This window comes from Acinetobacter sp. AOR12_HL (assembly GCF_027855275.1).
Classification (GTDB): Bacteria; Pseudomonadota; Gammaproteobacteria; order Pseudomonadales; family Moraxellaceae; genus Acinetobacter; species Acinetobacter baumannii.
Map to the genome: position 1 here is coordinate 115,344 of NZ_JAKTIJ010000010.1, position 57,671 is coordinate 173,014.

General features: G+C 38.0%; 61 protein-coding genes, 1 other RNA gene and 1 riboswitch (2 of these 63 cut by a window edge). Of the genes, 23 read left to right on the forward strand and 39 right to left on the reverse strand.

Annotation, left to right across the window (positions count from 1 at the left end; all coding sequences use genetic code 11):
* From MKL36_RS03675 to kynU, 5 genes are all read right to left on the reverse strand, one after another.
* Positions 1 to 607, reverse strand: the 5' portion of a protein-coding gene (locus MKL36_RS03675; RefSeq protein ID WP_021511191.1) for a S8 family peptidase. The gene continues 572 nt to the left of window position 1, outside the view; the window shows 607 of its 1,179 coding nt (coding positions 1–607); the start codon lies at positions 605 to 607; the stop codon falls past the left edge of the window.
* Between the two features lie 231 nt (positions 608 to 838).
* Positions 839 to 952: a hypothetical protein gene (locus tag MKL36_RS03680; protein WP_085916944.1), complete on the reverse strand. Its 114-nt coding sequence runs from the start codon at positions 950 to 952 to the stop codon at positions 839 to 841.
* An 869-nt stretch (positions 953 to 1,821) separates the two neighbouring features.
* Positions 1,822 to 2,568, reverse strand: a complete 747-nt coding sequence (locus tag MKL36_RS03685; RefSeq protein ID WP_031222814.1) for an alpha/beta hydrolase — start codon at positions 2,566 to 2,568, stop codon at positions 1,822 to 1,824.
* A 7-nt stretch (positions 2,569 to 2,575) separates the two neighbouring features.
* The gene (locus MKL36_RS03690; RefSeq protein WP_021511190.1) at positions 2,576 to 3,982 is read right to left on the reverse strand and encodes an amino acid permease; all 1,407 of its coding nucleotides are present in this window, start codon (positions 3,980 to 3,982) and stop codon (positions 2,576 to 2,578) included.
* Positions 3,983 to 4,022: 40 nt separating this feature from the next.
* Positions 4,023 to 5,273, reverse strand: a complete 1,251-nt coding sequence (kynU, locus tag MKL36_RS03695; RefSeq protein ID WP_000632787.1) for a kynureninase — start codon at positions 5,271 to 5,273, stop codon at positions 4,023 to 4,025.
* Between the two features lie 146 nt (positions 5,274 to 5,419).
* Between kynU and gigD the strand changes: the two genes are divergently transcribed.
* Both gigD and MKL36_RS03705 read left to right on the forward strand, forming a co-directional pair.
* Entirely contained in the window at positions 5,420 to 5,869 is a 450-nt protein-coding gene (gene gigD / locus MKL36_RS03700) for an Lrp/AsnC family transcriptional regulator GigD (RefSeq protein WP_001099948.1), read from the forward strand.
* Between the two features lie 45 nt (positions 5,870 to 5,914).
* Positions 5,915 to 6,451, forward strand: a complete 537-nt coding sequence (locus MKL36_RS03705) for a GNAT family N-acetyltransferase (RefSeq protein WP_021511188.1) — start codon at positions 5,915 to 5,917, stop codon at positions 6,449 to 6,451.
* A 52-nt stretch (positions 6,452 to 6,503) separates the two neighbouring features.
* On the opposite strand, the gene MKL36_RS03710 is transcribed toward MKL36_RS03705, so the two are convergent.
* The 3 genes from MKL36_RS03710 to MKL36_RS03720 form a co-directional block, all read right to left on the reverse strand.
* Positions 6,504 to 6,797 carry a hypothetical protein gene (locus tag MKL36_RS03710; RefSeq protein WP_000689660.1) on the reverse strand — a complete coding sequence of 98 codons (294 nt, stop codon included), beginning with the start codon at positions 6,795 to 6,797 and terminating at the stop codon, positions 6,504 to 6,506.
* Between the two features lie 114 nt (positions 6,798 to 6,911).
* Positions 6,912 to 7,148 (reverse strand): hypothetical protein, encoded by a 237-nt coding sequence (locus MKL36_RS03715; protein ID WP_000525041.1) that lies wholly within the window; start codon positions 7,146 to 7,148, stop codon positions 6,912 to 6,914.
* A gap of 97 nt (positions 7,149 to 7,245) precedes the next feature.
* Positions 7,246 to 7,605, reverse strand: a complete 360-nt coding sequence (locus tag MKL36_RS03720) for a YcgJ family protein (RefSeq protein ID WP_000798357.1) — start codon at positions 7,603 to 7,605, stop codon at positions 7,246 to 7,248.
* Positions 7,606 to 7,776: 171 nt separating this feature from the next.
* Here MKL36_RS03720 and MKL36_RS03725 point away from each other — a divergent pair, with 171 nt between their 5' ends.
* The 4 genes from MKL36_RS03725 (at position 7,777) to MKL36_RS03740 (ending at position 10,618) form a co-directional block, all read left to right on the forward strand.
* Positions 7,777 to 8,463, forward strand: coding sequence for an HAD-IA family hydrolase (locus MKL36_RS03725; RefSeq protein WP_001045479.1), 687 nt, complete (start codon positions 7,777 to 7,779; stop codon positions 8,461 to 8,463).
* Positions 8,447 to 8,887, forward strand: coding sequence for an RNA-binding S4 domain-containing protein (locus MKL36_RS03730; protein ID WP_000040959.1), 441 nt, complete (start codon positions 8,447 to 8,449; stop codon positions 8,885 to 8,887). The genes MKL36_RS03725 and MKL36_RS03730 overlap by 17 nt, the downstream gene beginning before the upstream one ends.
* A gap of 145 nt (positions 8,888 to 9,032) precedes the next feature.
* On the forward strand, positions 9,033 to 10,082 hold the full coding sequence (recA, locus tag MKL36_RS03735; RefSeq protein WP_000344169.1) for a recombinase RecA: 1,050 nt from the start codon (positions 9,033 to 9,035) through the stop codon (positions 10,080 to 10,082).
* Between the two features lie 53 nt (positions 10,083 to 10,135).
* On the forward strand, positions 10,136 to 10,618 hold the full coding sequence (locus MKL36_RS03740) for a regulatory protein RecX (protein WP_000476756.1): 483 nt from the start codon (positions 10,136 to 10,138) through the stop codon (positions 10,616 to 10,618).
* 14 nt (positions 10,619 to 10,632) lie between these two features.
* On the opposite strand, the gene ffs is transcribed toward MKL36_RS03740, so the two are convergent.
* Positions 10,633 to 10,729, reverse strand: an RNA gene (gene ffs, locus MKL36_RS03745) — signal recognition particle sRNA small type.
* 316 nt (positions 10,730 to 11,045) lie between these two features.
* Between ffs and MKL36_RS03750 the strand changes: the two genes are divergently transcribed.
* Complete coding sequence (locus tag MKL36_RS03750) at positions 11,046 to 11,930, forward strand: YbgF trimerization domain-containing protein (protein ID WP_001178068.1); 885 nt, start codon at positions 11,046 to 11,048, stop codon at positions 11,928 to 11,930.
* 54 nt (positions 11,931 to 11,984) lie between these two features.
* On the opposite strand, the gene lpxA is transcribed toward MKL36_RS03750, so the two are convergent.
* The 12 genes from lpxA to rimO form a co-directional block, all read right to left on the reverse strand.
* Positions 11,985 to 12,773 (reverse strand): acyl-ACP--UDP-N-acetylglucosamine O-acyltransferase, encoded by a 789-nt coding sequence (gene lpxA / locus MKL36_RS03755; protein WP_000064875.1) that lies wholly within the window; start codon positions 12,771 to 12,773, stop codon positions 11,985 to 11,987.
* On the reverse strand, positions 12,770 to 13,255 hold the full coding sequence (gene fabZ / locus MKL36_RS03760) for a 3-hydroxyacyl-ACP dehydratase FabZ (protein WP_000140523.1): 486 nt from the start codon (positions 13,253 to 13,255) through the stop codon (positions 12,770 to 12,772). The genes lpxA and fabZ overlap by 4 nt, the downstream gene beginning before the upstream one ends.
* A 6-nt stretch (positions 13,256 to 13,261) precedes the next feature.
* Positions 13,262 to 14,332: a UDP-3-O-(3-hydroxymyristoyl)glucosamine N-acyltransferase gene (lpxD, locus tag MKL36_RS03765; protein ID WP_021511187.1), complete on the reverse strand. Its 1,071-nt coding sequence runs from the start codon at positions 14,330 to 14,332 to the stop codon at positions 13,262 to 13,264.
* Positions 14,333 to 14,336: 4 nt separating this feature from the next.
* Positions 14,337 to 14,840: an OmpH family outer membrane protein gene (locus tag MKL36_RS03770; protein ID WP_001037943.1), complete on the reverse strand. Its 504-nt coding sequence runs from the start codon at positions 14,838 to 14,840 to the stop codon at positions 14,337 to 14,339.
* A gap of 41 nt (positions 14,841 to 14,881) precedes the next feature.
* Positions 14,882 to 17,407, reverse strand: a complete 2,526-nt coding sequence (gene bamA, locus MKL36_RS03775; RefSeq protein WP_031222813.1) for an outer membrane protein assembly factor BamA — start codon at positions 17,405 to 17,407, stop codon at positions 14,882 to 14,884.
* Positions 17,408 to 17,444: 37 nt separating this feature from the next.
* Complete coding sequence (gene rseP / locus MKL36_RS03780; protein WP_021511185.1) at positions 17,445 to 18,800, reverse strand: RIP metalloprotease RseP; 1,356 nt, start codon at positions 18,798 to 18,800, stop codon at positions 17,445 to 17,447.
* A gap of 1 nt (position 18,801) precedes the next feature.
* Positions 18,802 to 19,998 carry a 1-deoxy-D-xylulose-5-phosphate reductoisomerase gene (gene ispC, locus MKL36_RS03785; RefSeq protein WP_021511184.1) on the reverse strand — a complete coding sequence of 399 codons (1,197 nt, stop codon included), beginning with the start codon at positions 19,996 to 19,998 and terminating at the stop codon, positions 18,802 to 18,804.
* The gene (locus MKL36_RS03790; protein WP_000893489.1) at positions 19,999 to 20,823 is read right to left on the reverse strand and encodes a phosphatidate cytidylyltransferase; all 825 of its coding nucleotides are present in this window, start codon (positions 20,821 to 20,823) and stop codon (positions 19,999 to 20,001) included.
* Positions 20,823 to 21,575, reverse strand: coding sequence for a polyprenyl diphosphate synthase (gene uppS, locus MKL36_RS03795; RefSeq protein WP_000132219.1), 753 nt, complete (start codon positions 21,573 to 21,575; stop codon positions 20,823 to 20,825). Before uppS ends, MKL36_RS03790 begins: the two co-directional genes overlap by 1 nt.
* Positions 21,576 to 21,580: 5 nt before the next feature.
* On the reverse strand, positions 21,581 to 22,135 hold the full coding sequence (gene frr, locus MKL36_RS03800; RefSeq protein ID WP_000606428.1) for a ribosome recycling factor: 555 nt from the start codon (positions 22,133 to 22,135) through the stop codon (positions 21,581 to 21,583).
* Positions 22,136 to 22,220: 85 nt separating this feature from the next.
* Entirely contained in the window at positions 22,221 to 22,949 is a 729-nt protein-coding gene (gene pyrH / locus MKL36_RS03805; RefSeq protein WP_000852257.1) for a UMP kinase, read from the reverse strand.
* 51 nt (positions 22,950 to 23,000) lie between these two features.
* Complete coding sequence (gene rimO, locus MKL36_RS03810; protein ID WP_000856678.1) at positions 23,001 to 24,344, reverse strand: 30S ribosomal protein S12 methylthiotransferase RimO; 1,344 nt, start codon at positions 24,342 to 24,344, stop codon at positions 23,001 to 23,003.
* Between the two features lie 32 nt (positions 24,345 to 24,376).
* On the opposite strand from rimO, the gene MKL36_RS19040 reads away from it, so the two are divergent.
* The 6 genes from MKL36_RS19040 (at position 24,377) to MKL36_RS03840 (ending at position 29,953) form a co-directional block, all read left to right on the forward strand.
* Complete coding sequence (locus tag MKL36_RS19040; RefSeq protein WP_079261097.1) at positions 24,377 to 24,562, forward strand: hypothetical protein; 186 nt, start codon at positions 24,377 to 24,379, stop codon at positions 24,560 to 24,562.
* A gap of 123 nt (positions 24,563 to 24,685) precedes the next feature.
* Positions 24,686 to 25,795 carry a nitrogen regulation protein NR(II) gene (gene glnL, locus MKL36_RS03820; RefSeq protein ID WP_000371970.1) on the forward strand — a complete coding sequence of 370 codons (1,110 nt, stop codon included), beginning with the start codon at positions 24,686 to 24,688 and terminating at the stop codon, positions 25,793 to 25,795.
* Positions 25,782 to 27,275, forward strand: coding sequence for a nitrogen regulation protein NR(I) (gene glnG / locus MKL36_RS03825; protein WP_000089273.1), 1,494 nt, complete (start codon positions 25,782 to 25,784; stop codon positions 27,273 to 27,275). Before glnL ends, glnG begins: the two co-directional genes overlap by 14 nt.
* 275 nt (positions 27,276 to 27,550) lie before the next feature.
* On the forward strand, positions 27,551 to 28,204 hold the full coding sequence (gene adeN, locus MKL36_RS03830; RefSeq protein WP_000543877.1) for a multidrug efflux transcriptional repressor AdeN: 654 nt from the start codon (positions 27,551 to 27,553) through the stop codon (positions 28,202 to 28,204).
* Between the two features lie 112 nt (positions 28,205 to 28,316).
* Positions 28,317 to 29,237 carry an ornithine carbamoyltransferase gene (gene argF / locus MKL36_RS03835; protein WP_001207983.1) on the forward strand — a complete coding sequence of 307 codons (921 nt, stop codon included), beginning with the start codon at positions 28,317 to 28,319 and terminating at the stop codon, positions 29,235 to 29,237.
* A 191-nt stretch (positions 29,238 to 29,428) separates the two neighbouring features.
* Entirely contained in the window at positions 29,429 to 29,953 is a 525-nt protein-coding gene (locus MKL36_RS03840) for a protein tyrosine phosphatase family protein (protein WP_000209133.1), read from the forward strand.
* Here the strand turns inward: MKL36_RS03840 and ispF are convergent.
* On the reverse strand, positions 29,950 to 30,432 hold the full coding sequence (gene ispF / locus MKL36_RS03845; protein WP_000226509.1) for a 2-C-methyl-D-erythritol 2,4-cyclodiphosphate synthase: 483 nt from the start codon (positions 30,430 to 30,432) through the stop codon (positions 29,950 to 29,952). The genes MKL36_RS03840 and ispF overlap by 4 nt on opposite strands.
* Before the next feature lie 103 nt (positions 30,433 to 30,535).
* Between ispF and MKL36_RS03850 the strand changes: the two genes are divergently transcribed.
* Positions 30,536 to 31,180 (forward strand): A1S_1983 family putative colistin resistance protein, encoded by a 645-nt coding sequence (locus MKL36_RS03850; protein WP_001139838.1) that lies wholly within the window; start codon positions 30,536 to 30,538, stop codon positions 31,178 to 31,180.
* A 46-nt stretch (positions 31,181 to 31,226) separates the two neighbouring features.
* Here MKL36_RS03850 and MKL36_RS03855 read toward each other — a convergent pair whose 3' ends face one another.
* A complete protein-coding gene (locus MKL36_RS03855; RefSeq protein WP_001120919.1) occupies positions 31,227 to 32,471 on the reverse strand; it encodes a D-amino acid dehydrogenase in 1,245 nt (414 codons plus the stop codon).
* A gap of 177 nt (positions 32,472 to 32,648) precedes the next feature.
* A riboswitch (glycine riboswitch) is annotated at positions 32,649 to 32,736 on the reverse strand.
* Positions 32,737 to 32,881: 145 nt separating this feature from the next.
* Positions 32,882 to 33,373 carry a hypothetical protein gene (locus MKL36_RS03860; RefSeq protein ID WP_021511183.1) on the reverse strand — a complete coding sequence of 164 codons (492 nt, stop codon included), beginning with the start codon at positions 33,371 to 33,373 and terminating at the stop codon, positions 32,882 to 32,884.
* Positions 33,374 to 33,684: 311 nt separating this feature from the next.
* On the opposite strand from MKL36_RS03860, the gene MKL36_RS03865 reads away from it, so the two are divergent.
* Together MKL36_RS03865 and MKL36_RS03870 are read left to right on the forward strand one after the other, a co-directional pair.
* The gene (locus MKL36_RS03865; protein ID WP_001081037.1) at positions 33,685 to 34,146 is read left to right on the forward strand and encodes a hypothetical protein; all 462 of its coding nucleotides are present in this window, start codon (positions 33,685 to 33,687) and stop codon (positions 34,144 to 34,146) included.
* A 181-nt stretch (positions 34,147 to 34,327) separates the two neighbouring features.
* Entirely contained in the window at positions 34,328 to 34,624 is a 297-nt protein-coding gene (locus tag MKL36_RS03870) for a hypothetical protein (RefSeq protein WP_000701849.1), read from the forward strand.
* 133 nt (positions 34,625 to 34,757) lie between these two features.
* On the opposite strand, the gene fumC is transcribed toward MKL36_RS03870, so the two are convergent.
* Positions 34,758 to 36,152, reverse strand: a complete 1,395-nt coding sequence (fumC, locus tag MKL36_RS03875) for a class II fumarate hydratase (protein ID WP_001194768.1) — start codon at positions 36,150 to 36,152, stop codon at positions 34,758 to 34,760.
* A gap of 114 nt (positions 36,153 to 36,266) precedes the next feature.
* Positions 36,267 to 37,274 (reverse strand): UDP-glucose 4-epimerase GalE, encoded by a 1,008-nt coding sequence (galE, locus tag MKL36_RS03880; protein ID WP_000604788.1) that lies wholly within the window; start codon positions 37,272 to 37,274, stop codon positions 36,267 to 36,269.
* Positions 37,275 to 37,339: 65 nt separating this feature from the next.
* Here galE and tusD point away from each other — a divergent pair, with 65 nt between their 5' ends.
* Genes tusD through MKL36_RS03900 form a run of 4 tightly spaced genes read left to right on the forward strand, consistent with a single transcriptional unit; the run spans position 37,340 to position 38,736 of the window.
* Positions 37,340 to 37,708, forward strand: coding sequence for a sulfurtransferase complex subunit TusD (gene tusD, locus MKL36_RS03885; RefSeq protein WP_000105718.1), 369 nt, complete (start codon positions 37,340 to 37,342; stop codon positions 37,706 to 37,708).
* A gap of 44 nt (positions 37,709 to 37,752) precedes the next feature.
* Complete coding sequence (locus MKL36_RS03890; protein ID WP_000859779.1) at positions 37,753 to 38,103, forward strand: hypothetical protein; 351 nt, start codon at positions 37,753 to 37,755, stop codon at positions 38,101 to 38,103.
* A gap of 17 nt (positions 38,104 to 38,120) precedes the next feature.
* A complete protein-coding gene (locus tag MKL36_RS03895; protein WP_000194629.1) occupies positions 38,121 to 38,405 on the forward strand; it encodes a hypothetical protein in 285 nt (94 codons plus the stop codon).
* Positions 38,406 to 38,424: 19 nt separating this feature from the next.
* A complete protein-coding gene (locus MKL36_RS03900; protein WP_001047539.1) occupies positions 38,425 to 38,736 on the forward strand; it encodes a TusE/DsrC/DsvC family sulfur relay protein in 312 nt (103 codons plus the stop codon).
* 4 nt (positions 38,737 to 38,740) lie between these two features.
* Here the strand turns inward: MKL36_RS03900 and MKL36_RS03905 are convergent, their stop codons facing one another.
* Positions 38,741 to 39,604 (reverse strand): DMT family transporter, encoded by an 864-nt coding sequence (locus MKL36_RS03905; protein WP_005131500.1) that lies wholly within the window; start codon positions 39,602 to 39,604, stop codon positions 38,741 to 38,743.
* A gap of 122 nt (positions 39,605 to 39,726) precedes the next feature.
* Between MKL36_RS03905 and MKL36_RS03910 the strand changes: the two genes are divergently transcribed.
* Entirely contained in the window at positions 39,727 to 41,130 is a 1,404-nt protein-coding gene (locus MKL36_RS03910; protein WP_171251852.1) for an aminotransferase-like domain-containing protein, read from the forward strand.
* Here the strand turns inward: MKL36_RS03910 and MKL36_RS03915 are convergent.
* From MKL36_RS03915 to MKL36_RS03970, 12 genes are all read right to left on the reverse strand, one after another.
* Entirely contained in the window at positions 41,127 to 41,609 is a 483-nt protein-coding gene (locus MKL36_RS03915) for a winged helix-turn-helix transcriptional regulator (protein ID WP_000870671.1), read from the reverse strand. The genes MKL36_RS03910 and MKL36_RS03915 overlap by 4 nt on opposite strands.
* 208 nt (positions 41,610 to 41,817) lie before the next feature.
* Positions 41,818 to 43,053 carry a molybdopterin molybdotransferase MoeA gene (locus MKL36_RS03920; RefSeq protein WP_021511181.1) on the reverse strand — a complete coding sequence of 412 codons (1,236 nt, stop codon included), beginning with the start codon at positions 43,051 to 43,053 and terminating at the stop codon, positions 41,818 to 41,820.
* A complete protein-coding gene (gene moaCB / locus MKL36_RS03925; RefSeq protein ID WP_000799977.1) occupies positions 43,053 to 43,976 on the reverse strand; it encodes a bifunctional molybdenum cofactor biosynthesis protein MoaC/MoaB in 924 nt (307 codons plus the stop codon). The genes MKL36_RS03920 and moaCB overlap by 1 nt, the downstream gene beginning before the upstream one ends.
* 23 nt (positions 43,977 to 43,999) lie before the next feature.
* Positions 44,000 to 44,485, reverse strand: coding sequence for a molybdenum cofactor biosynthesis protein MoaE (locus MKL36_RS03930; RefSeq protein WP_021511180.1), 486 nt, complete (start codon positions 44,483 to 44,485; stop codon positions 44,000 to 44,002).
* A gap of 3 nt (positions 44,486 to 44,488) precedes the next feature.
* Positions 44,489 to 44,743, reverse strand: a complete 255-nt coding sequence (locus MKL36_RS03935; RefSeq protein ID WP_021511179.1) for a MoaD/ThiS family protein — start codon at positions 44,741 to 44,743, stop codon at positions 44,489 to 44,491.
* Positions 44,744 to 45,784, reverse strand: a complete 1,041-nt coding sequence (gene moaA / locus MKL36_RS03940) for a GTP 3',8-cyclase MoaA (protein WP_085941333.1) — start codon at positions 45,782 to 45,784, stop codon at positions 44,744 to 44,746.
* Positions 45,785 to 46,010: 226 nt separating this feature from the next.
* Complete coding sequence (locus tag MKL36_RS03945) at positions 46,011 to 48,284, reverse strand: molybdopterin-dependent oxidoreductase (RefSeq protein WP_021511178.1); 2,274 nt, start codon at positions 48,282 to 48,284, stop codon at positions 46,011 to 46,013.
* 150 nt (positions 48,285 to 48,434) lie between these two features.
* Positions 48,435 to 49,064: a molybdenum cofactor guanylyltransferase gene (mobA, locus tag MKL36_RS03950; RefSeq protein WP_001032653.1), complete on the reverse strand. Its 630-nt coding sequence runs from the start codon at positions 49,062 to 49,064 to the stop codon at positions 48,435 to 48,437.
* Positions 49,061 to 51,841: a nitrate reductase gene (locus tag MKL36_RS03955; protein ID WP_021511177.1), complete on the reverse strand. Its 2,781-nt coding sequence runs from the start codon at positions 51,839 to 51,841 to the stop codon at positions 49,061 to 49,063. Before MKL36_RS03955 ends, mobA begins: the two co-directional genes overlap by 4 nt.
* 18 nt (positions 51,842 to 51,859) lie before the next feature.
* A complete protein-coding gene (gene nirD, locus MKL36_RS03960) occupies positions 51,860 to 53,482 on the reverse strand; it encodes a nitrite reductase small subunit NirD (RefSeq protein ID WP_021511176.1) in 1,623 nt (540 codons plus the stop codon).
* A 12-nt stretch (positions 53,483 to 53,494) separates the two neighbouring features.
* Entirely contained in the window at positions 53,495 to 56,041 is a 2,547-nt protein-coding gene (gene nirB / locus MKL36_RS03965) for a nitrite reductase large subunit NirB (RefSeq protein ID WP_021511175.1), read from the reverse strand.
* An 11-nt stretch (positions 56,042 to 56,052) separates the two neighbouring features.
* Positions 56,053 to 56,394, reverse strand: coding sequence for a hypothetical protein (locus MKL36_RS03970; protein ID WP_000114559.1), 342 nt, complete (start codon positions 56,392 to 56,394; stop codon positions 56,053 to 56,055).
* 384 nt (positions 56,395 to 56,778) lie between these two features.
* Here MKL36_RS03970 and MKL36_RS03975 point away from each other — a divergent pair, with 384 nt between their 5' ends.
* Entirely contained in the window at positions 56,779 to 57,369 is a 591-nt protein-coding gene (locus MKL36_RS03975; RefSeq protein ID WP_001125253.1) for an ANTAR domain-containing response regulator, read from the forward strand.
* On the forward strand, positions 57,370 to 57,671 hold the beginning of the coding sequence (locus tag MKL36_RS03980; RefSeq protein ID WP_021511174.1) for an ABC transporter substrate-binding protein. It continues 709 nt past the right edge of the window; only the first 302 of its 1,011 coding nucleotides appear in the window; the start codon lies at positions 57,370 to 57,372; its stop codon lies beyond the right edge, outside the window.

Here is a 57,671-nt window from a genome sequence, read left to right on the forward strand (position 1 = left end):
CAACACCATAGGTCGTACCACCTACTGTTCCAGCAACATGGGTCCCATGTCCATTACAGTCGGTTGTACCATTGCCATCAGATATTGCGGTATAGCCACTTAATACACGTCCTGAAAACTCTTGGTGGCTAGATAATATACCAGTATCCACGATATAAACCGTAGTACCTGAACCGGTCTGTAAATAAGAATAAGTCGAATTTAATGGTAAAGCTTTCTGGTCTATACGATCTAGTCCCCAATCTGGATTACTTTGAGTAGTTGCATCAATATTTACTATTGTATCGCTTTCTACTGAAAGAACATGAGGGTTCTTTTTCATCGTTTCAATAAAGGCTGCCCCTGCTGTATCAGGTAAATAAATTGCAAAACCTTTAAGAACAGTATCGTAGCTTTGTAAAACTTTACCAGCATGTTGTTTAGCAATATTTTGTGCGAAATCTTTAGAAGGACCTGCATCCTTATTTAATATAACAATATATTGATTTTTAATAATTCCTTTTGCTTGGGAAGAATCATTTACAGGATTTGCAACATTTGAAGCGGCATACACAAAATGAGTAGCTGCTATTGAAAGACAAATAGCAGACACTTGGCGAATATTCATGACTATCTCCATATATTATATTTCAGGTATTTTTATGATAATTAATAACTTTTTACTTCAGGATTAAAATTTTAGATGAGAACTTTGAGGAGTTTTATCTGCTTTTAAACCCCAACCATATTTTCATAATTTTTTAGGTTAAACAATATCAATCCACTTTTTTATAGAAAAATGTGACATCTATCTACTTATAATTTAAATATTTTATTTTTTTATAATTAAAATATCACTCTATTTGGGTTCAATAATATAAAAGAATATAACCATTATGATAAGAACTATAGTAGCCATTGCTAAGTAAGTACCAACAGTATTAAAACTTCTTAGAAACTTCAAAATATCCATAACAATATGATAATTAACAGGTTATAGACAATTATTTCAAAATATAAAAGTTCATACAACTATAAAAAATTAACAATTTCTTTAACTGTGATTAATATGTACAATAAATGTATAAATATATATTTCCTATTCTTTATTAATTAAGCTTATTAGAAATAAATTATTTGAATTTTCTTACCTAACTAAAATAAACCCTTTATATAAACTTAGCCAGTTTAAAAATATTTTTAAATAAACATTTTTAATAAAAAATACCCACATATCTTAAAAATATGTGGGTATTAAAAAAACAAACAACTTTACAGACGCAGTATATGCATATATAAATATATACCTTTAAAGATATATTTACAATACTTCTTTAAGTTTTTCACTTGAATTGAACCGAATTTACTATTAACTGTCTTTTTAATGCGCGAATCTTTGTACCATTAACGAATTGTACAAAAATAAAAAAGTCCGCATCTTGGGAAGCTACGGACTATAAACTCATCTAAGCAACAGCTAAACAGTTTGTCGATTAGAGAGAAAACACTATCTTTTTAATCTAATCGAGATATTAGTTTAGGTCAACTTAAAATAGTATACAGCAGTAAAAAACTCAAAAAATTGTGACACACTCTACACTTCCTTATTGATTAAGCAAAAATCAATATATTTATTTAAATCTAATAAAACAATATATCAATTTATATGTTGTTCAACTTGGTTATTTAACATACTCAGTGCTCTTGTACTGAAATATTTTATTAGCTGAACTTAATATTATAAATAAGATAACTTTTCATGATTTTCCAGCCACCTATTGTTTCTATAATATTTAAATCAACTTACCCTATGTTTACCAAGGCTAACTCAAACTTAATTTCTCACTTAAATATAAATTTAAAATAGTGCTCTAAAATAGAGTAATGGTTAATTTCAGGAATAATTTCAAAAGAAATCATATCGTCACCTTGACTAAGTCGATACTCAAAATAATTTTGACTTTGCCATTTTAATTCACTAAGTTCTAATCCACCACACAAAATCGTACAAGGAATATTGATCTGTTCCTGCTGATGAATAGGACTATATTTCAAAATATCCTCTTGCGATAAGTTTAAAGCGTGATTTAAATGAGTCTCTTGTATAGGTAATAAATCATAAATCCCACTTAATAAAGTTGCCTTGGATAATAACGGATGGTTTAAACATAAAGCACCAAGATGAGCACCTGCTGAATGGCCGACCAATACTACTTCGTCTGTTTTCCAATTTTGTTCAGCGATAAAATCGAGCGCTTGTTGAGTTTGAGCAACGATTTGTGAAATATGACTTTGAGGAGCCAAGTCATATTCTAAAAGTACACACTGCGCTCCTTTTGCTAATATGTACGGCGCTATAAAGGCAAAGTCCGATTTATCACACCACTGCCAATATCCCCCATGTATAAAAATTACGGTTTTATTGACATGTTCTAGAGGAAAAAAATCCAGAATTGATCGGTTCTTTGAACCGTACTTTATATCTTTTATATGATCATAGGCCTGATAACTCAGCAAGCTTCTGTATTGGAAGCCTGCTAGTATTTCACCTTCATTCTCTACCGTTGTAGCATTGTCATACCTTCTCATATACCAATCACTTCAATGTTTCTTCACTAGAGTTGAGATTTAACTTTACGGTAGAACGTTTCAAATAATAGAAAAATATAAGAACCAGAACTAAAGGTACGCCAAATTGTAAAGTAGACTTAAATTCACTGGTAAACCAGGTAGTCACTGTAATGCTTAAAATCGCAATAAACCCAAACAAAGAGATAAATCGACTAGCAGGAATTTTAAATTTTAGTTGTATATTTTGCTGAACCATATGTCTTCTAAAAAATATATGAGTCACAAATATACTTCCCCACGTGAACAACGCACCAAACATGGATAGCGCAATCATAATTGGAAATGCGGAAGCTGGATTAATCGTATAAACAATACTAGCAATACCAATCCCTACCGCAGATAACAACAGCGCATTTACCGGTACCCCATTACTACTAATTCGACCAAAGACTTTTGGGGCATCACCTGCACGTGACAAGCTAAACAGCATACGAGTTGAAATATAAAGCATGCTATTCATAGCTGATAAGGCAGCTACAATTACAATAAAGTTTAAAATGCTATCCGCATACGGGATACCGACAATCTTCATGACCATAACAAAAGGGCTTGTTGCATCTGCTCCAATCAAAACAGTCCACGGCACCAAAGTAACGATTAGGAATAAGGACAATAAATAAAACAAAATGAGTCGAAGTGCTGTGCTTTTGAATGCTTTTTTAACTGCCTTTTCTGGGTCTTTAGCTTCGCCAGCCGCGACAGCAATCATTTCTATACTTAAATAACTAAATATTGAAATGATTACTCCAATCCAGACCCCACTAAAGCCATTTGGAAAAAAGCCCCCATGTCCTGATAAATGAGTTACAACTTGTGTTATTTCCTGATTGCTTTGCGTCAAGATACCAATAGACAAAAGAATAAACACAATAATGGCAAAAACTTTAATTGTGGAAAACCAGTATTCCACTAGTCCAAAAGCTTTAACACTATAGGCATTTACAACAAGTAAGGTCAGTGAAAAAAATCCAATCCAGACCCAAGAGCCTACATTCGGGAACCAGAGCTTCATATAATCAGCAACGGCGGTAATCTCTGTACCTACCGCCAGCACAATACAAGCCCAGTAACAGTAGCGAACTAAGAAGCCAGCAAGTGGACTTATATAATGTTCTGCATATGCACCAAATGAGCCCGAAGTAGGATGCTGAACTGTCATTTCAGCCAAACAAGCCATAAGCGCAAAAGCAATTAAACCACCAATCGCATAGCTGACGATGACTGCGGGACCTGCAAAGCTAATTGCAAATTTGCTTCCCATAAACAATCCGGTTCCAATTGCTCCACCAATGGCAATCATCCCCATCTGTTTTGCAGATAACTTTTTATGCAGCCCAGCTTCTCTATTTTGTATTTCATCAAAACTACTCATAGGCCCTCCTAGCCATTTGTTTTATTTTGATTCCTTAAAATCAGGTCACTTCACCGCGAACTAAATACTGCTTGTTTTTCCATTCACTATTCAGCATGGTTTCTTTTAAGTGCTGTACTGCCTTCCAAATATCTTCAAAGCCCAGATACAAAGGGGTAATACCAAATCTCAAGACTGCAGGTTCCCGATAATCACCAATCACACCGCGTGCAATAAGTGCCTGAATAATTTCATAACCGAATTCATGACGATAACTAACATGGCTACCACGATGCTTATGATCTAAAGGCGTAATTAACTCAAATCCGAATTCAGAACATTCTTGATGTACCAATTGAATAAATAAATCTGTTAATTTCAAAGATTTCTCACGGATTTTTTGCATATCAGCATGCAGAAAAATATCCACTCCGCATTCAATCAGACTCATAGAAATAACTGGCTGAGTCCCACATAAATATCGGCGGATACTATTCGCTGGCTCATAATGCTGTGCCATATCAAATGGTTTTTTATGACTCCACCAACCAGATAAAGGCTGCCAGAACTGATCACGATGCTTTTCATTGACCCAGAGCAATGCAGGAGAACCAGGGCCACCATTTAAATATTTATAGGTACAACCAATCGCAAAATCACTATCAGTTTGATTAAGGTGCATAGGAACCGCACCGACTGAGTGGCATAAATCCCAAATCACCAAAGCATCTTTAGAGTGAATTTGTTCATTAATAGATGCCATATCATAAAAATAACCAGTGCGGTAATTCACATGGGAAAGTACTACTACAGCAACATCTTTCTCTAAAGCACGAGATAAGTCTTCTACACCATCAATTAATTCAACCTGATAGCCCTTTTGAATTAAGTCAATGAAACCTTCAATAATGTAAATATCTGTTGGAAAAGCATCTTTTTCTGCCACAATAATTTTGTGTTCAGGGAATTTATCAGCCTGAATTTTTACCGCTGCAGATAAAACTTTAAATAAGTTCAGTGTAGTTGAATCTGAAATAACAACTTCACCTTGTTCCGCACCAATCAGTTTAGCGACTTTGTCACCCAGCCGTGTTGGTAACCCCCACCAGTCTGCCTTATTCCAGCTATTGATCAGATCTTCTCCCCATTCTTGGGAAATAATATGCTGAGCGACAGCCAAAGATTTCTTTGGTCTAGCACCTAAAGAGTTACCATCTAAATAAATGACGCCTTCTGGCAATGCAAATTCATCTTTAAATTTTTTGAGTTCATCTTCCTGATCCCAATACAAACACTGTTCACGAGTAATCATTTGGTATTGCACCTATTTCTACATTTCCTTTGTATTTGAATTTTATCACGTCAATTTGTACGATTTATTCGATAATATTTGATCAAAAATAGCTATTTTCGTATAAAATTCTAATTAAAATTAAAAAATATGGATGAAATTCGAAAATGAATGTAGATGCAATCGATCTAAAAATTTTGAAATATTTACAAGACAATGCCCGTTTAAGTAACCAAGAACTTGCTGATCTTGTTAATCTTTCAGCATCTGCTTGTCACAGACGCGTCAAAATTTTAGAAACCAACGGAATCATTGAAAAATATCAAGCAAAAGTTAATTATGAAAAATTAGGTATAAAAATTGAGGCGATAGTTGAAATAAAACTTGCTCAACTCACCGAAAATGACCACAACTTTTTTTTAAGCCAAATCAAGAATTTTGATGAAGTCATCAATGCCTATATCATTACAGGTGAATCTAATTATGTACTGCACGTTGCCACTAAAGATCTAAACTCTTTTTCTCATTTTGTTATTAATACACTCAATAAAATTAAAGGTGTGGTAAGCATTAACTCAAAAATTATCTTACAGAAAATTATACAAAAGCCGCTGTAGAATATTTAGCTAAAATTAAAAAACTCTCGTTAAAGAATTTTTACTATGATCGAAACTGAACGTTTAATCTTAAGACAATGGAAAGAGTCTGATTCAGAGCCATTTATCAAAATGGGTTTAGACGAAGATGTTATGCGTTTTTTCCAAAAGCTTTTATCTGCTACTGAAAGTATAAGTTTAATTCAAAGAATATCAGCTCTTATTGATGAAAATGGCTGGGGATTTTGGGCGGTAGGATTAAAAGAAACTCAAGAATTTATAGGCTTTATTGGCTTACACAACCAACCAGAACAATTTGATTTTTCTCCCTGCATTGAAATTGGATGGAGAATTGCTACAGAACACTGGAAAAAAGGTTATGCCACTGAAGGAGCAAAAGCAGCATTGGACTATGCCTTTAATATTCTCAATAAAGATAAAGTGGTTTCTTTCACAGCAACAGTGAATAAGCCATCTCAAGCCGTGATGGAAAGACTAGGAATGCGCAAAGTTAAATACTTTAATCATCCCAGGCTTCCAGATGAACATGCCTTACAAAAGCATGTTCTTTATGAAATATATCATCCTAAGCTTGAGTTATAATTCAGTTAAATAGTGATATAAATAAAAATATTTCAATGAGTTAAAATGGTTATTACTCATCAAAGTCATAACCTACAGAGGTGGAATACTCCCAATACTCATTAATCTTATCCGCAATATCTTCTTTGTCCATGGTAGTTAAAACGTAGAAAAGTTTTGCCTCTTTATTTTTTCTCAAAATTAATAAATTGTAATAGTCATATTCAGGGCCATTTAGCCCTAATGATGGCTGTTCTTCACAATGCTTCTCAGCCTTGTAATGCCATTCAAGTTTATAAGTATCAATACCATTGGCAGCATTGATCACTATGCCATCATTGGCTCCTCCAATAAATCCAATTTTCATCGCCTACTCTAAATTGTTATTCAAATGATTTTTAATATAACTTTAAATAAGTAGAGTTCAATTTATAAAATGTTTGCCAATACGTATCCTATGTAAATCAAAATAACGAGATGATTATTTCATTGTCCGTAAATACTCATAAGCTTCTTTTTCGTTGCTCTCAAGATGAACTTTTGCATCCGTTTCATCATTTAATGTTTCGTTTATTATTTTGCTCCCTTCATAAGAAATTTGATGACCAATTTGGAAATCTGCTCCTAATGCATCAATCACAATAAACTGCCCAGCCGTGTTTGAAGCAATAAAAAAACTGTTGTTACGATAACCATATCTAATTGTATATAATCCCACTTTTATTCCAACTTTTAATAATATTTAATAATGATAATTTCATATAAAGTATAGAAACGCAAAAAAGTATCAAAAAACTAATTTACAACTCATACAACTACCTATTTTTAAAAATTTTATCAGTCATTTTTTTATCTACTCTACTTCTATGACCATTTTCAAAAAATTTATTCACATGGCACAATTTAGTAGTGGTATCACAAAATACACCATTAGAAAAAGTAAAAGCAGATGTATCAAAGTCACCTTGTGAAAAAGCTTGTTTTGCTTTTTTTGCACCTAAATATTGATTAGTTAAGGATTTGGAAACGCCCTTTTTATCTGCACAAATGTATTTATCACAGACTACACCTCTTTTAGGTGAAAAAACTGCAGCTGTATTTTGTGCCAATGTATTTGCACTAAACGCAAAACAAATAGAACCGATAAAAACAACAAAGAAATTAGAATTTTTCATTTTTTAATTCACTCGTTATCATTAATTATTGAAATAATATATCAAAAGTAAAATATCTTTAGAACTTTAAAATGATGAGATAACAACAAATCAATCTGTTTTTGAGGCTTTAATGTTTATAATCTTAAGCTAATTTCTTCCATGTATATTTAAAGCTGGAGCGTTCGCAACATGAATAAGGTAGTGCTGTTTGACATGGATGGAACTTTACTAGATTTGGCTTTTGATGACTTTATCTGGAACGAATGCTTACCTAAAAGACATTCTGAAACACATCATCTATCTTTAACTGAGAGTCAAGAAATATTAAACCAGTTTTATCGCAGCCATAAACATACGCTTGCTTGGTACTCATCAAACTTCTGGACACAAACAACTGGCGTGGATGTTTTAAAGCTCCAGCAAGAATTTCAGCATAAAATTAAAGCGAGGTCAGGATGCATGGAGCTGCTCAGCGCTTTAAAAGCACAAGATTATCAATGTTGGCTAGTCACCAATGCTGACTGTGCAAGCCTAAAATTAAAGCTTGATAACGTTCCTATCCAAGATTTTTTTGAAGTCATCGTATCTAGCGAACAAATTGGTTACGCAAAAGAAGACATCCAATTCTGGAAAGAGTTGCAACGCTTGCATCATTTTGCGCCAGAAAGCACTATTTTTTTAGATGACACTCTTCCTGTTTTAAAAACTGCAGAAAAATTTGGTATAAGACACTTGTTTACTATCTTACAGCCCTCAAGTCTTAAGAGTATAAGACAGCCACAAGATTTAGAGTATAAAGCTCTAGATCAGCTTACAGAGCTACTGTCTATTTTGAATCAAATTGATAGAAAGGATAATGATGTCAAAATTGCGTGAAGACGATGCTGTAGAAACCATGCGTGTCGACAAATGGTTGTGGGCAGCACGTTTTTTTAAAACCCGTTCTATTGCTAAAGCTGCAATTGAAGGGGGTAAAGTACATCACAATAATGAACGTGTAAAAGTTTCTAAAGAAATTCGTGTCGGTATGGAGCTCGTTGTTCAACAAGGTTTCGATAAAAAAACAGTTGTTGTTAAAGCGCTCTCCAATACCCGAGGACCGGCCCCTGTTGCACAACAACTTTATGAAGAAACAGAAGTAAGTATTGCAAGACGGGAGTTGATTGCTTCCCAACGAAAATTGCATAATCTAGCACGACCTGACCATAGACCAAGCAAGAAAGATCGGCGACAAATCAATCGGTTTAAACAGGATAATGATCAACATTATGAAGATCACTGGTCTTATAATGATGAATAAAAACGTCGAGTTGTGTCGCACTCACATATACAATATATAGAAGCTAGAGAAAAAATCTGTCACTATTAGCCCTGTGAAACAAGTTGAGATTCAATGCATCCACTTGGGTTAAACGTGATGAACATAGAGTATTGAGGTTTTTGAGATGGATGAGAATAAAAGCAAAGCATTACAAGCCGCTTTGAGCCAAATTGAGAAGCAATTTGGTAAAAATACGGTTATGCGTCTTGGTGATAACACTGTTCAAGCAGTTGAAGCCGTATCTACAGGTTCTTTAACTTTAGACATCGCATTGGGGATTGGTGGTTTACCAAAAGGCCGTATTATCGAAATTTATGGTCCTGAATCTTCTGGTAAAACCACAATGACATTGCAAGCAATTGCTCAATGTCAAAAATCTGGTGGTACATGTGCCTTCATCGATGCTGAGCACGCCCTAGACCCTCAATATGCACGCAAGCTTGGTGTAGATATTGATAACCTACTTGTTTCACAACCCGACAACGGTGAGCAAGCACTTGAAATTGCTGACATGCTTGTCCGTTCAGGCGCAATTGATTTAATCGTTGTGGACTCGGTAGCTGCACTTACACCTAAAGCAGAAATCGAAGGTGAGATGGGTGACTCTCATATGGGTCTACAAGCGCGTCTTATGAGCCAGGCACTTCGTAAAATTACGGGTAATGCTAAACGTTCAAACTGTATGGTTATCTTCATTAACCAGATTCGTATGAAAATTGGTGTTATGTTTGGTAGCCCAGAAACTACCACTGGTGGTAACGCTCTTAAATTCTACGCTTCAGTTCGTTTAGATATTCGTCGTATCGGTCAAGTAAAAGAAGGCGATGAAATTGTTGGTTCAGAAACTAAAGTTAAAGTCGTTAAGAACAAAATGGCTCCTCCGTTTAAAGAAGCTATTTTCCAAATTCTATACGGTAAAGGTACTAACCAACTAGGTGAACTTGTAGATTTAGCTGTACAACAGGATATCGTACAAAAAGCTGGTGCATGGTATTCATATCAAGGCAATAAAATTGGCCAAGGTAAAAACAATGTAATTCGCTATTTTGAAGAAAATACTCAAATAGCTGAAGAAATTGAACGTAATATCCGTGAACAATTGCTGACTACAGGCACAAATGGTGCAGTTCAAATTGAAGATGAAGAAGAGCCAGATCTTTTATTAGAATCGTAATTATACATGAGTCATAAAACGCCCTTCGGGGCGTTTTTTACAAGGAGTTTTATATGTTCAAAAGAAACGATGAGCAATCTCAGCAGCGCCCTCCTCTTACTGGCCAACGTTTACGCTCATATGCTTTTGCTTTACTCACTCGCCGAGATTACTCTAAAGCAGAGCTTATCGAGAAATTAGCTCGTTATGCACAAAATATAGAAGAAGTAAAACAACTGGTTGAGGAATTATCTGAACAAAATTACCAGAGTGATCAGCGTGTTGCTGAGCAAATGCTAGCAAGCCAAATTCGTAAAGGTAAAGGACCGAAACGGATTCAACAAGCTTTAAAAACTAAACAAATTGAAAATGATTTAATTGCAGATGAAATTCAAGAAATTGATTGGGTAGAACAAGCTTATCAACTTAAAGTTAAAAAATTTGGAGAAGCTGTAGAGAAAGATCCAAAACTTAAAGCAAAACAGATCAGATTCTTACAATATAGAGGATTTGATTTAGATGTAATTTTAAAAGCAATCCAAAGAAAATTGGATTAAAAGAATGGTGGCAACCCCACTAGCAAAACTTCGGCACATCATAGATCTGCTACCGTTGCTACCTTCCGGTCCTGGCGGGGTTCACAGAGTACAATTGCGAAGCCACCAGCGGGGCTACCATTGCAAAACAAAGTATAGAGATTTTTAAAAGAGTTGCAACCCTTCTCTGCCTTTTTCGGCAAGTTTTTGTTTCGATTGATTAATTCCTCAGCAAAAATAGCTTTAAACCCCAAAAATGTAATTTCTTGAGCTTATGCTCTTTTCTTATTTTGCATAAAATATGCTTGAAGATTGTAAACTATCCTTGCATTTAAACTGTTAACTGCTTTAATTGCATTGATCAATGAAAAACCTTAGATATTTAGAGAATTGTTTTTTATATTCCTGTGTCAAGGTGGCTTTTATATAAAATTATGGATTTATACACATGCAAATGAAGAAGCATTCTTTATTATTTATTGCCTTAATGAGCACCACTTCTCTATACGCAAATATCCCTATCGAGTCTCGTGGTTTAAGTCAAAATGATGGTAGTGCATCCAATACTTCTTCAAGCAATATTTCAGTTCCTACAAATTTAAACTGGGAACTCATGCAAAAAAACCAACAATTAGAAAATGATATTCGTACATTAAGAGGTCAGCTTGAAGAACAAGCTAATGATATTGAGCAATTAAAGAAAGATCTAGCAAACCGATATACCGACTTAGATCAACGTTTAGAATTATTACACCAAAAAGTTGACCCTGACAGTGCTACACAAGATGATAGTTCGAATGCAACATCCGATAACACTACTCCTGCTAGTGCACCAGCCCCTCAAACCACAGAGAGTAATAAAGTAGCTGCAGTACCAGCCACACAAACTTCTGAGCAGCAGCCTAGCGCACCAACAACCACTACTCAACCAGCACCAGCTGCTGCGCAAAACCAGTCAAATTCCCTCGAATTAGAAAAAGCTGCTTATACTGTAGCTTTAGATGCGTATAAACAAGGCGGTGCTAAAAAAGCAATTGCTCCAATGCAAAACTTTATAAAAAACCATCCTAATAGTATCTATACAGGTAATGCTTATTTTTGGTTAGCCGAGTTTCATTTAGCGACAGATCCAGTAAATTATAATGAAGCAAAGAAAAACTATAATGTCGTAGCTAACCAATACCCAAATTCAAGTAAGGCACCTCGAGCATTGTACCAACTTTATAGTATCGCTAAAGATGTTGATAAGAATACTGTGTCAGCAAATCAATACAAGAACAAGTTACTTAGCCAATATCCAAAGTCTGAAGAAGCAAAATTCTTTAACAAATAATTTAGTTATAAAAAAAGACACTGTTAAAACAGTGTCTTTTTTATGTCTTCTTGATTAGCGCACAATTCCACGCTCTGATTGTTCAAGAGAATCAATCAAGAGTTGAGCTTCTGGAACTGAAGGTAAAATTTCACTTTTAATTTGGTCAATAGCTTGAACAGAAGTTAATCCAGATTTAAATATCAATTTATAAGCTTCTCTTAAGCCTTGAATTGTATTTTTAGACCAACCTTTTCTTCGCATACCTTCAATATTTATACCAAACGCATGTGCAGGGTTACCAGACGCCATCACATAGGCTGGAACATCTTTAAGGATCAAAGAAGCCCCACCAATCATGCTATAAGAATCGATCTTACAGAATTGATGAATTCCAGAATTACCACCCACAATAACGTGATCACCAATATGTACATGTCCAGCGACACCTACATTATTAGCAAAGATATTATGGTCACCTACGATACAATCATGTGCAATATGTGTATTTACCATTAATAGGTTATGACTACCTATCTTGGTTAATGCATTATCTTGCACCGTACCTCTATGTAAGCTGCAATGTTCGCGAATTAGATTATTGTTACCAATTTCAAGCCATGTTTCTTCACCTTTATATTTGAGGTCTTGGCAAACTTCACCAACACTTGCAAATTGAAAGATTTCGTTATTTTGGCCAATTCTGGTAAAACCACCTACAACCACATGAGAATGTAATTTAGTACCAGCACCAATAGTCACTTGAGGACCAATAATACAATAAGGTCCTATTTGAACATCTGAAGCAATCACTGCAGATGGATCAATAATGGCGGTAGAATGGATTAAATCGTGATTGCTCATGCCTGCTCTGTTTTTTGGTGTGAAATCATAATCTCAGCGGTTGCTGCTACAATGCCGTCAACGCTAGCTGTACAATTGTATTTGTAGATACCGCGCTTCTGCATTACCAACTCAGATTTTAATACAAGTTGATCACCTGCAACTACTTGTTTTTTAAATCTAACTCTTTCTGCACCAGCAAACAGGAATAATGAACCTGGTTTTGGCGTTTCATTGTTCATAATAAAACCAAGAACGCCTGAAACTTGAGCTAATGCTTCAACAATGAGAACACCAGGCATAATTGGATATTCTGGGAAATGCCCTTGTAGGAACTCTTCATTGATAGAAACATTTTTATAACCAACAATACTATTGTCAGTAACTTCAGTCACACGATCAACCAATAAGAATGGGTAACGATGCGGCAAATATTGACGAATCGTTTGAATCTGCATTGGTAATTCAGGGATGGCAAATTTAGGTGTAGTAGACTCGGTCATAATATTCTATTTACGCAAATTAAAAGTTGATTCAAGAGACTCTATTTGAGCTTGTATATGATCAAGTCGTTTAGTGATTTGGGTCAATGGCACATCTGCTAATTGTCGCAAGCGTACAATCGTCTTTTTCCAATGATTATTTTCAAATAATCCGGTTCCCGAAGAGTAAGTTCCAGCTTCAGAAATATTTTTTGTGACCATTGACATTCCAGTCAAAGTCACATTATCAGCAATTGAAAGGTGTCCTGCCACTCCACACGCCCCAGCTAGAATACAGTTTTTGCCAATTTTTGTACTTCCGGCAATACCGCACTTCGCTGCAATAGCAGTATTTGAACCAATATGGACGTTATGTGCAATTTGCACAAGGTTATCAATAATAACCCCATCTTCCAAAATTGTATTATCAAGTGCGCCTCTATCAATACTACAATTTGATCCAATTCGGACATCATTTCCAATTAAAACTGAACCTAATTGAGCAATACGATGCCACTTTCCTTGATATGGAGCAAAACCAAAACCTTCTCCACCAATGACAGTACTTGAATGAATACGGACGCGATGTCGTAATTTAGAACTACCTGTAATAGTGACATGAGAATCAATAAAACAGTCTTTTCCAACTTCTACATTATCATCAAGTTTGGTATGTGACTGAATGACGGTATTATCGCCAACTACACAATTCTCACCAATAACCACATAGTGACCAATATAAGCAGTTTCGGAAATAACAGCAGATGGATGAATTTGGGCAGTGCTTTCTATGCCTGTTGAGCTAATCTTTTTATCAAATACATGGGTAAGGATTGCAAACGCAAGATAGGGATTATCAACAATAATAAAATTATCTTTTTCAGGAAGATGCTCTTTTAAAGCTGAAGTAACAATGTAAGCACCCGCACGGCTTACTTTAGCTTGATCGAGATGTTTCTCACCATTCACAAAAGTAAGATGGTTAACCTCTGCATTTTCCAAACTCGCCAAGTTTGAAAATTGAAGACTACCTTCACCAATTAGCTCACCTTTAACAAGGTGAGCTAATTCATCTAAACGATATTGTTGCGCTTTCATTAATTTATTTCATTGAATTAACCTTTTGTATCATTTTATCAGTTAAATCATACTTAGCGTCATAGGCAACAGTCGAATTTTTATTCAAAATAAAGTCAAGATTATTTTCTTTACGTAATTGCTCAGCAGCTTGCTTAACTCTAGTCTCAAAAGTTGTATTCATACTTTGTAAGCTCGTTTGAACTCTTGACTGTAAGCCTTGCTGTGTTGAATTAAACTCATTTAATTTCGATTGATACTGAGATTGTAATTTTTTAATCTCATCTTCTTTCATTTTTTGGCCTTGAGTCTGCGCTTGACGTTGAAGCCCTTCTAACTCTTTACCTAATTGCTCAAGCTTAGTTGTAGTTGGTTTCACAGACTGGTTTAAGCTTGCATTTTGCTGTTTCAAATAAGTACTACTTTCAACAACTTTAGCAAGATCAATTACCCCATAACCAGCTGCATTAGCTGCTACTGAAGCTACTGTCAGGCCTAACCCTAACATTAATTTATTTAATTTATTCATGTAAATCTCTTTCCTTATTTCGTTATGCAAAAAGATCGTACTTAGAAAGTACGACCAATTTCAAACTGGATTTCTTTAGTTTCATCACCCGGTTTATCATTTAACGGGAATGCATAGCTAAGTGACAATGGACCAATCATGGTAATCCAGGTTACACCAACACCCACACTATAACGTAAGTTACCTAAATCAAATCCATAATTATCTTCACAATATTTTCTAACATCCGTAATGGTCTGGCCATTAATCTTCATACCTTTGTTGCCATAAACAGAGTTATCAATATTACATTTAGTATCAAAAACCTGACCGCCTTCAGCAAAAAGAACAGGACGTACTTGTCGAGTCCAGTCACCTTTAAATGGCATTGGTAAAACTAACTCTGTACCAAATTGGACCAGAGCATTGCCACCTACTTCTTCAGGAGAACTATCATTTTGCTTAGTTTCTTGTAGATTTACACTTGGATATTTAGGTCCTAGGGTACTGTTGTCATAGCCTCGAACAGAACCGTAACCGCCTGCATAGAAGTTTTTATAGAATGGCAAATCATTACCATAACCTAACTTACCATAACCACGTAGCACAAAGCCGGTAGTGCCGATAGGGAAAAATGCTTGAGTATCATAAGTTACTTTTTGATAATCAACATCACTACCTGGTAAACCAATTTCAAGACCTACACGATGAGACATACCTGACGTTGGGAAAATTGGTCTGTTTAAAGTGTTATAAGACCAACCCAAGTTCAAGTTATAAGTAAAGAATTCCCCTTCAAAAGCATTATCATATGTTTCTTCGGGGACCTTACATTCCCCCTTCTCGGTATCATATTGAGAATTACCATTTGCATCTGTTGGGCAATATGTACCTTTACTAGTTGCCTTACCGCCATTTGCCAATAAATAATCACGTACATATGTAGAAACATAAGGACCTGTGGTTACTTTAGTGTTATCAACGCCCACCGAAGCACTTAAACTTTGATTTTCGTCAATTGGATAACCAAAACTTAAACTACCACCAAAACTATCCGTTACATAGTTATTAACGTTATAGTCATCATTCAGCTTCGTTTTACGATAATAGACATTATAACCGCGGCTTACTCCATCAATTGTAAAGTAAGGGTCAGTAACACTTAAGTTGTAATAGTCTTGAGTTTCAGAACGAGATAAGTCAATTGCAACTCGGTTACCTGTACCCATAAAGTTAGTTTGACTAAGTCCTGCTTGGAACGTAATACCACCACTTTGCGAATAACCGACCGCTAATGTAGTAGTACCTGAATGTTGTTCTTCAACATTTACGTTTAAGTCAACTTGGTCTGGAGAGTTTGGAATACGAGCAGGTTTAATATCAACTGTTTTAAAGAAACCTGTACGCTCTAAACGAACTTTAGATAAGTCAATTTTTTCATTGCTCGCTAATGCACCTTCCATCTGACGCATTTCACGACGTAATACTTCATCAGAAGTTTTACTATTACCAGTAAAATTAATACGGCGTACGGTAACTTGCTGACCTGGGTTCACGTAATAATTTAAGTCAACAACTCCAGTTTCATTATTAATCTGCGGCACAATATTTACATCTGCAAAGTAATAACCTGCATTACCATACTTACGTAAGAGTAATTGCTTAACCGCATTTACCTTTTCTTGTGAATAGGTATCACCATCTTTATAAATTTTTAATGCTTGTAATTCTTCAGGTTTATAAAGTGCATCACCTAAGAATTTAGTTTGACCAAATTTAAACTGGCTACCTTCATCAACAGCAACCTCAATAAAGATATGCTTTTTATCTTCACTAATATTGAGTTGGGAATTATTAATATTAAAATTAATATAGCCTTTGTTAAGGTACATGGCACGTAAAGCTTCAAGGCTTGCAGCCATTTTTTCACGTGCATAACGGTCATTACGTGTGACTACAGAAGCCCAACCACTTTCTTTAACTGCAAATGCTTGTTTAATTTCACTGTCTTTAAAAACAGTATTACCAATTACATTAATATCAAAGACTTTTGCCGGCGTTCCTTCATTAAAATTAATTTTTAATTCAACGCGGTTATTTGGACGAGCAACTGTATCAACTGTAACATCAGCATCGTAACGGCCTTGTTGAGTATATTGTTGCTCTAATTCTGTCTCAATGGTTTGCAAAGCAGATTTCTTAAAAACCTCACCCTCAGCAATACCCATTTTTTTAAGGCCTTGTTCTAAAGCCTCTTTAGGAATAAGTTTATTACCCTTAAATTCAAGCTTTGAAATAATTGGGCGCTCAATAACATTAAAAACCAAAGTATCATTTTCTTTTGATGCTTTAATATCATCAAAAAGTCCAGTGGCATACAATGTTCGAATTGCTTCGGCGATCATCGGTTCATTAACGCGATCGCCACTGTTGATTGGCAACATGGTATAAACATTTGCAGGGGTAAGACGGACCAACCCGTTTACACGAATATCTCTAACAACGAAATCATCAGCTGCATATGCTTGTTGTACCGCTGCCATAGCGCTAACAAGTGCCAAAGGCATTAAAAAATGTGTGTGCCGCATGCCAGTTTTTTCCAGTAAGTTATAAATCCATATACGTTTACAAACGCATAAAGTCATTAAATAAAGCTAAAAGCATCATACTACCGAGCAGTACCATACCAATTTTTAGACCAAACATTTGTATTTGTTCAGAAACAGGCTTCCCACGAATAGCTTCAATAATGTAATACACTAGATGACCACCATCTAACATTGGAATTGGTAATAAGTTTAAAATTCCAAGACTTACACTCATTAAAGCCATAAAAGAGATAAAGGTTTCCCAACCCATTTCTGCACTTTGGCCAGCTACTTTTGCAATGGTAATTGGACCAGAAAGATTTTCTAATCCAATTAGTCCCTTAACCATTTTTACTATTGAATTCAAAATCATGCTAGAGATTTGGCCAGTTTTATCAAGTGCCATTCCAAAAGCTTGTATTGGAGTATATTGAATTGTTTGCTTATATTCGTCAGGAATTGTAATTTTTCCAGCATCACTTTTTACACCAAGTACTCCATTTACCTGCCCCATGCTATCACGCTTACCTTGTGGCATAACTTGTAAATGTACTAGTTGTTCATGACGTAAGACATCAATCTTAAGTAACTTTTCTGGGGAACGCTGGACAACTTCTACCACGTCGAACCAATCTTTCATAGGCTGGCCATCAATCGCAACAATACGATCGCCCACTTTCATCCCTTGACGAATCGCCGCACCATCTTCCGTTAACTCTGTTACAACAGCAGGAATCACAGGTCGATAAGGCAAGAAACCTAATACGTCCAGTGCAGATTCATTTTGATTTTTTAAAAAATCTTTAATTGGTAATACAAAATTTTGTTCGGAACCAGCACGGTCCACATCAATATTTACAGTACCTGTTTCCCCAACTCGATCAATCAAAGCAAAGTTTAGCTTTTCCCATGTTGTTGTCTCTTTCCCATCAACAGCAATAATTTTGTCACCTACATGTAACTGGGCTGCTGCGGCTGGAGAGTTTGGAATAATTTTACCAATTTTAGTATTTAATTGTTCTTGGGCTGGTAAAAACAGAATCCAAAAGAGGAGTACGGCAAAAATCAAGTTAATTAATGGCCCAGCAGCAACAATCGCTATACGTTTCCACGGTTTTTGACGGTTAAAAGCATATGGTAGATCTTGTTCTGCCACATTACCTTCTCGCTCGTCCAACATTTTGACATAGCCACCTAAAGGTAAGGCAGAAAGCTGATATTTAATACCAGACTTCTTAGACGTCCATTTCAGTAAAGTTGGTCCAAACCCAATTGAGTAAACTAAAACTTTAACACCAAGTTTTCGCGCAACCCAGTAATGGCCAAACTCATGGATTGCGATTAGAGGCCCAAGTAAAAGAGCTGCCGCTGCAATCATAAACAGTGCATTCATTTCAGCCTCCAATACTTGAAATATATTGCTGAGCTACAGATCGAGCCACTTTATCTTTATCTAAAATGCACTCGATGCTTTCAGCAGCTGCATTCTCTAATTTTTCCAAAGTATGCTCTACCACTTGCGGAATACTTGTGAATCCAATCCTTTCCATTAAGAATGCTTCAACTGCAATTTCATTAGCTGCATTCAAAATGGTTGGCGCCAAACCTCCCGCACGCATTGCTTGTCTTGCCAAATTTAATGCAGGAAATTTTTGGGTATCCGGTGCCTGAAAATTAAGTTGAGAATACTCAAATAAATCTAAAGCAGGTACATTAGTTTGTAAACGCTCAGGCCATGCCAATGCATGTGCAATCGGAGTACACATATCCGGGTTACCCATTTGTGCTAATGTTGAACCATCAACATACTGCACCATAGAGTGAATGATACTTTGTGGATGAATAACAACTGTAACAAAATGTTCAGATATTGAAAATAAATGGCAAGCCTCAATTAACTCTAACCCTTTATTCATAAGAGTAGCCGAGTCAACCGAAATTTTTTGTCCCATTGACCAGTTTGGATGTTTACATGCTTGTTGCGGCGTTACATGAGTCAATTGTTCTAAGGAGTGATTTAAAAAGGGACCACCCGATGCTGTAAGCAATATTTTAGATACACCTAGCTGTGGTTGCCCTGTTCTATCTGCTTGTAAATAATTATGAGGTAATGATTGGAAAATTGCATTATGTTCAGAATCAACTGGCAATAACAATGCCTGATGATCACGAGCAGTTTGCATCATGATTTCACCAGACATAACTAATGCTTCTTTATTGGCAAGTAGTACACGTTTACCTGCCTTAACAGCCGCTAAAGTTGGCAACAGCCCAGCTGCCCCTACAATTGCAGCCATAACAATATCCACATCTGTATGAGATGCGATATCGACTAAACCCTCTTGCCCAGCTAAAACATCAATATCCGATATATTTTGCTGAGCAAATAGTGTTTTTAGTTCAGCTATTTTCTGTTCAGGAACAACAACAACTTTAGGTCGAAACTGTTTGCAGATTTCAACAAGTTCAGAAATTCGACTATGCGCCGAAACTGCAAAGACTGAATACTTATCTGGATGTTGACCTAAAATTTTTAAGGTACTTCGTCCAATAGAACCGGTTACACCCAATATGCAAACAGATTGTGTCATCTATAAATCTACACCAATAAGCTTTAATATATACATTCCCGTTGCAAAAATCGGGGCTGCTGCGAGTAAAGAATCAATACGGTCCAATACACCACCATGACCTGGCAAAACACGGCCAGAGTCTTTAATACCAGCACGGCGTTTGATCATTGATTCAAATAAATCACCTAATACTGAACCGAACACTGTAATTAAAGACAAAATCAAGAATAGAAGTTGTTGAACCCAAGTTAGGTTTAAATATTGATATTGCACCACAAGCATTACAATAATTGTAGTGAGAATACCGCCATATAAACCTTCTACTGATTTATTAGGACTTACTGTAGGCGCCAATTTTCTTTTACCGAATTTACGGCCTACAAAGTAAGCTCCACTATCTGCACCCCACACAAGCAAGAACAAATACATCAACCACCATGGTGAGCTTTGCCATACTACAAAGATTGCAGTCACTGCTGCACAGATAAGAATCAAACCAATGACATATAGGGTCGCGTTATACCACCCATCGAATTCAGGAAAAGACTTAACCCAATAAACACTAACGAGCCAAGTTAAAATTGAAGCAGACCATAACAGTAAAGCAATGTCATGAAAGAATAAGGCAACACCAGAAACAAAGGCAACAAGTAGACCATAACCCCAAGCTTTAGGTTTTACTACTGCACCAACTTCCCGAGGCATTAACTTATACCATTCATACCCCGCAACTCCTGCTGCTACAATCATAAGTACCAACATTGGATAATGTGATTGCGTAGCAAACATACAGCCCAAAACAACTGCAACAAGTACCAATGCGGTAACAATCCGCTCTAACATTATAATTTCTCGATTTTCTCTTGCTGAATTTGTTCAGATGTTTTACCGAAACGACGTTCACGCCCTGAAAAGACATTCAATGCATGGTCGAATTCTTCCACTGTAAATTCCGGCCACAAAGTATCCGTAAAATACAGCTCCGCATAAGCTGCTTGCCATAACAAGAAGTTAGATATACGGAAATCTCCACCTGTACGGATCAACAAGTCCACAGCTGGCAGATCGTTTAGACTGACATATTTTTCGAACAAATCAACATTTATTTGATCAGCGTCAATTTCGCCACGGGAAACTGCTTGAGCAACCTGCTTAGCTGCATTTGCAATATCCCACATACCACCATAGCTTACTGCAATAGTTAATGTCATGGCGTCATGATGTGCTGTTTGTTGCTCTGCATCTTCCATTAAGGCAACTAAATGTGAAGGTAATCGGGAACGATCCCCTATAAAGCGCAAAGCAATATTGAATTTCTTCATGCGAGGTATTTGCTCATGAATCGTTTCTTCAAGAAGTTTCATAAGCAGATCGACTTCATATTGTGGTCGATTCCAATTTTCACTCGAAAATGCAAAAACAGTTAAAGCACGAACGCCAGTTTTAACACAATGTTCAACAATAGGGTCAAGAACATTTTTACCCTCTCTGTGCCCATCGCCTTTTTGCATTTGATTTTTCTTTGCAAAGCGATTGTTGCCATCCATGATGATGGCAACATGCTGAGGAAGATGATACTCTTCTGAATCGGTCATAAAAATTAGACCTTCATCAATTCTGCTTCTTTCGCTGCTAGACGCTTGTCTACTTCTGCAACATATTTATCAGTGATTTTTTGGATATCATCGCCTGCACGACGCTCATCATCTTCAGAAATTTCTTTCTCTTTTAACAATGCCTTGATATCACCTAATACATCACGACGAATATTACGGATAGCAACTTTCGCATTTTCAGCTTCACTACGAGCGATTTTCTGCATATCACGACGTGTTTCTTCAGTTAAAGCTGGTAAAGGTACACGGATTGAATCAGCAGTAATAGGATTTAAACCTAAATCACTTTCACGAATTGCTTTATCAATTGCAGCAACCATCGTACGTTCAAAGGGTTGAACGATAAGCGTACGAGAATCTTCAACACCAACGTTCGCTACTTGGTTTAAAGGCACATCAGAACCATAGTAAGGAACCATTACCCCATTTAAAATTGATGGGTGTGCACGGCCGGTACGAACTTTAGCAAACCCTTGTTCCAAAGACTCAAGAGTTTTTAACATACGCTGTTCGCTGTCTTTTTTCAGATCGTTAATCATATGATCTTCCTTACTTATTTATTCAAGGATGTATATAACAAATTTAATTTAGCGCTAGTATAAAGAGCTTTACGGCACACGTACATTATTTAGTAACGCGTGTACCCTCTTTTTCACCCATTACCACTGACAATAGCGCACCAGATTTATTCATATCAAATACTTGTAATGGAACATTATGGTCACGGCATAAGCAAATTGCCGTTAAATCCATAACACCCAGTTTTTCATCTAACACTTGGTCAAATGTTAAATGGTCATATTTCACCGCATCTTCGTATTTGCTCGGATCTTTATTATAAACACCATCTACTTTGGTCGCTTTCAAAATTAAATTTGCTTCAATTTCAATACCACGTAAACATGCTGCTGTATCAGTTGTAAAGAATGGATTTCCTGTTCCTGCTACAAAAACGCACACTTCGCCTTGGCTTAAATGACGAATCGCATCACGACTTGAGTAAGACTCTACAACAGTACCGATTGGTAACGCTGACATAAGACGAGTTCTGATGTTACGGCGCACCAATGCATCACGCATTGCCAAACCATTCATAACAGTTGCAAGCATCCCCATCTGATCACCTGTTACACGGCCAACCAAACCGTCTTTTTGTAACTGGCTACCACGATATAAGTTACCGCCACCCACAACGATACCTACTTGCACACCCAAGCCAACCAAATGTGCAATAGAAAGTGACATCTGATCTAAAACTTGAGCATCAATACCCATATCTTTATTACCTGATAAAGCTTCACCAGATAATTTTAATAAAATTCGTGAATAACGGGGGCTGATTGTTTCCGCCATGATTTTGCTCCAAGACCTCTTAAACTGAATGCTTTTTGAATCGCGATTCGATTAGACCGATTTAATTTTAATTAACTTTGCAAATAAGTCGTATTCATCCGCATCGGTAATTTCGACTTCCAACATATCGCCTGGTTGAATAGTGCTCTTATCGATATCTTCTACAAAGACATTACCGTCAATTTCCGGAGCATCGGCATAAGAACGTGCAACAGCAACAGGATATTCATCTTCCAAACTATCGACCAATACAGTCATCGTTTGACCAATACGTTTTTGTAATTTGGCAGCAGAGATTTGTTGCTGCACTTGCATAAAGCGCTCGTAACGCTCTTGCTTAATTTCTTCTGGCACATGATCTGGTAAATCATTTGCCGTAGCGCCTTCTACTGGTGAATAGGTAAAGCAGCCTACACGATCAAGTTGAGCTTCAACCAACCAATCGAGCAAAATCTGGAAGTCTTCTTCAGTTTCGCCTGGAAAGCCAACCACGAAAGTAGAACGGATCACAAGATCCGGGCATTTTTCGCGCCATAATTTAATTTTTTCTAATGTATTCTCACTATGCGCCGGACGTTTCATTAATTTAAGAACGCGTGGGCTTGCATGCTGGAATGGAATATCGAGGTATGGCAAGATTTTACCTTGAGCCATCAAATCGATTACTGCATCAACATGTGGATATGGATATACATAATGTAAGCGAACCCAAATTCCAAGCTGACCAAGTGCTTCACACATGTCAAAGAATTTGGTTTTTACGGGCTGTCCATTCCAGAAATCGAGCTTATATTTGGTGTCTACGCCATAAGCTGAGGTATCTTGGGAAATGACCAAGATTTCTTTTACACCTGCACGTTTTAACGCAGCAGCTTCTTCTAATACGCTTCCAACCGGACGTGATACTAAATCACCGCGCATGCTCGGGATAATACAGAAGGTACAACGGTGGTTACAGCCTTCAGATATTTTTAAATAAGCATAATGTTTCGGTGTTAAACGGATACCTTGTTCAGGAACAAGGTCAATAAACGGATTATGTTTAGGCGGTGCTGGGACATATTCATGAACAGCTTCCATAACGTCTTGATAAGCTGCTGCACCAGTAACTTTTAGAACATTAGGGTGCATTTGACGAATTTTATCTTCGTCTTTACCTAAACAGCCCGTCACAATAACTCGGCCATTTTCACTCATGGCTTCGCCAATTGCATCTAAAGATTCTTGTACTGCAGATTCAATAAAACCACAGGTATTAACAACAACTAAATCAGCACCATCATAATCTGATGCAACTTGATAACCTTCAGTCTTTAACTGAGTTAAAATTCGTTCAGAATCTACCAATGCCTTAGGACAACCTAAAGAAACAAAACCGACTTTGGGGGTCTTCATGAATCTGCGCTCCACTTGAATGCGCGTATTGTATGTCTTTTCTCGTCTCAAGCATAGGTGGAAACCCCACTCTTTGTGTAATGCACCAAAATACAACCAATATTTGCACCAAAACTCAATATTGCACCAAGTTGGATCATGATATTATTGGTCTATACATCCGTATTTTTGACCAAAAGATATTAAGAACGATTTTAGAGCGCTTTAACTACGCTTAAAACCTTAAAATAAACCATAAACAAAGTTGGCGTACATTTTGCATCAATCATGTTCTATAACGGTGAAAACCGATAACCAATGAAGATGCCATTGCGCCATTTTAAGACAGGAACGATTCGCTAATGGATCAACACACACCTATCGACTATCGCCTATTGGTAGACAATTTAACTACTGCGATTTTATTAATCGATAGTAACTTTAATATTTTTTATTTGAATTCCGCTTGTGAAGCACTTTTTGACATTAGTTTGCTTCGCGCTTCTGGACAACCGGTTTTAAATTTACTTCATGCACCTGATGATACCTTTAATACGCATGAAGCCTTATTGAACACATTAAAAACGGGACAACCTTATACACGTCGTGAAGCCATCATTAATGTCAATTTTAAAGATTTACATGTGGATTATACGGTCTCGCAATTAAATGCAGGTAAAAGCTACCACCCGCTGTTACTTATTGAGTTAAATCCTATTGATCGTATGTTGAAAATTTCTAAGGAAGAAAACCTAATTCAACAACATCAAGTGGCTAGACAACTGGTTCGAGGCGTTGCTCACGAAATTAAAAACCCTCTGGCTGGTATTCGGGGGGCAACTCAGTTACTTGCTCGTAGTTTAAATGACGAGAGCTATGCTGAATTTACAGATATCATTATTAACGAGGTAGATCGTCTCACCAATTTGGCCGACACCATGTTGGGCTCAAGACAACTGCCAAGTTATGAAAATGTAAATGTGCATGAACCTCTAGAACGGGTACGCTCTTTAATCGCAAATCAGACCAAGAAAAAAATCAAAATTACGCGTGATTATGATTTGTCTTTACCCGATGTAAAAGCCGATCGCGACCAACTCATTCAAGTCATGCTCAATATTAGCGTTAATGCGATTCAAGCTATTACAGAAAATAAATCATTTTTTACAGATCAAGAGCCTGAATTAATTTTACGCACCCGTATTCAACGTCTAGTCACCATTAATGGAGTACTCAACCGCTCTGCTGTACGAGTCGATATTGAAGACAATGGACCGGGTATTCCCGAAAGCATTTTAGAGTCTGTGTTTTACCCTTTGGTTACAGGACGAGCAAAAGGCACAGGGCTTGGCCTGAGTATTGCACAGAACATCATGCATCAACATAACGGAATGATTGAATGCCAATCAGTTCCTGGAAAAACAATGTTTAGCTTATATTTACCTTGGGAGTCAGACCGTGTCGCGAAATAAAATATGGGTTATTGATGACGATCGCGCCATGCGATGGGTACTTGAAAAGACCTTTAAAGAAGAAGGATTTGACGTCACCAATTTTGAAGAAGCTCAAACAGCACTGGAACGTTTACATCATGATGCGCCCGATGTCATCTTAACTGACATTCGTATGCCAGGTATTGATGGGTTAACTTTCTTATCTAAAGTGAAAAACTCTCACCCCGACTTGCCTGTTATCATTATGACAGCGCATTCGGACTTAGAGTCTGCTGTATCAAGCTATCAGACTGGTGCATTCGAGTATTTACCAAAGCCATTCGATATTGATGAAGCTTTAGCTCTAGTCAATCGAGCGATTTTGCATATCAATAAATTGCAGCAGCAAGAAGCGACAAAAACAGCTTCACCACTACAATCAACAGAAATTATTGGCGAATCTCCTGCTATGCAAGAGGTTTTCCGAGCGATTGGTCGTTTATCTCAGTCGCATATTACCGTTTTAATTAATGGTGAATCAGGCACAGGTAAAGAACTGGTTGCGCATGCTTTACATAAACATTCTCCACGACGCGCTAAGCCTTTTATTGCATTAAATATGGCAGCAATTCCTAAAGATTTAATCGAAACGGAATTATTTGGTCATGAAAAAGGTGCATTCACTGGTGCCAATACTCAACATCAAGGTCGATTTGAACAAGCCAATGGTGGAACTCTCTTCCTTGATGAAATTGGTGACATGCCATTTGAAACCCAGACTAGATTGTTACGTGTGCTCGCAGATGGTGAGTTTTACCGGGTTGGTGGTCATATACCGGTTAAAGTAGATGTCAGAATTGTCGCGGCAACCCATCAAGACTTAGAAAAACTGGTGAATGAAGGTCGTTTCCGTGAAGACTTATATCACCGTCTAAATGTTATTCGAATTCATATTCCGAAGCTTGCGCATCGCAGTGAAGACATCCCGATGCTGGCTCAACATTTCTTGGCTCGCGCGGGTAAAGAGCTAGGCGTAAGTCCAAAGATTTTACGCACTGAAACAACGGACTATATGCAACAATTACCATGGCCTGGTAATGTTCGTCAGCTTGAAAATACCTGCCGTTGGTTAACCGTCATGATTACTGGTCGTGAGGTTTATCCAGAAGATTTACCTTCTGAGCTTAAACAGGTTCCACTCCAAAAAAGTAGTGAGACTAGTCAACCAGCACCATCTTTTGAACGTATTTCTTTACACCATTGGGATGAGCTACTAAGCCAATGGGCAATTCAAAAACTTAAAAATGGTGAAATGAAAATTTTAGACATTGCTACCCCAATGTTTGAGCGCACCTTAATTAATGCGGCACTACAGCAAACTCGTGGGCGTAAACGTCATGCAGCCGAACTATTAGGTTGGGGGCGTAACACCCTAACCAGAAAGTTAAAAGAGCTGGGCATGGATTCTGCTGATGACGATGATGAGGACGAACATAAAGCAACATTGTCAGAAGCTTAAAACCGAAGCAAAAATCAAAAAGCGGCTAATTTAATTTAGCCGCTTTTCTTTATGACTATTTAAATCGGAATTAACTGCCAAACTAAAATGTGAACATACAGTTACATGATCAAAAAATTCTAAATTTCCACATAAATCATTATATTTTATATATTTTACCTGAACCTATGCTCTACTTATTGTTTACCAGATGACCTAAAAACATACCAATGACCATCGTTAAAGATAGATTTGCTATACTAGATAAGCAGTGTTAGCCGTCGTTATTAAATTTTATGCATGATCCAGTCCTTGAGTCACATCATCTCGTATGTGAGAAACCCCAAACACGCCGCGGTATAGAACGTCGTTTAGCTCTATTGCTAAGCGCAACCGAGCTGTTTTTGGAAAAAGGATATGATGCTGTCTCTCTTGACGACATCGTTAATCATGCTGGTGGTTCAAAAACCTCTATTTATAAATACTTTGGTAATAAAGATGGCTTATTTACTGCAATCTGCGATTATCGCCGTGAAATGTTTTTTAAAGATATCTGCATTGCATTTCAACCAGAGCAAACTTCTTTAAAAGATTATTTAATCCAAACTCTCATCCGTTTTTATAAACACATTATTCAACCTGAACACATTGCCTTTTTACGTTTGGTTATTGAACAAACTCAATGTAATGCAACTTTGAGCCAATACTTATATGAAAAATGTGCTCTGGATGTCCAAAATACAATTGCTCAAGCCTTACTCATATCTCATCAATCAGGTGAAATTACCTGTACATCTCCTGATCATTCCTCTCTTATGTATTTTGGAATTTTACGTGATATTGAATGGCGAATGATTATGGGAATGCCTCTTCCACCCAATGAAATGGAAGTTATTGATTATATTAATTATTGTGTTGATATTTTTTTAAAGGGGCATCATAAAGTCTAATTCTTTTGCATTTTGAAATGCTTATAGTATAGTAGACTTCTTTTTTCCCACTTCCACCCAGCCAACAACAGATAATTGTTGTAATTCAAAACAATTATTATGGAGTAGCTACATGGCTCTAAGACATTTCCTGACTTTACGTGATCTATCCACTCTAGAACTTAATCGCATTTTGGAACGCGCAAGCGAACTTAAGAAAATGCAGCAAAGCAATAAGGTATATCAACCTTTTGTTGGTAAAGTATTGGGAATGATTTTTGAAAAATCGAGCACACGCACTCGTATTTCTTTTGAAGCTGGTATTAATCAATTTGGTGGTAGTGCCATTTTCTTATCACCACGTGATACGCAATTAGGCCGTGGTGAACCGATTGAAGATTCAGCACGTGTTATTTCAAGCATGCTTGATATCGTAATGATTCGTACTTTTGGTCACGATATCGTTGAACGTTTTGCATCTTATTCAAAAGTTCCCGTTATCAATGGCTTAACTGACGATCACCATCCTTGTCAGTTACTTGCAGATTTACAAACTTATATTGAACATCGCGGCAGCATTGAAGGCAAAACCGTAGCTTGGATTGGTGATGGCAATAATATGTGTAATTCATACATTGAAGCTGCACACATGATGGGTTTCAAACTCAAGATTGCATCACCAAAAGGTTATGAACCTAAACCTGAATTTTTAGCAGAGTTTGGGCATTGTGTTGAACTTTTTGATAATGCGGAAGATGCGGCTGTAAATGCTGATCTTATTGTTACAGATGTATGGGCAAGCATGGGACAAGAAGAAGAACAGAAGCTTCGTGAAAAAGCCTTTGCTGATTTTCAGGTTAACGAGAAATTAATGGGACTTGCACACCCGGACTGTTTATTCATGCACTGCTTACCTGCTCATCGTGGTGAAGAAATTTCTGAAACCATGCTCGACCATAAAAATGCCGTCGTATGGGACGAAGCAGAAAACCGTCTGCATGCACAAAAAGCTTTAATGGAATTTTTACTCAACGAAAATTTGAAAAAAGCTTAATTTCTAATTCAAAAACAGCATCGTTAAGGTGCTGTTTTTTTATTTTTATAAGATCCCTATTCCCTCATTTATTATTTTAAAAATTTTTATGATGTTGCCCAATATATAAACAGTCTATATTCCAACTGTCACACATAATCGTGTATAACATTCTACACAATAAGCCAAGCCTACTCGTGTAGAGTGCGATTATGACAACCCTTGAACAATCACTATCTGAAATCCCTGCATTTTCGATCATTCATGAACATTTATTTAGTTCAGCGCAACCTTCTATCGAACAACTTAGGCTCATTAAAGAGTATGGTTGTAGCACTGTTATAAATTTAGCTTTATCGAATTCACCAGATAGTATTAAAAATGAGGACCAGGTCTGTATTGAATATGGTTTAAATTATATTCATATTCCAATTGACTGGGAAACACCCTCTTCTGACCAATGCTTATTAGTTTTAGATTTGATTGACCATTTAGTGCAGAATGAAATTGTTTGGATACATTGTGCCAAAAATAAACGCGTAAGTTGTCTTATGTATGTCTACAGACAATTTTATATGAATATGGATATGCCAACCTGTCAGGATTTGCTTCATGAAATTTGGGAGCCAAATGAAACATGGACAGGACTCATTCATAGTATTACCTTACAGCTTCAAGGCCGTAAGGCTACCTTAGAACTTCAACAGTCTTTGCAACAAACCAATGATTTAGTTTAATGAGATATTAACACCGTCGCTGTTGCTAAAATTCCTTCTTGGCGACCAGTAAATCCAAGTTTTTCGGTTGTGGTCGCTTTGATACTAATTTGATTTAAATCTACATTTAAAACATCTGCAATGCTTTGACGCATTTCCAAATTGTATTTTGCTAATTTAGGACGCTCACAAGCTACCGTAATATCAGCATTATTTAAATGATAACCTCGGTCTAATATTAATTGATAAACATGTTTAAGTAGAACACGGCTATCCGCTCCTTTAAATTCTGGATCTGTATCCGGAAAATGCTGACCAATATCACCAAGTGCTAAAGCACCTAGTAAGGCATCACATAATGCATGTAACACGACATCGCCATCAGAATGTGCCTTCAAACCATGCGTATGCGGAATTTGAACGCCAGCTAAGGTTACGAATTTACCCTCTTCAAAGGCATGCACATCCATTCCTTGTCCAATACGAATTTGAGCAACCATATAAACTCTTCCCTTCTATTATAAAAGCTTAAGAAATCTTGTATTCAACCGTCGTGTTTCGCTATAGTACACTTAGCAAAGTAGACTGAAAGTATAAGCGATCATGCCGTCGAATACTGATATGAATCAATTGAAAAGATTAAGTTTTGTCGTGACATTGAGTTGTTTATGCTCATCGCTTGTTTTTGCAGAATCTATCGACTGCTCCAACTCAAAAGCAGAGCTAAAAATCTGTTCAAAAACCTTTAGCGAAGCACGAAAGCAGCTCAACAATAAATATCTTTCTGCATACTTGGTCACAGATGCCCCCCTGCAGCTTCTACAAGATACTCAAACATTGTGGCTTAGACAAACACAACAATGCAAAACCAATTCATGTATTCAACAACAGTTTGATGTACGTGGTGATGATTTAAATTTTTATGCTTCACTTAAACAAACCCTAACTCAGCATTATCTTAAATTTGAAAATGGACATATTGCATCTCAGCCCGTTCATTTACAAATACATCAACTTGCTAAAGATAAAATCAAAATTGAAGGTTTAGCTTACCGTAATCCGAATAACCGGAAAGAAACCCAAACGGTTTCACTTATGGCTTACAGCTCTCCTGAACAGAAAAGTGAAATTTTAGATAATGAACATAACTGTAAATATAAATTTGACTTTCAGAAAGCACTGCTCATCGTAAAAACCCAGCAAAAAGGTTGTGAGCGCTTCACAGGAATTTATCGCCTGTACGACTAGTGAATATAAAATAAAAAAGCCAGTGCATAGACACTGGCTTTTCTTTTTATGCTGGATACTTTTGTTGAATATCTTGACTCACCAAAACAGCTGTAGCTGCTGACAAAGTCCAGCCTAGATGACCATGCCCCGTATTATAGAAAACTCGAGACTGTTTAGACTGTTTCACAACTGGCAACATATTAGGCATCATTGGTCTTAAACCCGCCCAAGGCACAACATGCTCAGTTGAAATGTCAAAATTACGGTTTACCCAATTTACCAAAGGTTGAATACGGTCGGCTCGAATATCTCGATTATAACCATTAAACTCGGCCGTACCTGCTACACGTAAACGATCTGGTCCTAAACGAGACGTTACAATTTTAGCGCTCTCATCCAACAAACTCACCCACGGTGCATTTTTTATACTTTTTTCATCTTTTAATTGGACGGTAATTGAATAACCTTTGACCGGATAAACATTTACACGTTCACCAATCATATCAGCTAACTGATAACTTCCTACACCACCACACACCACCAAAACATCACCTTCTAATTGAAAGCTGTCTGTTTGGGAAAGATGCGGATGCTCAGCACTTGGCTGACAATTCAGTACCACTTTATCTGCATGACACTTAATATCAGTAACTTCCAAACCGAATTTGTACTGAACGCCATATTGTTTAGTCTTTTCAGCTAAAGAGGTTGAATATTTATGGATATCACCGGTTGCATCGCTTGGTGTGTAATAGCCACCAAAGTACTCACCCGTTAAAGAAGGTTCGATTGATTTCATTTCCTCAGGTGAAACCGAGTAACGTTCTAAAGTCCCTTTATTTAGGACATCATTAACTCGCTTGGCGATGTCATAATCATCCTTTGTATGGTACATATGAAGAATACCGCGTTTCTCCAAATCAAATTGAAGCTGCTCTTTTTCAGCTACGTCAAACAAGCGCTTACGCGCAAGCAATGCCAAGCGAACGGTTTCTATTGTATTGGCTTCATAATTTTTAATATGAGACAAAAACTCAACCAACCAACTATATTTATGTAGGCTAAAGGAAGGATTCAATAATAAAGGAGCATCTTTTTGCCTCATCCATTTAAAACCTTTTATAACGGTCGCTTTCTGGTTCCAGACTTCTGCATTACAAGCAGATAATTGCCCTCCATTTGCAAATGATGTTTCCATGGCTGGATAAAGATGGCGATCAATCACTGTGACTTGGTAACCTAATTGAGATAATTCATAGGCTGAAGTAACCCCTGTGATTCCTGCACCAATCACAATAACATGTGGCATAACAGACTCCTCTGAAATGCAAGAACATTTCATCAGTACAGCCCATCTGTCATTTGTACCTGAGAGTTTCGACCTAAATACTACCTTTTAGTATTTCGATCTTCCCCTTCGGTGAGTTTATGACTTATAAGTTTTTATTCTCCATGCTTATAAATCTTAAGCTGCTCTCCAGATTTTTTAATTATTACAGTCCTTTTGCCTGAGAGTTTCCGGGCCTGTTGCTCCTTCGGCGGGTTCTTAAGAACCTCTCTCCCGCAATAATTTTGTATTTATATAAGCAATGTATCTGCCACTTTTAAAAAAACGCATTCTTTTCTTGTAAACTTTTGTACAACCCACCAAAAAAACACGCAAATTTTTGATTTAATTATAAAAAAGGTGAATTATAAGAATTCACCTTTTGATATTCATTAGAGCTTTCCATTAAGCACTTGGTCCGAAACGGTACCTTTCCATTGCTCCCGCAAGGTTGGCAAATAAAATTTCTCGCCTATTGTGAACAGTTCAGCATCAATGAGTGCATGAATTTCGTGCATAAAAATATAATCCAATGCAACTAGAGAAAGTTGAGGATTTTTTTGTGCTACTTTTTTACGTTTCGCTTGAGCTTGTTTGATCAACTCGTTTGCAAAATTTTTATCTTTATAAGCGGTAATGGCATTTAAACGAAGCTCAATCACCCCCCAACCTGCCAATAACTTTTTGAAGATTTCAAAGTCTTTTGCGGTTGATTCCCAAGTTACATTTTCCAGATCATTATCTTCAGGTAAAACAGGTAATAATAAATCACCAGTACTTGGAAAAATCTTTTTAAGATTTAACAGAAATTTAACAGGCTGATCACTTGGGTAATCATTAAATTGCACATGTTGTTGAGTATCTGTTAAATAAATAGAGAGCATTCAAAAAATCCTTAACTAAGCGACTGTTTTTCATAATTAATTTAAAAACCGCAAGAACAAAAGCAATTAAAAAGTAATATAAAAACAGGATAAGGTGGGCATTTTAACAATTATGGCAGCTTATTCAACACCAAGTTGGTTTGATAAAGTTTAATAAGGAATAATTACAACCTAGAAACTTGCAAAATAAAACTTATACAACTTTGAAAATTAAAAATATGTATATATTAAATATATTATTTTTTAGTCCAATGTTAAATTTAGTGTTATAATACAGTGATTTACTCACTTTCATCTGGGCTTCCATAGAAATGAATAGATTACAATTAATTTTATTAGTTTTAAGTACTGCTACTTTTTCTCCTTTTGTATTTTCTGAAACAACTATCTCCCCAACCAAATATGAATTTTATGGACAAGAGTCAAAACGCCATAAGAGTATGCTTGAGGTAAATAATAGTTCAGATCATAAAATTAACGAATCACAACACAATCCTTTCCGCTCTGATTCAAACAAACAAAACGTAGATTTTTTTGAGATTGCAAAACACTACCAAGAAGAGCAACCACAAAACACTTATTCTCACTCTCCCGACCATACTGTAAATATGAGTGATCATGAACGAAGTCTCTATTACATTAGAAATCACGACAATATGGGCATTCAAAGAGATGTTCGTTATCAACAATATAGATCATTAAAACAACAATATGATAAAGGTGTCATTTCTCGTGATGAATATAAAAATAAAGTTTACAAAATCTCAAGATAAGCTTATCTATATTGAAGCCTTCTTTTAAAAAGGAGGCTTCTACAGTTAATTTTGATATAGATTGTTAAAAATATTTTAAATAACAAAGATTCATAGTAAACAAACAATAAAAAGTAAACAGTTTTAGCTTTTAAAACGCGCCACACTACTCAAATCTTCTCTACGAATAAAGGAGATAGCAATGAAGATTCGCGCTTCACGTACCTATTCAACTTATTCAAATAATTATTTTATTTCTAAAGAGTATGAATGCAGTGTTATTCCGGTAAAAGGAATGTGCTTTACTGATCTTGGTTTGACCGAAAATGGTGTGATTCAGCCAGTAGAAATTAATGAGGTCACTATAGATCCAGCATCTAATTCTTATCATATTCTTTTAGCTAAAGACTCACATGAATATACAAAAGAAGAATTAAAAAGAAAGTTTGAAGAGATGAAAGCTAATGGCTGGGAATATATAGAAGATCTATTGGTATAGCTCTTATTTTTAATAAATAACTTAGGGTAAATGAGTGGCCCTAACTTTAACATCTTAAGCACAATAGCCATCAGTAGTTAAGAGTTTGTAAAATCGCTACAAAATATACTGCTGATGGCTATTGTTAGATCACTTATTTACTATTTGGCGAAACCATTTTTTCAGGTTTAACCACTTCATCAAATTGCTCTGCTGTAACAAGTCCTAGCTCTACAGCAACTTGTTTTAAAGTTTTATTCTCTTTATAAGCAGTTTTCGCCACTTTTGCAGAGTTTTCATAACCAATAACCGGATTTAATGCCGTAACTAACATAAGAGAATTATGCAAGAAGTGATCAATTTTCTCACGATTTGGCTCAATCCCTACTGCACAGTGATCATTAAAACTATTACATGCATCACCAAGCAACTGAATAGATTGCAGTAAGTTATAAGCAATTACTGGCATAAATACATTGAGCTCGAAGTTACCAGAAGCACCAGCGACATTAATAGTGGTATCGTTGCCAAGCACTTGGGCAACAACCATGGTCATGGCTTCACTTTGAGTCGGGTTCACTTTACCTGGCATAATACTTGAACCAGGTTCATTTTCAGGAATACGGATTTCGCCGAAGCCACAACGTGGGCCACTTGCTAACCAACGAATATCATTGGCAATCTTGTTCAAGCTTACCGCTAGAGTTTTTAATGCGCCTGATGCAAAAACAGCAGCATCACGTCCTGCAAGTGCTTCAAATTTATTAGGAGCGGTAACAAATGGCAAACCCGTTAAAGCTGCAAGCTGAGCTGCTGCCTTAACAGCATAGTCAGGATGAGCATTTAACCCAGTTCCTACCGCTGTGCCACCTAATGGTAACTCATACAGACCACTTAAAGCTTGCTGTAAACGTACTAAACCATGCTCGAGCTGAGAAACATAACCGCTAAACTCTTGGCCAAGTGTCAGTGGCGTCGCGTCTTGTAAATGGGTACGGCCAATTTTAACAATATCTTGAAATTCGTCTGACTTTTTTTGCAAAGTCGCTTTAAGCTGTTCTACGGCTGGAATCAGTAATTCATTAATTTGCAAACTTGCCGCAACATGAATAGCCGTTGGGAATGAGTCATTAGTAGATTGTGCGCGGTTAACATGATCGTTCGGATGTACCGGCTTTTGTGCTCCGAGCGCTTGGCCTAGCTTTTGATTTGCAATATTTGCAATCACTTCATTACAGTTCATGTTACTTTGCGTACCTGAACCTGTTTGCCAAACCACGAGTGGAAACTGAGAGTCCCATTTCCCTGCAATCACTTCCTCAGCTGCCCCCACAATATATTGGCTCAAATCTTGTGGTAACTGGCCTAACTCTGCATTGGTTATTGCCGCTGCTTTTTTTACCAAGCCCATCGCTCGAATCATGGCACGGGGTAAACGCTCCTGCCCGATTTTAAAGTTCTGTAAGCTACGTTGGGTTTGTGCACCCCACAGCGCTTCATTCGGAACTTCAATCTCACCCATTGTGTCATGTTCAATTCGTGTTTGCATAGAAACCTCGGTTATCTGGTTAAAGAACTCACGGGCTGAAGCAATTTATGCTTTGGCTAGTTAATTTTAGTATCGTACTCAAGCATTCCATTATTGTAAATAAGAATCATTATCTTATCTTCCATTTAATGTATTTTGATAAAATCTCCATTCATCTTCAATCATTTGTTTTAAAGTTCGCTTAGGTGCCCATTGTAATAAAGTTTTTGCTTTTCCTATATTTGCACCAATCTGTGCTAACTCTTCATGCTTATAAATCGCAGATTGTGTCGGAATTTCGGCTTGGGTAACCTGTGAAATTTCATCTAATAATTGACGAATCGAATGCACTTGCTCATGAGCAATATTAAAAGCTTCACAGCAATGGCTTTGATCACGTAACCAATGTAAAGTTGAGCTTACTGCCTCACATACATCTAATACATGTAAAAAGCTACGTTCTACGGTATGGTCCTCGGTAGAAGACTGATCCTGTAACTCAATTAAATCACGTTGCATCGCTGCAACTTGCATGGCAAGCGGTACAATATTTTTAGGGAGCTGTGCTACATACTCGCCTAATACGCCATGCTCAAAAGCACCTACAATATTTGATAGACGTAAAATTGCAATTTTCCATTCATGATCAATTTTGTAAGTATCACGGATGATTTCTTCAATCATCTGTTGCGACTTAATATAAGGGTTAGGATAAGCATAGTTAAAATCATCTGTTTCGCTTAACTGTGAACCAGATTTTCCATAGACTGCCAAACTAGATAAATGAATAAAATGACGGACGCCTGTACGTTGCATTGCACGCAATAGGCTCATGATACAACTGACATTATCATTATAATATTCAAGCGGTTTTAAATTAGACTCTTCAATAGATTTAAAACCAGCCGTATGAATGACTGCATCAATTGAGTACTGTTCAAATACTTTGTTCAATGCAGGCGTGTTACGTACATCAAGTTTAACAAACGGAACGTACATACCAGAGATGTATTCTAACCGCTCAAGCGTTTGCAAGGTCGAGTTAGCCAAATTATCGACAAGAACCACTTCTTGGCCTTGAGCCATGAGACTCAATGCAATATGTGAACCGATAAAGCCTAAACCACCTGTCACTAAAATCATTGTATACTTACCTTTCTCTTAATGTATCTACGCCCATTTAGACGTATGACCATAGTGAATTCTCAATGAGTACATTACTACTAATAACCTCTGCTCCTACTTCGATCCATGCTTGGCATGCGCTGGGCCTAGCTCAGGCACTCAAAAGTAAAAATGAAGACTTTCGTGTATTCTTTTACCAAGATGGCGTTCAAGTTGCGAATGATTTTCAGTGGGTTCCTGACGACCAGCGTAATTTAACGCATGAATGGCAAAAGCTCGCGATCAGACTTCCTGTTTGCGTTAGCGCTGCTCTTGCACGCGGGATTACCGATGCAGAAAATGCGAGTCGCCATCAACTTAGTCATCACAACCTAGCGAACAACTTTGAGTTAGTTGGTCTAGGTGAACTTGCTGATGCAGTACAGTCAGCCTCTCGTCTTCTTCAATTTTAAGTTACTTTGTTAACTTAGATTGTTGCTTTTAAAAGGTATATTGTGTGAAAACTGTACTCGTTATTTTGACCCAAGCCAATCTAACCAGCCTACAAGTCAATGAAAGCCTCGCCGCTACTATGGTTTTAGCAACCTTTGGCTCACCAGTCAAAGTATTATTAAAAGATGCGGCTCTTAGTCTTTTACAAAATGAACGTAACTTCGACCAATTGCAGCATGCTTTTAAAATTGCTTCAAATATGGTGGATAGCTTTGAGTTTTATGACTTAAGTCCAATCCTTGTTGAAGCCAAAAACAAACAGCATCCATTTGTTCAAAACAGCGAGCAGGAACTAGAATTTGTTCAGTTAGATACTGAACTCATCCAGTCTTTCGATCATGTCTTATATTGGTAGATAAAGGTGTAATTTTAATGACGCAATCAACTCTTTATCTTGTGCAAGCTTCTTATCACCATACTCCTCGCATTATTGAAGAACTTGCAAAGCTATTTCATAAAGATGATCAAATTGTTTTTATGGGTGACTCAACTGCTCAACTTTCGGTAAATATTTGTCAGCAGTTTGGCTCAGTTTCTTGTTTGTCTCATGAAAAAGATTTAATTGATGCAGAAACCTTGGCTCAGGTTAAAGTATTGAACTATGATCAGTTTGCGGATCTGGTTTTACAATTTAATCGATGCATTTCTTTGAAATAATATAGTTAGGCTCATTTTTATGAATTTAGAATTAGATCAAGATGGTCATTTAGTCGACTATACGATTTGGAATCCCGAAGTAGCACAGGAACTCGCCAAATCTCTCGATCTTGAATTAACAGATTGGCATTTTGAAGTTTTAGCTGCGGTTCGCCAATTTTATCAGCAATTTGGGCATTCTCCTGCAACACGTCCTTTGATTAAGTTTTTAATGAAAACCGTCAGTCCAGATATTAATAATGCTGTTTTACAGCAAAAATTTAATACCGGTTTAGTTGCTCGCCATCTCAGTCGCTTGGCAGGTATTCCTAAACCGGCAAATTGTTTATAGATTTTTATGCGAATTTTTTAGCGGCAGCGACACATAAAATTGTTACTGCCGTTACCATTAACATCGACCAACTTACATGTTCATGTAATAAAAGTGCGGCAATCGCAAGTCCCATTAAAGGCTGTAAAAGCTGTAGCTGGCTAATTGCAGCAATACCACCTTGTGCAAGCCCTTTGTACCAAAAAAAGAACCCGATGAGCATACTAAATAAAGATACGTAAACCAGCCCTGCTACCGCTGATGGAGATACATCTTGAAAGGAAACGGGCATATAAAAAAGAGTAGCAAGCAGCATAATCGGTAAAGCTAAAATAAGCGCCCAACAGATCACCTGCCATCCACCTATTTTTTTCGAAAGTACTCCGCCTTCGGCATAGCCAAATCCACACAAAATAATTGCAATAAGCATGTATAAATCGCCGATGCCAAAAGAAGCTTCACCCGATAAGAAAAACATATAGGTAAAAACAACCAGACTGCCTAAAATTGCAAATATCCAAAAAAATAAATTTGGTTTTTCTCCACCTCTCACTACTGCAAATATGGCTGTAGCTAATGGCAGAAGACTAACAAAGACAATCGAGTGGGCTGCGTTCATATACTGTAGAGCAAGCGCAGTAAATAAGGGAAACCCAACTACAACGCCTAAAGCCACAATAGCGAGTGGCCACCAATCTTGTTTAGCAGGCTTTTTTTCCTTAAGCAAAAAGATAAGAATTAAACCCAAAACTCCTGCAATGACAGCTCTTGCTGCTGTTAGAAAACCAGGCTCAAAACCTGTTACCGCAATACGGGTAGCCGGTAATGAACCGGCAAAAATTGCCACCCCAATAAAACCATTCACCCAACCGTTCATAAACTTTTGCATATTATTCTCCGCAACTATACGAAGAATTTAAGCTGTGATATGGTGTCAAAACCAGATACAAAGCAGTACAATTTTAAAAAACTGTTATGTATAAACAAACAGTACAGTTAGAGATAATTAGTGTGAACCAGACCAAAACAAAAATCGAGTTTGTTATTTCACAGATTGAACAACAAATTAAGAATCGTTCTTTAACTCCAGGAACTCGACTTCCCTCTATACGTAAATTAGCCAAAGATTTAGGTTTTTCTGTTTCTACTATTGTCGAAGCTTATGAGCGATTAATTGCCCTAGGTAAAATTGAATCACGTAGTGGTTCCGGCTTTTATGTAGTAGCACCCCTTGCACCTTTAGCCTTAAGTGAATTAGGACCCAAATTAGATCGCTCTATAGATCCGTTATGGATTTCACGTCAGTCTTTAGAAGCAGAACCTAATGCGTTTAAACCCGGTTGTGGTTGGTTACCAAATGATTGGATGCCACTTGAAAGTATCCGCAAAGCATTAAGGTCAGCCACACGTAGCGAAGACGATAGTTTATTGGGTTATTCTTCACCGTTGGGGCTGCCCGCATTAAGAGATCTACTGGCTAGACGGGCACAAAGTAAAGGTATAGAGGCAAACCTTAATCAAGTTCTTCTAACCGATTCAGGCACTCAAGCTATTGATCTGGTTTGTCGTTTTTTACTTAAACCAGATGATGTGGTTCTAATTGATGACCCTTGCTACTTTAACTTTCATGCTCTACTTAAAGTTCATCAAGTTAAAGTTGTTGGTATTCCCTACACTCCAAATGGCCCGGACTTAGAGGCATTTAAAGAAGCTATCGAGAGCTATAACCCTCGGCTTTATATTACAAATTCCGGAATACACAACCCAACTGGTGCAACACTCTCACTCTCGACAGCTCATCAATTATTAAAATTAATTGATCAGTCTAATTTAATTGTGATTGAAGACGATATCTTCTCAGATTTTGAATATACTCCCGCTCCACGACTTGCAGCCCTAGACAACCTTTCACGCGTGATTTTTATTGGAAGTTTTTCTAAAACGCTCTCTGCTTCTATTCGCTGCGGCTATATTGTTGCGAAACCAGAATGGATTGATCAGATTGCCGATTTAAAAATAGCCACCAGTTTTTCTCACAATGGACTCTCAGCCAAGATTTTACACACAGCTTTAACCGATGGTTCATATCGTAAGCATCTAGATTTATTAAAAGTTCGTTTAGCTCAAGCCATGCAAGAAACAATCGCGAAGCTTAAATCGATTGGGATAGAACCGTGGATTGAGCCCAAGGCCGGAATTTTTGTGTGGTGTCGTCTACCGGAAGGTGTAGATGCAGCGAAGATTGCTCAGTTTTGCCTGAATCGGCAAGTGATTCTCGCCCCGGGTAATGCCTTTAGCCAAGCACAATCGGCAGGTCAATTTATCCGTTTTAATATTACACAATCAAATCATGATTATATTTATAAGACTCTTGCAGAAGCGCTTCTACAAGAGTCATTAGAGAAACAAGTTTAAGCCTGTTTTTGCTTTTGTTCCATATAAGCAAAATAGCCCGGCCCAGCAGAAACCTGAACTTGTTTTGCATGTAATGGTTCACGACATACTGAACACACCATAACAGGTTCAAATTTATGTCCACATGCTTTGTGACGATATTCCAAAGGTTTACCTAAACCTTGGTCCATCCATTTATCTGCCCAGTTCGCCATAGATAAGATAATTGGATAAAGCTCAAAGCCTTTATCCGTGAGACGATATTCAAAGCGTTCCTGACGGTCAAAATAAGGCGCTTTCACTAAAATTTCGTATTCAACCAACCGTTTTAAGCGATCAGAAAGGACATGACGAGTGACACCTAATGATTTTTGAAAGTCATCAAAACGACGAATTCCCATAAAAGCATTACGTAATATTAGCATCGTCCATCGATCACCAATCACTGATAGCATACGGGCAACAGAACAAGGCTGATCACCGATGTCATCCCATTTCATCTTTATGCTTTCCTCAATATAAAACTGGCCTACTTGCCTTATTATTTATACCCTAAACCACTTAATATGTTATATGCAATATTCAGCTTAGAAATAAGTTTTTAGTATATTTATAAAGGTTATTTTTTAAAATAACAGTCACTAAAAATAGTTATAAAATATAATTAATCCATCAGTATGGATTAATTATATACAGCTTATTTATAAGTTAATTTGAAATAAAGAGTCCCTTTAGCACAGTTCCTGATGCTAGTTTTGTATTCGCAGGAATACGGACTAAACTATTGGCTTGCATAAGGTTACTCAGCATATGAGACTGCTGCTTGGCCAAACTTTTTACTTTAAGTTGCCCTGTATCAAAGTAAGCATACATTCGTAAAAATCGCTCACGTGCATCTTCTTTTAAATCATGCTCTAAAATTGCGGTAAACCATTCTGGTCCCTGTCTATTGCCCTGCAAGGCATCAAGCAAAGATTTACCATAAACTTGCATTGCGACATATACCGCAGCAGGATTGCCCGGTAAGCCTAACAAATAACAGGAATGGTGGGTTTGTGAATTATGGTATTCGGCAAAGAATAAAGGTTTACCCGGTTTTTGTTTAACTTTCCAAAAGATTTGTTCAAAACCAACTTCGAAAGCACAGGGCCGAACAAAGTCGTAGTCTCCTACCGAAACTCCGCCAGTCGTTATAACAACATCATGGCTGTCTTTTAGTTGGTTAAAGTAATGGGTGACCTGATCTGCTTCATCTGCCACATGAATGAGTTCGATATCTAAACCATAATCTTCAAACCAAGCTTTTAGTAATGGACCATTTGCATCAAAGACTTTTCCATCGATTAAATCTTCTGCCGTTTGAGCAACTTCATCACCCGTGATCAAAACAGCGACTTTCGGTGCACGATAGACTTCAAGGGTTTGCACACCTGCCATACTTAAAGCAGCCAAGCTTCCAATATTTAGAAACTGTCCTACTTGAGCAAGTAACTGCCCTTGCTGGATTTCTTCTCCGGTAAAGCGGATATCGGCTTGAGGGCGTATATGTTCCGTTAAATAAATTTCTTGAGCCGAAATAACCGATACGATTTCTTGCCGTGCTACATGCGTTGCCCCTTCAGGAATTTTGCCGCCCGTAAATATACGAATTGCCTGACCTTCACCGAGTATGTCGTGACTCTCACTTCCGGCACGAATCTCACCTGTGACTTGGAACTTTTGATTATTTAAATCTTCTGCATGGCTACAAAGTGCATAACCGTCTACCGCACTTTGAGAAAAACTTGGTAAATTAATTTCAGAGTAAATATCTTTGGCAAGATAACTACTTAGGCTATTTGTTAGAGTCTTTTGAATAGAGCTTAAGTTTTTAGGCTTATTAATAACTAAATCTAGCGCTTCATCTATACTGATTAATCCACGCTCAGCACCACAACCTGACATTATTCATAGCCTCCTGGATGTGGTAAATCACGGCAAACATCAAAAATATGGACTAATGCGGGTAAAATAGCGGCCATTGATTCGCTTGCTCCACCACGGCTTCCCGGTAATGTCACTACTAACGAACGGTCAATAAACCCGGCTACTCCGCGTGACATAGCAGCGTATGGCGTGCGTTTTTGTCCAAATGAGCGAGCAGCTTCCATTAAGCCATCTAATTTACGTTCTAAAAGAGGCTCTAGCGTATCAACTGTAATGTCACGCTTACCAATTCCTGTCCCACCCACGGTCATAATACAAGCATACGATTTGGTGAGTTCTAGAACCAATTCTTTGAGATCATCTGCTTCATCAGGCAAAATTTGGTAATGGATCGGATCAAACCCAGCTTCAGTTAAAGTTTCAACTACAGATTTTCCGGCCGTATCCGGCTTTCTACCCGCTGCTACGGTATCTGACAATACAATAACCGCAGCCGAAACAGGCTGACGCAATACCCGTTTAAAATGGGATTTTCCGCCTTTTTTCTTAAGTAATTTACATTGATCCATCCAGAGTTCTTCTGGTTCACAATGAGGCTTTAACATATCGTAAATAGTTAAGCCTGCAAGGCTTGCCGCCGTCAAAGCTTCCATTTCTACACCAGTTGGTCCAATGGTCTCAACGGCAGCAATAATTTTTACAAAGTCATGTTCCAATTCATATTCTACATCTGCCCGATAAATCGGTAGCGGATGACATAGTGGAATCAGCTCATCAGTTCGTTTTGCTGCCAAAATTCCTGCAACACGTGCTGTTTTTAATGCATCACCTTTTTCCGTGTTTCCTTGTCTTAATAGTTCAATACAGTGCGGTGGTGCATATAAAATCGCTTGTGCTTCAGCAACACGATAACTTTCCGGCTTCATTCCTACGTTTTTCATTATTTATCCTAGTATTACATATTTCAGTGTGAGTGCTCATGGCCGGCATGATGATGGTGTTTGTGGTCGTGCGGTGTATCCTTACGAATACAACAGCCCTCTACATAATGACTTGTGCCATCTGTAAAAAACTCTTCTTTAAAGACAGGTACTTCATGCTTTACCCGTTCGACCGCTTCCTCACATGCCTGAAAAGCTTCACGGCGATGGGCTGCATAAGCAATTGCAATGATTGCTGTTTCGCCCACATCTAAATATCCAATCCGATGAACCACTCGCACATAAGATACCTGATACTTTTTCTCAATTTCTAGTTCAATTTCACGTATCATTTTTTCTGCAAGCGGTTTATACGATGTATATTTCAGCGCCTTTACCGCTTTACCTTCGTGGTGATTACGAACCGTACCCATAAAAATATCGATACCGCCACATTCAGGAAAAGACTGAATCGGATCAAAAGTATCCAAGCTTAAAGCCTGCTCTTGTATTCTTGCGAACTCTTTCATGACTCATCCTCCGGCAACGGGTGATAATAAAACCAAAGTACATGGCTCACTTAAGACAGTTTGTCTGGTTATGACATTATCACCAATCGCACATGCACATTTTTCCATGGCTTTTGTAGATTCCGGATACAATAAAACAATTTCATCTAATACATCTTTAACCAGACTATGGCTAGGACAAACTAGCAAAAGATTTTCAGGAAGCAATTTTTCAATTGCACCAAATGCTTCGACTTTAATTTGGATAGATTGTTGCATTTATCCCCCAAGCATATGCATGCTGATTTTACGGGTTTGTTGATGTTGTAAGGCATGGAAACCTTTGGCTTTATGCCAGATATAAGGATGAACCAGATTCTTTAAATTTTGGATATACACACCATATTCCGGAGTATGTTGTTTGCTTACCAGCGTTTGAAGCTGAGGCTTAATATTTAAGCCTTGCGGCGCAAATAAACAGTTATATAGTTCGCCTTTTGCGGTAAGCCGTATACGGTCACATTGGTGGCAAAATGAATGCGTAATTGTGGAAATAATTCCTAAATGATAGCTACCGTTAATTAGATATTGACGCGCTGGCTCATGTTGCTGCTCGATGACTTGTACCGAATAATACGGTTGCAATACCTGTAAAATTTCAGCCTCACTTACCACATCTTTATTTGACCAAAGTGCATCACCATCAAGCGGCATAAACTCGATAAAACGCAAAGGAATATGATGAGCAATTGACCATTTCACCATAGGTAAGATTTGATCATCATTTCTATCTTTCATTAACACGCAGTTAATTTTAAAAGGTAATCCTACTTCTTTTGCAGCTTGTATCCCCTCTAAAACAGGCTCCAATTTTTTCTTGGTCAACTCTTTAAACTGAACAGGATCTAAACTATCTAAACTAATGTTTAAATCATCTAATCCAGCGTCTTTTAGCTGCTTGGCATGTTTAGCAAGGTAATGACCATTGGTAGTCATCGATATACGTTTTAAACCTAAACTTTTTAAAGACTGTAGATCTCGAATGAAATGAACAATACCTTGACGCATTAATGGTTCACCACCCGTAATGCGAATACTTTCGATACCTTGCTGCACCATAAAATGACAAAATTGAAAGAGCGCTTCAAAACTAAGCAAATCTTGTTTATTTAACCATTCTGGATGCTCAGGCATGCAATATACACACTTAAAATTACAGCGATCAGTTACAGAAATTCGTAACTTACGCTTGATACGCCCATATTGATCTTGCAGAAGGCTTGGCGCAGTTTCAGAGTGATATTGTTTCATCATTTGCACTCATATCGAGAACAGTTCAAATATTGCGAGCACCGATTATGAACAATCAAATAGAAAAAATTGCGCCTAAATAGTGCTTTGCTTTTTATGCAAAATTTGTTCCAGCTCTACTTATCTTCCATAATATTTAACTTTTTATCGGTTTTTCACCGCGCCTTCTCAAGAACAATTTAAAAATAAATCTCGAGTTAGCGCGGTAAAATGTATGTTTTACTTGATTCTATTTCTAACACTTTTCTAAACGGATGGGTACATATTTATGGTACGGCGTTTTCGACAATGGATCACAATGTTCAGCAGAAATAAGTAAGTTTAATTGTGGTCCAATCGGTTCTCCATTTTGAAATCGCATACCATAGCCGTGTGGAAGTGATACTACACCTCTTCTCATCCCATCATCCAACTCAATAGCTACCTGAATTTCTCCATGCGCTGAGATACATTTAAGCTGCCCTCCTGCATCTACATTTAAGTGTCTTGCATCTTCAGGATGAATACGCAGTGCACCTTCTGCATCTACTTTTCGCCAAGCAGGGTCACGGTAAATTTGGTTGGCATTGTAACTACGGCGTTCACCTGACAAAAGGATGAAAGGAAACTCTTCAACATTAACGTTATGGCTTTTCAATCTTGCGAGTTCACTTAACATCTCGGGAATTACAAGACGTATTTTCTTATCTTTATAAGCTACCAGTTTCCAGACTTCGTCATATTCATGTTGCGATAAAACCATACCTGAACGTTGCTTTAATATCTGCTCAAATAGTTTGACACCTTGTGTTAACGGATTACCTTTATAACCTGCACGGCGTACTGCTTTGGTATGTAATACAGCATATTGAATAGATAGCGGCAATAAAAAAGCAACTGAATCTGCAGAATTGCCAAGTCGTTTGCCAAGAGTTCGATAAATGATAGAGGCAGCAAAAGGGATATATTTTTTATGGCGTGCCAAGGTAAGTCCTAGCGCCGACAAGTAGGGTAAGTAGGCGGTTTTTTTCGAGTCGACCGCAGCTATTTTTTCTAGAATTGGAAAATTCTTCGGAATAGCATTCATAGCTTCCAGTAATCGAGTATAAATTTCGGCTTCCGGTAAAGTGTTTGCTTGAGCAGCCAATACGGGATGACGCAGGTGAAAACCATTCTTAGGAAATTCCAAGTTAAAACCAGTAAATTCCCATTTTTCAAACTGAGTATGAGCAGGCAAAATATAGTCGGCGAGTCTCGCGGTTTCTGTCATCGCAACATCAACTACCACCAGCAAATCTAAGGCTTTAAAGGCTTCCTCAAAGGCAGGTGTATCAGGGTAAGTTAATAATGGATTACAACTATCTACAAACACAGCACGAATTCGCTTTTCCCCTGCTTTTAGGATTTCATCGGGTAAAATATTAGGTGGGAAAAACCCGGAAATCGGGAACATTTTATGATAAACGCTACGTCGATATTTTGGTTTTCTTTCATCCGTATCGGTCAAAATTGGAATAAACATGGTATGCAAATTATTGGTACCCTGTTTTCCAAAGTTCCCTGTCAGTAAGTATAAAAGCTTTTCTAAATAACCATTTAATGTTGTATTCAAAGTATGTTGAATACCTAAATCGATACGTACACAGCCTCTTTTTGCCTTTGAAAAATCTCGAACAACTTGATAAATCAAATCGACAGGTACATCAGCTTTAGCAATATAGTCTTCAATCGGGACATGATTAAATGCAGCTTTTACTTCTTCAAACCCATGTGTATGCTGCTCAATAAACGCTGCATCATAAAGCTTTTCTTTAATAATGATTGCAATCATGGCCGACATTAAAAAAGCATCTGTTCCTGGTTTTAGCTGCAAGTGAATGTCTGCTTGTTTTGCCGTTTCGGTAACACGCGGGTCGAACACCACCATGGTTCGGTTCGGATCTTTCTTAATATGTTTTAGCGTGTCTCGTGCGTTGGGAATACCATGTGCCTGAAACGGGTTCGTTCCAATAAAAAGTACGTAATCTGCATGTTCAACATCTTCTGTAGTATGGCAAGCCTGACTACCGAACAGACGTCCATTGAGCCAGAAATCACCTGTTTTTTCTTGGGCAAGTGAGTTATATGCATAATAACTTTTCATAGCCAATAAAAGTTGTCGGCCATAAGCTGCACCGAGGTGGTTACCCTGTCCACCGCCCCCAACCGAAGCAAAAGCAGTGCCACCAAATTTATCTCTAATCTGAACCAATTGATTGGCAATTTCTTGTATCGCCACATCCCAACTAATTTCTTGAAACGAGCCATCTGGCTGGCGTTTTAAAGGTGCGGTCAAACGGTCTGCATGTTTCTGATAATGCTGTAATCTTGCGGCTTTTTGGCAAATGTAACCTTGAGAAAATGGATGCTCAGGATTACCTTTAATTTTGACAAACTGGTTATCTTTAATTTCTACGCTCAAACCGCAGTTTCTTGAACATAAAATACATGCGGTCACATCTGTTTTACTTTGCTGAGCTGCGTCCATCATTTTTCTGGCTCCGTTTATTTTTATACATCTGGCTAGAATGAAAATAACAAGTTCCAAAATAGAACTTAAATTCTAAACAGTCAATAACTCAAAATTTAAAAAATGATTTCAGATTATCAATGTAAATTTTAAATCGATATGATTGAAGTTCTAATTTGTCGAAAAAATCTCTTTAAATGCTTTAATTTGTTTGTATTGTTGAAGTTCATCTAAAGAATTAATGCTATGGAAAAATAAGTTCTGCTTTTGAAAAATGGCTACTTGTGCATGTAAAAGTTTAAAGCAATTTTTTAAACTCAATTGTTGCTTATCAATTTGCTGCTCTAAAACCTCTAGACTTTCACGTTTTAACAAACAAAATGGGTATAAAGCATCTCCGTTAATTGAAACGTAAGCTGCCTGAGCCTGTTTATTTTTGCGAAGTGCACTGTGTAATTTCGCAACGACTTGCGTGGGTATGTAGGTCACATCACAAGGAATAAACAAAACATAATCTGCCTTTACATGTGACCATGCACTTTTCATCCCCATAAGCGGGCCGAAAAAACCGGAAGCATCATCTTGAAAACATTTAATATCAGGCACAATACTTTGATAGATTGAATAGTCTCGATGACTATTCACCCAAATTTCAGATACTGAAGATTTTAGCTTTTGATGAATCTTAAGAAGTTGCGTATCGCCATCGAATTGCTGCAACAGCTTATTTAAACCATTCATACGGCGGGCTTGTCCACCCGCCAGAATGACCAGATCAGTTATGGGATATCCCTTATTCACACTTCTACCTCTTGCTGGCAAGCTTTAATTAAGCCACGGATTTCAGGTAAACATGATCCACAATTGCCACCAGCTTTTAAACAAGCAGTGACCTGTTTTTCATGGGTAATGTTTTGTGTTTTTATTGCTTCGATAATTTTATTCTTACCTACTTTAAAACAACTACACACCAAAGGCCCATCATTATTGGTAGCCGACATTGGCATACCTGCTAGTAAAGCTTTACGGTGCAAGGCGCTCAAACGTTCTCGTTTAAACAGACTTGCTACCCAGTCACGGTCTGGCAATAAATCTGGCGGTGCAATATATAGACTTGCAATTACAATGCCATCTTTCAAAATAACGCTATGGCTCAGCTGTGAAGAAATATCTTCTATGCTTAACCATTCAAAGGTTTCATCGGCAAATGGCAAAAAGCTTTTCAGATTCTTTTGAGTATCATGAAAAGTTTGACGGTCTGCAAGTTCATAGCGATTGGTTTTCACCATTTTGACTTTAGTCCACCATGCACAGTGATGTAGCGATTCTTGAATGTGCGAATCGTATCCTTCACGAATATAGAGCACGCCTTGCCAAGTGGTATAGAACGGTTGAATAGTTACAGGCGTATGTTTGAACTCGGGCTCACCTGAAATTGCATCAACTTCCGGATTCACGACTTTACCAATACGGGCGTCGGATGCGACCTGTTCAGTCCAGTGAATCGGTGCAAAAATTTGCCCACGACGGACACCTGATGAGAATGTCACGCGTAGTACACAACTGCCCCATTTCGAACGAACTTCTACCAAGCCTTGATCACGCACGCCAAACTTCAATGCATCACTCGGATGAATCTCACAGAATGGTTCAGCACGATGACTGGTTAAATTTGGCGACAAACCAGTACGGGTCATGGTATGCCATTGATCACGAATACGCCCCGTATTCAAAATGAGCGGATAATCTTCTGAAATTGCATGTACCGGATTAATTGCAACAGTAGCAATCAATTTTGCCTTAGCATTTTTATGGCTAAACTGTCCTTTCCCAAACAGTTGTTGAACGGCTTTAGCGTCTTGTTTTTTATCCCATACTGGCCATTGCACTGGTTGTAGAGCGTCATACTCAGCAGTACTTAGGTTCATTAAACCTTTTAAGTTGAAATAACGGAACGTATCAGTTTGCTCACGTGCTTCAATGTCCGCATTATCTTGTGCTGACAAAGCAGCATGTTCATTGAAGATATCAACAGCATTATTAAAGTCAAAACCTTTAAAGCCTAATTTTTTCGCAACTTGACTCATTGCCCACCAATCCGCTTTTGCTTCACCCGGCGCAGGTAAAAAAGCACGTTGACGTGAAATACGACGCTCAGAGTTAGTAACGGTTCCATCTTTTTCACCCCAACCTAAAGCTGGAAGCAAAATATCGGCGTAAGCCGTAGTATCGGTATCGGCACAGATATCTGACACCACAACTAATTCGCATTTCTCTAAAGCACGTTTCACCTGATCGGCATCTGGTAAACTTACCACCGGATTGGTTGCCATAATCCAGATGGCTTTAATTTTTCCAGCTTCAACAGCACGGAACAAATCAACTGCTTTTAAGCCTGCTTGAGTTGCAATAAATGGGCTGTCCCAAAAGGTTTGCACTACTTTTTGGTGCAAGGGATTATCTAAATCCATATGGGCAGCCAACATATTAGCTAAGCCACCCACTTCTCGACCACCCATAGCATTGGGCTGGCCTGTCATTGAAAATGGTGCAGCACCGAGCTTTCCAATTTTACCTGTTAGTAAGTGGCAATTAATAATGCTGTTGGCCTTATTCACACCCTGACTTGATTGGTTCACACCCATTGAAAATAGCGTGATTACCTTTTCAGTCTGCGCAAATTTCTTAAAGAACTGTTGCATCTTATCGAGTGCAATTCCTGTACGCTTTGCCACATATTCCACATTAGCTTCTGGCTCGCTGCTTGCCAAAACCTCTTGCAAACCTTCAGTATAGGCATCCACAAAGGCCTGATCGGCATGACCATTTTGATATAGATATTGGAATAGTCCGTTAAACAATGCGACATCTTGGCCCGGTAAAATCGGTAAATGTAAATCCGCTTGCTCACAAGTACTGGTAAAACGTGGGTCAATCACCACAACAAACATATCTGGATTGTGGCTTTTAGCCTGCATAATCCGCTGATACAGCACAGGATGGCACCATGCGGTATTGGAACCAACCAAAACCACCATATCTGCATGTTCAAAATCTTCATAACTTGCAGGCACAATATCTTCACCGAAACTACGTTTGTGACCTGCCACTGCAGATGACATGCAAAGGCGTGAGTTGGTATCGATATTTGCAGTGCCCAAATAGCCTTTTACAAACTTGTTCACCACATAATAGTCTTCAGTCAAAAGCTGACCTGAAACATAAAATGCAATGCTGTCACGACCATATTGATCGATACAAGACTGGAATTTATCGGCAATTTTATTGATTGCTGCATCCCATGTGGTTACAGTCCGAAGTGGCTTACGACCAAACATCGGTTGAAGTAGACGTGTTTCTAACCCCAAAGTATCCGCAAGTCGGCTACCTTTAATGCATAAGCGCCCAAAGTTGGAAGGATGCTCAGCATCCCCCTCAACTTGCACCACAGGTCCTTGAGGTTTTTGTTGAACGTTTACACTAACACCACAACCTACACCGCAATATGGACATGTTGTTTTAGTTGTTTTTGCAACATGGTCGGAGCTATCGATTTCAACGCTTGGAATACTATTCATAACTGCTCCTTTCCCTATTTAGCCTGCATTTTTTAATGCAAAATCTCGACCAAATAGCAGCTTATTTCTAAATGAAGAAACAGGAGTTTGATCTGCAATTAACTCTGCATACCACATGCCATCTTCAGTATCTCCAAACAATACTGCACCGATTACCCGATCGTTTTGAATGATAATACGCTTATAAATCTGGCGTTTTTCATCGTTTAAAATAATGTCTTCATAATCATCTTTCGGTTCAAAATTGCCTGCCGAGAATACATCGACACCACTGACTTTTAACTGAGTCGGTACGGTCGGTGCTTTAAAAGTTAAGCTGCCGTGCTCTGCTAAATGGGTCGCGCAAATAAAAGCTTGGCCCCACAGTGGTTCAACCAAACCGAAAGTTTGACCACGGTGTTCGATACACTCACCCACGGCATAAATACTTGGGTCAAATGTTTGCATGGTGTCATTCACCAATACACCACGGTTACAACGTAATCCTGCACTTTGCGCCAAAGCAATATTCGGACGGATACCTACAGCAAATACCACAAGGTCAGCATCTAACACTGTGCCATCTTTCAAACGGATTTGTTTGACATGACCGTTTTCATCACCGATTAACGCTTCGGTATTGGCTTCGGTAATGATTTGAATGCCTTTTTGCTCAATGCTATGACGAAGTAATTGACTCGCACGCCCATCAAGTTGACGTTCCATAATACGGTCCATCAAATGCAATACCGTGACATTCATACCACGTTGCTTTAAACCATAGGCAGCTTCTAAACCCAGCAAACCGCCACCAATCACGACTGCATTAGTTTTTGAACCACAGTATTCAATCATGGTGTTAACGTCATAAATATCGCGGAAAGTTAACACCCCTTTTAGGTCAACACCTTGAACTGGTGGAATAAATGGTGCCGAGCCTGTTGCCAGAATCAAACGGTCATAATCAACTGTCTGGCCTTTTTCGGTGTAAACCACTTTACGCGGACGATCAATTTTTACGGCTTTATCACCAGCAATAAATTTAATGCCTTTATCGTCGTACCACTTCGGTGGATGCAACATAATGTCTTCAATGGTTTTCTCACCCGATAAAACCGGAGACAACATAATACGGTTATAGTTACCCCATGTTTCTTCACCAATCACCGTAACTTCATAACGGTCTGGTGCCATATCAAGCAAATCTTCCAGACAACGCATCCCTGCCAAACCATTCCCGATCAGCAACAGTCTAAGTTTGTCTTGTGATACACCTGTATTGGTAATATAAGTTTTTTGCGGCACCGCATTGACCCAAACACGACCATCAACAATTTTGCTCGGATAAACCGCCAATTTTTGGTCTTTATCTTCTAAACAACGGCCCGTAGCTAAACTGAAATGTTGTTTATAAATTGGTGATGCAACGACGCGTTCGCCTTGTAAATCACCAATAATCCCGCGGCTCATCACATTCGCTTGGCTAAACGGATCTTTATTGCTCAGTACATAAACACGTTTTTCATGCCCCACACGGAAGATTGCAACCGCTTGACCGCCCACTAGCGCTCCTGCACCCGTGTTTGGGGTTAAATCATCGAGGGCACAAACGTCAATCCATTGATCATCAGGAAGCATATTTTTGTCTTGTACAATATTCATATAAGTTCTCCTTTATGCTTCAACCATTGGAATGCGGTCTTCTGAACGTTCAGCTTCAGTTAATGGGCGGATTTGACCACGTTCAGTTGTAAATTGAATGTGCGGATCGGCCTGTTCATTTGCCCCTGCATTGATATAAGTCTGGAAGCGTTTACGAACTTCTGGGTTTTCGACAGCTGTACGCCACTCGTCTTGATATGTACCAATAATGTGTTCCATACGGCGCTCAAGCTCGGCAGCTAAACCAAGAGAGTCATCAACGATCACAGATTTAAGGTAGTCTAGACCGCCTTCCATGTTGTCACGCCATACACTGGTACGTTGTAAACGGTCTGCCGTTTGAATGTAGAACATAAAGAAACGGTCGATATAACGAATGAGTGTTTCTTTATCGAGGTCAGATGCGAGTAATTCTGCATGACGTGGTTTCATACCACCGTTACCACATACATAAAGGTTCCAACCCTTTTCAGTGGCAATCACGCCTACATCTTTACCTTGCGCTTCCGCACACTCACGTGTACAGCCAGACACTGCCATTTTCAATTTATGCGGTGAACGCAAACCTTTGTAGCGGTTTTCAAGTTCAATCGCCAAACCAACCGAGTTATCTACCCCGTAACGGCACCAAGTGCTACCTACACAAGATTTCACTGTACGCAACGACTTACCATAGGCATGACCAGACTCAAAGCCCGCAGCATTTAACTCTTCCCAAATAAATGGAAGCTCATGAACTTGCGCACCAAACATATCAACACGTTGACCACCAGTAATTTTGGTGTATAAGTTATATTTCTTCGCAATTTGGCCAATCGTAATTAAGCCATCCGGAGTGACTTCCCCACCTGCCATACGCGGTACAATGGAGTAAGAGCCATCTTTTTGAATGTTACCCAAGTAGTAATCGTTACTGTCTTGTAGGCCTGCATGACTTGGCTTAAGTACGAAATCATTCCAGCAAGATGCCAAAATATTTGCTGCCGCCGGTTTACAAATATCACAACCTAAACCATGACCATGTTGATGAATTAAATCATCAAATGTCTTGATTTCATTGACACGAACCAAGTGATACAACTCTTGACGCGAGTACGGGAAGTGTTCGCAAATGTGATTGTTAACAGTCACACCTTGACGTTGTAACTCTGACTTCAATACTTGAGTCACTAAGGGTGCACAACCACCACATGCTGTTGCTGCTTTGGTGCATTTCTTTAATGCACCTAAAGAAGTCGAACCATCGCTAATTGCTTGGCAGATGTCTGCTTTTGATACGTTGTTACATGAACAAATAGTCGCACTGTCTGGCAGTAAATCGACTCCGCTACCACCAGATTTTGCTGCTGATTGCTCAAAACCCGGCATGATTAAACTTTCAGGCACTTCCGGTAAAGCCAGACCATTCAACATCATTTGTAAAAGGTCGTTGTATTCTTTGGCATCACCCACTAAAACCGCGCCAAGCAATTTGGTTTTGTCGGCATTTACAACAATCTTTTTATAAACCAGTGCATGTTCATCTGCATAGAAATAGCTTAATGCACCTGGGGTCATAGCATGTGCATCACCAACAGAAGCAACATCAACGCCCATCAACTTCAACTTGGTGCTCATGTCTGCGCCAGCGAAGCAATGACACTCTTCATCTAAAATGTGTTTTGCTGCAATACGCGCCATGTCATAGCCCGGTGCAACCAAGCCATAAATTTTATTTTGCCAAAGCGCACATTCACCAATGGCATAAATGTTTTGATCTGATGTTTGGCAATAATCATTAATTACAATACCGCCACGCTCACCAATCGCAAGTCCGCTATTACGCGCTAATTCATCCCGTGGGCGGATCCCCGCAGAGAATAAGATCACATCAGTTTCGAGTTCACTACCGTCGGCAAACTTCATCACATGAGTGGTATTTACCCCAGACTCAATAGACTGAGTCGCTTTTTGTGTATGGACTTTTACACCTAAATCTTCAATTTTACGGCGTAAAACCTTGCCCCCTAAGTCATCAATTTGAACTGCCATCAAACGTGGTGCAAACTCAACAACGTGTGTTTCTAAATCTAAATCACGTAATGCTTTGGCTGCCTCAAGTCCAAGTAAACCACCGCCAATTACTACGCCTGTTTTAGCCTTTAAACTTGCTGCACGAATGGCATCTAGATCTTCAATGGTACGGTAAACAAAACAGTTCTCGCGGTCATTACCCGGAATTGGCGGAACAAATGCATATGAACCGGTCGCCAGCACCAACTTGTCATAGCTAATCACATCACCATGATTGGTTGTTACGGTTTGTACAGCTGTATCAATCGCCACTGCTTTAGTATTTAAACGCAGGTCAATGCCATACGCATCGGCAAAATCAAAACGTGCTAAAGATAAATCTTTTGCCGATTTCCCTGAGAAGTATTCAGTCAAATGTACGCGGTCATATGCGATACGAGGTTCTTCTGCAAGAATCGTGATTTCCAATTCATCATCTGCTTTTTCTAAAATGGCTTCGATGAATTTGTGGCCCACCATACCATGACCAATCATTACCAATTTCATAGTGTTTCTCCTCAAATCACGTTGCTTTTAAGCTGCGTTCTTGCGTTCTCAAATAGACATTGTTGTTTTGCCTTGTGCTCTACCGAGAAACGTATCAACATCACAAAGCGTATAGCTGCTTGGAACCCATTTTTTCCACTCGTTGACGACACCCAATGCATAGCAAAGTCATAAAAACAAATAAAAAAAGCGAGCCCCCTCATACGGAAGGCTCGCATCGCTGAAACTGAAAAATTAGTTAATTCAGATGTAACTTTTTTATGCAATAAAAATAAAGACATAACCTTCACTCCGACTGAACGTAAATTTTCTGTGTGTACAGTTGCACTCACAAATTCGATCAGAACGGACATCGTTGGCCGTCTTTAAAACTTATGGTCGTCTTCGACCTGTAATTAACTAAGCATTTTGCATGCCAATTCTTTTTAAAATTAATATTAATAATTTTTTATTATTATTTTCAAATATTTAAAATAAAACCCATTTTTATCCAAAAAGAATATTTAATTTTCCCTGCACTATTGCTGCTCGTCTATATGGTTTAAACAAAAATAAGTCTTGCCACAAAATGAATCGCTTTTTTGCACCAATATTGATCAAAACAATGCATTAGCATAGTAAAGGACCACTCATGCCTGATTTTTTGTTTAATTTTGGATGGCACTAATCTTGCTTAAAAATTGATAACAAAAAACGCGTCGAATTGGCGCATTTTCTTAGCCTGATTTTCTGAACTTATGCCAAAACTCAAAATAGCTCTTATCGATGATGATCATGCGCGGGCCGACTATATAAAAAATAGTCTGCTTGAAAATGACTTTGAAGTGGTTGCCTGCCTTACTTTGGACCACTTAAATATTTTTCGTCTTGAAGATTTACAAGCCGATGTCATCCTGCTCGATATGGATCATCCCCATCGTGACATTATTGAAAGTTGTGTGAGTAGCTATGACCTACCAACTGTTCTATTCACTAAAAATTCAGATAAAGACACCATCAAACAAGCTATAGATGCAGGCGTAACGGCTTATATTGTAGATGGCATAGACCCCGCTCGCTTACATACCATTTTAGAGATTTCAATTGAGCAATATAAAAAACATAAAAAGCTTGAAGGTGACTTAAAAGAAGCTCAAACCAAACTGGCCGATCGTAAAGATGTTGAAAAGGCCAAAGTGCTACTCATGCAACTGCATGGCTTACCTGAAGACACAGCTTTTCAATTACTCAGAAAAAATGCCATGAGTCACCGTATAACGATTGGAGAAATGGCACGGCGTTTACTTGACGCTCAAAAATTACTAAATGATCAACTAAAGGATGAATAAATGAGCAAATTAGAAAAGACTCAATTGCAACTCGGCTATATTCCTTTACTTGATTGCATCGCTTTACTTTGGGCAAAGCAGCAAGGTTTCTTCGAAGAAGTCGATTTAGAAGTTACTTTAGTCAAAGAAGCATCATGGGCAAGTCTACGCGACCGTTTAGCTTTTGGTTTATTAGATGCTGCACATTGTTTATCTGCGATGCTCCCTGCAGCAGCAATTGGTGCAGACCAAATTGGTATTGCACTGCAAACCCCACTCGTTTTAAGTAAAAACCGTGCTTTTATCAGCTTAAGCCAAAAATT

Bases quoted from the DNA above. Each gene is read 5' to 3' on its own strand.
- MKL36_RS03680 (WP_085916944.1), bottom strand. From the start codon at position 952: ATGGATATTTTGAAGTTTCTAAGAAGTTTTAATACTGTTGGTACTTAC.
- MKL36_RS03685 (WP_031222814.1), bottom strand. From the start codon at position 2,568: ATGAGAAGGTATGACAATGCTACAACGGTAGAGAATGAAGGTGAAATA.
- MKL36_RS03690 (WP_021511190.1), bottom strand. From the start codon at position 3,982: ATGAGTAGTTTTGATGAAATACAAAATAGAGAAGCTGGGCTGCATAAA.
- kynU (WP_000632787.1), bottom strand. From the start codon at position 5,273: ATGATTACTCGTGAACAGTGTTTGTATTGGGATCAGGAAGATGAACTC.
- gigD (WP_001099948.1), top strand. From the start codon at position 5,420: ATGAATGTAGATGCAATCGATCTAAAAATTTTGAAATATTTACAAGAC.
- MKL36_RS03705 (WP_021511188.1), top strand. From the start codon at position 5,915: ATGATCGAAACTGAACGTTTAATCTTAAGACAATGGAAAGAGTCTGAT.
- MKL36_RS03710 (WP_000689660.1), bottom strand. From the start codon at position 6,797: ATGAAAATTGGATTTATTGGAGGAGCCAATGATGGCATAGTGATCAAT.
- MKL36_RS03720 (WP_000798357.1), bottom strand. From the start codon at position 7,605: ATGAAAAATTCTAATTTCTTTGTTGTTTTTATCGGTTCTATTTGTTTT.
- MKL36_RS03725 (WP_001045479.1), top strand. From the start codon at position 7,777: ATGAATAAGGTAGTGCTGTTTGACATGGATGGAACTTTACTAGATTTG.
- MKL36_RS03730 (WP_000040959.1), top strand. From the start codon at position 8,447: ATGTCAAAATTGCGTGAAGACGATGCTGTAGAAACCATGCGTGTCGAC.
- recA (WP_000344169.1), top strand. From the start codon at position 9,033: ATGGATGAGAATAAAAGCAAAGCATTACAAGCCGCTTTGAGCCAAATT.
- MKL36_RS03740 (WP_000476756.1), top strand. From the start codon at position 10,136: ATGTTCAAAAGAAACGATGAGCAATCTCAGCAGCGCCCTCCTCTTACT.
- MKL36_RS03750 (WP_001178068.1), top strand. From the start codon at position 11,046: ATGCAAATGAAGAAGCATTCTTTATTATTTATTGCCTTAATGAGCACC.
- lpxA (WP_000064875.1), bottom strand. From the start codon at position 12,773: ATGAGCAATCACGATTTAATCCATTCTACCGCCATTATTGATCCATCT.
- fabZ (WP_000140523.1), bottom strand. From the start codon at position 13,255: ATGACCGAGTCTACTACACCTAAATTTGCCATCCCTGAATTACCAATG.
- lpxD (WP_021511187.1), bottom strand. From the start codon at position 14,332: ATGAAAGCGCAACAATATCGTTTAGATGAATTAGCTCACCTTGTTAAA.
- MKL36_RS03770 (WP_001037943.1), bottom strand. From the start codon at position 14,840: ATGAATAAATTAAATAAATTAATGTTAGGGTTAGGCCTGACAGTAGCT.
- bamA (WP_031222813.1), bottom strand. From the start codon at position 17,407: ATGCGGCACACACATTTTTTAATGCCTTTGGCACTTGTTAGCGCTATG.
- rseP (WP_021511185.1), bottom strand. From the start codon at position 18,800: ATGAATGCACTGTTTATGATTGCAGCGGCAGCTCTTTTACTTGGGCCT.
- ispC (WP_021511184.1), bottom strand. From the start codon at position 19,998: ATGACACAATCTGTTTGCATATTGGGTGTAACCGGTTCTATTGGACGA.
- MKL36_RS03790 (WP_000893489.1), bottom strand. From the start codon at position 20,823: ATGTTAGAGCGGATTGTTACCGCATTGGTACTTGTTGCAGTTGTTTTG.
- uppS (WP_000132219.1), bottom strand. From the start codon at position 21,575: ATGACCGATTCAGAAGAGTATCATCTTCCTCAGCATGTTGCCATCATC.
- frr (WP_000606428.1), bottom strand. From the start codon at position 22,135: ATGATTAACGATCTGAAAAAAGACAGCGAACAGCGTATGTTAAAAACT.
- pyrH (WP_000852257.1), bottom strand. From the start codon at position 22,949: ATGGCGGAAACAATCAGCCCCCGTTATTCACGAATTTTATTAAAATTA.
- rimO (WP_000856678.1), bottom strand. From the start codon at position 24,344: ATGAAGACCCCCAAAGTCGGTTTTGTTTCTTTAGGTTGTCCTAAGGCA.
- MKL36_RS19040 (WP_079261097.1), top strand. From the start codon at position 24,377: ATGTCTTTTCTCGTCTCAAGCATAGGTGGAAACCCCACTCTTTGTGTA.
- glnL (WP_000371970.1), top strand. From the start codon at position 24,686: ATGGATCAACACACACCTATCGACTATCGCCTATTGGTAGACAATTTA.
- adeN (WP_000543877.1), top strand. From the start codon at position 27,551: ATGCATGATCCAGTCCTTGAGTCACATCATCTCGTATGTGAGAAACCC.
- argF (WP_001207983.1), top strand. From the start codon at position 28,317: ATGGCTCTAAGACATTTCCTGACTTTACGTGATCTATCCACTCTAGAA.
- MKL36_RS03840 (WP_000209133.1), top strand. From the start codon at position 29,429: ATGACAACCCTTGAACAATCACTATCTGAAATCCCTGCATTTTCGATC.
- ispF (WP_000226509.1), bottom strand. From the start codon at position 30,432: ATGGTTGCTCAAATTCGTATTGGACAAGGAATGGATGTGCATGCCTTT.
- MKL36_RS03850 (WP_001139838.1), top strand. From the start codon at position 30,536: ATGCCGTCGAATACTGATATGAATCAATTGAAAAGATTAAGTTTTGTC.
- MKL36_RS03855 (WP_001120919.1), bottom strand. From the start codon at position 32,471: ATGCCACATGTTATTGTGATTGGTGCAGGAATCACAGGGGTTACTTCA.
- MKL36_RS03860 (WP_021511183.1), bottom strand. From the start codon at position 33,373: ATGCTCTCTATTTATTTAACAGATACTCAACAACATGTGCAATTTAAT.
- MKL36_RS03865 (WP_001081037.1), top strand. From the start codon at position 33,685: ATGAATAGATTACAATTAATTTTATTAGTTTTAAGTACTGCTACTTTT.
- MKL36_RS03870 (WP_000701849.1), top strand. From the start codon at position 34,328: ATGAAGATTCGCGCTTCACGTACCTATTCAACTTATTCAAATAATTAT.
- fumC (WP_001194768.1), bottom strand. From the start codon at position 36,152: ATGCAAACACGAATTGAACATGACACAATGGGTGAGATTGAAGTTCCG.
- galE (WP_000604788.1), bottom strand. From the start codon at position 37,274: ATGATTTTAGTGACAGGTGGTTTAGGCTTTATCGGTTCACATATTGCA.
- tusD (WP_000105718.1), top strand. From the start codon at position 37,340: ATGAGTACATTACTACTAATAACCTCTGCTCCTACTTCGATCCATGCT.
- MKL36_RS03895 (WP_000194629.1), top strand. From the start codon at position 38,121: ATGACGCAATCAACTCTTTATCTTGTGCAAGCTTCTTATCACCATACT.
- MKL36_RS03900 (WP_001047539.1), top strand. From the start codon at position 38,425: ATGAATTTAGAATTAGATCAAGATGGTCATTTAGTCGACTATACGATT.
- MKL36_RS03905 (WP_005131500.1), bottom strand. From the start codon at position 39,604: ATGCAAAAGTTTATGAACGGTTGGGTGAATGGTTTTATTGGGGTGGCA.
- MKL36_RS03915 (WP_000870671.1), bottom strand. From the start codon at position 41,609: ATGAAATGGGATGACATCGGTGATCAGCCTTGTTCTGTTGCCCGTATG.
- MKL36_RS03920 (WP_021511181.1), bottom strand. From the start codon at position 43,053: ATGTCAGGTTGTGGTGCTGAGCGTGGATTAATCAGTATAGATGAAGCG.
- moaCB (WP_000799977.1), bottom strand. From the start codon at position 43,976: ATGAAAAACGTAGGAATGAAGCCGGAAAGTTATCGTGTTGCTGAAGCA.
- MKL36_RS03930 (WP_021511180.1), bottom strand. From the start codon at position 44,485: ATGAAAGAGTTCGCAAGAATACAAGAGCAGGCTTTAAGCTTGGATACT.
- MKL36_RS03935 (WP_021511179.1), bottom strand. From the start codon at position 44,743: ATGCAACAATCTATCCAAATTAAAGTCGAAGCATTTGGTGCAATTGAA.
- MKL36_RS03945 (WP_021511178.1), bottom strand. From the start codon at position 48,284: ATGATGGACGCAGCTCAGCAAAGTAAAACAGATGTGACCGCATGTATT.
- MKL36_RS03955 (WP_021511177.1), bottom strand. From the start codon at position 51,841: ATGAATAGTATTCCAAGCGTTGAAATCGATAGCTCCGACCATGTTGCA.
- nirD (WP_021511176.1), bottom strand. From the start codon at position 53,482: ATGAATATTGTACAAGACAAAAATATGCTTCCTGATGATCAATGGATT.
- nirB (WP_021511175.1), bottom strand. From the start codon at position 56,041: ATGAAATTGGTAATGATTGGTCATGGTATGGTGGGCCACAAATTCATC.
- MKL36_RS03970 (WP_000114559.1), bottom strand. From the start codon at position 56,394: ATGTCCGTTCTGATCGAATTTGTGAGTGCAACTGTACACACAGAAAAT.
- MKL36_RS03975 (WP_001125253.1), top strand. From the start codon at position 56,779: ATGCCAAAACTCAAAATAGCTCTTATCGATGATGATCATGCGCGGGCC.